General features: G+C 72.7%; 41 protein-coding genes and 1 pseudogene. 23 read left to right on the top strand and 19 right to left on the bottom strand.

Features of this window, described 5'->3' with window-relative positions; translation table 11 throughout:
• Window positions 1-121 precede the first annotated feature (121 nt).
• On the bottom strand, window positions 122-916 hold the full coding sequence (locus AC069X_RS20050) for a VOC family protein (protein WP_478730095.1): 795 nt from the start codon (window positions 914-916) through the stop codon (window positions 122-124).
• 169 nt (window positions 917-1,085) lie between these two features.
• Here AC069X_RS20050 and AC069X_RS20045 point away from each other — a divergent pair, with 169 nt between their 5' ends.
• On the top strand, window positions 1,086-1,703 hold the full coding sequence (locus tag AC069X_RS20045) for a flavin reductase family protein (RefSeq protein ID WP_478730094.1): 618 nt from the start codon (window positions 1,086-1,088) through the stop codon (window positions 1,701-1,703).
• A 172-nt stretch (window positions 1,704-1,875) separates the two neighbouring features.
• Here AC069X_RS20045 and AC069X_RS20040 read toward each other — a convergent pair whose 3' ends face one another.
• From AC069X_RS20040 to AC069X_RS20030, 3 genes are read right to left on the bottom strand one after another with little or no spacing between them, the layout of a single operon-like run.
• A complete protein-coding gene (locus AC069X_RS20040) occupies window positions 1,876-2,943 on the bottom strand; it encodes a Zn-dependent alcohol dehydrogenase (RefSeq protein WP_478729941.1) in 1,068 nt (355 codons plus the stop codon).
• On the bottom strand, window positions 2,940-4,145 hold the full coding sequence (locus AC069X_RS20035) for an acyl-CoA dehydrogenase family protein (protein WP_478729940.1): 1,206 nt from the start codon (window positions 4,143-4,145) through the stop codon (window positions 2,940-2,942). Before AC069X_RS20035 ends, AC069X_RS20040 begins: the two co-directional genes overlap by 4 nt.
• A gap of 16 nt (window positions 4,146-4,161) precedes the next feature.
• The gene (locus AC069X_RS20030) at window positions 4,162-5,073 is read right to left on the bottom strand and encodes an SDR family oxidoreductase (protein ID WP_478729939.1); all 912 of its coding nucleotides are present in this window, start codon (window positions 5,071-5,073) and stop codon (window positions 4,162-4,164) included.
• Window positions 5,074-5,161: 88 nt separating this feature from the next.
• Here AC069X_RS20030 and AC069X_RS20025 point away from each other — a divergent pair, with 88 nt between their 5' ends.
• Both AC069X_RS20025 and AC069X_RS20020 read left to right on the top strand, forming a co-directional pair.
• A complete protein-coding gene (locus AC069X_RS20025; protein ID WP_478729938.1) occupies window positions 5,162-6,088 on the top strand; it encodes a cyclase family protein in 927 nt (308 codons plus the stop codon).
• A 534-nt stretch (window positions 6,089-6,622) separates the two neighbouring features.
• Entirely contained in the window at window positions 6,623-7,123 is a 501-nt protein-coding gene (locus AC069X_RS20020) for a hypothetical protein (protein WP_478729937.1), read from the top strand.
• Between the two features lie 52 nt (window positions 7,124-7,175).
• On the opposite strand, the gene AC069X_RS20015 is transcribed toward AC069X_RS20020, so the two are convergent.
• Entirely contained in the window at window positions 7,176-7,598 is a 423-nt protein-coding gene (locus AC069X_RS20015) for an ATP-binding protein (RefSeq protein ID WP_478729936.1), read from the bottom strand.
• A gap of 255 nt (window positions 7,599-7,853) precedes the next feature.
• Here AC069X_RS20015 and AC069X_RS20010 point away from each other — a divergent pair, with 255 nt between their 5' ends.
• The 7 genes from AC069X_RS20010 to AC069X_RS19980 all read left to right on the top strand — a co-directional run bounded on the left by AC069X_RS20010 (window position 7,854) and on the right by AC069X_RS19980 (window position 14,205).
• A complete protein-coding gene (locus AC069X_RS20010; RefSeq protein ID WP_478729935.1) occupies window positions 7,854-8,705 on the top strand; it encodes a Scr1 family TA system antitoxin-like transcriptional regulator in 852 nt (283 codons plus the stop codon).
• Window positions 8,706-8,718: 13 nt separating this feature from the next.
• On the top strand, window positions 8,719-8,907 hold the full coding sequence (locus AC069X_RS20005; protein ID WP_478730093.1) for a DUF397 domain-containing protein: 189 nt from the start codon (window positions 8,719-8,721) through the stop codon (window positions 8,905-8,907).
• A gap of 270 nt (window positions 8,908-9,177) precedes the next feature.
• Window positions 9,178-9,576, top strand: a complete 399-nt coding sequence (locus AC069X_RS20000) for a hypothetical protein (RefSeq protein WP_478729934.1) — start codon at window positions 9,178-9,180, stop codon at window positions 9,574-9,576.
• Window positions 9,577-9,630: 54 nt separating this feature from the next.
• On the top strand, window positions 9,631-12,195 hold the full coding sequence (locus AC069X_RS19995) for a hypothetical protein (protein WP_478729933.1): 2,565 nt from the start codon (window positions 9,631-9,633) through the stop codon (window positions 12,193-12,195).
• Window positions 12,196-12,206: 11 nt separating this feature from the next.
• Entirely contained in the window at window positions 12,207-13,067 is an 861-nt protein-coding gene (locus AC069X_RS19990) for an immunity 49 family protein (protein ID WP_478729932.1), read from the top strand.
• On the top strand, window positions 13,067-13,534 hold the full coding sequence (locus tag AC069X_RS19985; RefSeq protein ID WP_478729931.1) for a hypothetical protein: 468 nt from the start codon (window positions 13,067-13,069) through the stop codon (window positions 13,532-13,534). Before AC069X_RS19990 ends, AC069X_RS19985 begins: the two co-directional genes overlap by 1 nt.
• Window positions 13,535-13,560: 26 nt before the next feature.
• Window positions 13,561-14,205, top strand: coding sequence for a DNA alkylation repair protein (locus AC069X_RS19980; protein ID WP_478730092.1), 645 nt, complete (start codon window positions 13,561-13,563; stop codon window positions 14,203-14,205).
• Here the strand turns inward: AC069X_RS19980 and AC069X_RS19975 are convergent.
• Window positions 14,194-15,198: an FUSC family protein gene (locus AC069X_RS19975; protein ID WP_478729930.1), complete on the bottom strand. Its 1,005-nt coding sequence runs from the start codon at window positions 15,196-15,198 to the stop codon at window positions 14,194-14,196. The genes AC069X_RS19980 and AC069X_RS19975 overlap by 12 nt on opposite strands.
• Before the next feature lie 335 nt (window positions 15,199-15,533).
• Between AC069X_RS19975 and AC069X_RS19970 the strand changes: the two genes are divergently transcribed.
• Window positions 15,534-16,118, top strand: a complete 585-nt coding sequence (locus AC069X_RS19970) for a hypothetical protein (protein ID WP_478729929.1) — start codon at window positions 15,534-15,536, stop codon at window positions 16,116-16,118.
• Between the two features lie 137 nt (window positions 16,119-16,255).
• On the top strand, window positions 16,256-16,900 hold the full coding sequence (locus AC069X_RS19965) for a hypothetical protein (RefSeq protein ID WP_478729928.1): 645 nt from the start codon (window positions 16,256-16,258) through the stop codon (window positions 16,898-16,900).
• A 91-nt stretch (window positions 16,901-16,991) separates the two neighbouring features.
• Here the strand turns inward: AC069X_RS19965 and AC069X_RS19960 are convergent.
• Window positions 16,992-17,444, bottom strand: a pseudogene (locus AC069X_RS19960) (FAD-dependent monooxygenase); the annotation flags it as partial.
• Window positions 17,445-17,500: 56 nt separating this feature from the next.
• On the opposite strand from AC069X_RS19960, the gene AC069X_RS19955 reads away from it, so the two are divergent.
• Window positions 17,501-18,160, top strand: a complete 660-nt coding sequence (locus tag AC069X_RS19955; RefSeq protein ID WP_478729927.1) for a TetR/AcrR family transcriptional regulator C-terminal domain-containing protein — start codon at window positions 17,501-17,503, stop codon at window positions 18,158-18,160.
• A complete protein-coding gene (locus AC069X_RS19950; protein WP_478729926.1) occupies window positions 18,160-19,551 on the top strand; it encodes a pentapeptide repeat-containing protein in 1,392 nt (463 codons plus the stop codon). The genes AC069X_RS19955 and AC069X_RS19950 overlap by 1 nt, the downstream gene beginning before the upstream one ends.
• Window positions 19,552-19,588: 37 nt before the next feature.
• On the opposite strand, the gene AC069X_RS19945 is transcribed toward AC069X_RS19950, so the two are convergent.
• The 5 genes from AC069X_RS19945 to AC069X_RS19925 all read right to left on the bottom strand — a co-directional run bounded on the left by AC069X_RS19945 (window position 19,589) and on the right by AC069X_RS19925 (window position 24,265).
• Window positions 19,589-20,008 (bottom strand): hypothetical protein, encoded by a 420-nt coding sequence (locus tag AC069X_RS19945; protein ID WP_478729925.1) that lies wholly within the window; start codon window positions 20,006-20,008, stop codon window positions 19,589-19,591.
• Between the two features lie 184 nt (window positions 20,009-20,192).
• Window positions 20,193-20,645, bottom strand: a complete 453-nt coding sequence (locus AC069X_RS19940; RefSeq protein ID WP_478729924.1) for an ATP-binding protein — start codon at window positions 20,643-20,645, stop codon at window positions 20,193-20,195.
• Window positions 20,646-20,965: 320 nt separating this feature from the next.
• On the bottom strand, window positions 20,966-21,910 hold the full coding sequence (locus AC069X_RS19935; RefSeq protein WP_478729923.1) for an acyl-CoA dehydrogenase family protein: 945 nt from the start codon (window positions 21,908-21,910) through the stop codon (window positions 20,966-20,968).
• A 5-nt stretch (window positions 21,911-21,915) separates the two neighbouring features.
• The gene (locus tag AC069X_RS19930; protein WP_478729922.1) at window positions 21,916-23,070 is read right to left on the bottom strand and encodes an acyl-CoA dehydrogenase family protein; all 1,155 of its coding nucleotides are present in this window, start codon (window positions 23,068-23,070) and stop codon (window positions 21,916-21,918) included.
• Between the two features lies 1 nt (window position 23,071).
• Window positions 23,072-24,265 (bottom strand): amidohydrolase family protein, encoded by a 1,194-nt coding sequence (locus AC069X_RS19925; protein WP_478729921.1) that lies wholly within the window; start codon window positions 24,263-24,265, stop codon window positions 23,072-23,074.
• A 165-nt stretch (window positions 24,266-24,430) separates the two neighbouring features.
• On the opposite strand from AC069X_RS19925, the gene AC069X_RS19920 reads away from it, so the two are divergent.
• From AC069X_RS19920 to AC069X_RS19910, 3 genes are all read left to right on the top strand, one after another.
• Entirely contained in the window at window positions 24,431-26,113 is a 1,683-nt protein-coding gene (locus AC069X_RS19920) for a class I adenylate-forming enzyme family protein (protein WP_478729920.1), read from the top strand.
• Between the two features lie 341 nt (window positions 26,114-26,454).
• Window positions 26,455-26,721, top strand: coding sequence for a hypothetical protein (locus tag AC069X_RS19915; RefSeq protein WP_478729919.1), 267 nt, complete (start codon window positions 26,455-26,457; stop codon window positions 26,719-26,721).
• 219 nt (window positions 26,722-26,940) lie between these two features.
• Window positions 26,941-28,395: a CHAP domain-containing protein gene (locus AC069X_RS19910; RefSeq protein WP_478729918.1), complete on the top strand. Its 1,455-nt coding sequence runs from the start codon at window positions 26,941-26,943 to the stop codon at window positions 28,393-28,395.
• 55 nt (window positions 28,396-28,450) lie between these two features.
• Here AC069X_RS19910 and AC069X_RS19905 read toward each other — a convergent pair whose 3' ends face one another.
• Together AC069X_RS19905 and AC069X_RS19900 are read right to left on the bottom strand one after the other, a co-directional pair.
• Window positions 28,451-29,680, bottom strand: a complete 1,230-nt coding sequence (locus tag AC069X_RS19905; protein WP_478729917.1) for a zf-HC2 domain-containing protein — start codon at window positions 29,678-29,680, stop codon at window positions 28,451-28,453.
• Window positions 29,677-30,255 (bottom strand): sigma-70 family RNA polymerase sigma factor, encoded by a 579-nt coding sequence (locus AC069X_RS19900; protein WP_478729916.1) that lies wholly within the window; start codon window positions 30,253-30,255, stop codon window positions 29,677-29,679. The genes AC069X_RS19905 and AC069X_RS19900 overlap by 4 nt, the downstream gene beginning before the upstream one ends.
• Window positions 30,256-30,534: 279 nt before the next feature.
• Between AC069X_RS19900 and AC069X_RS19895 the strand changes: the two genes are divergently transcribed.
• A complete protein-coding gene (locus AC069X_RS19895; RefSeq protein WP_478729915.1) occupies window positions 30,535-31,050 on the top strand; it encodes an EF-hand domain-containing protein in 516 nt (171 codons plus the stop codon).
• Window positions 31,051-31,161: 111 nt separating this feature from the next.
• Complete coding sequence (locus AC069X_RS19890) at window positions 31,162-32,130, top strand: Imm49 family immunity protein (protein ID WP_478729914.1); 969 nt, start codon at window positions 31,162-31,164, stop codon at window positions 32,128-32,130.
• 102 nt (window positions 32,131-32,232) lie between these two features.
• Here the strand turns inward: AC069X_RS19890 and purU are convergent, their stop codons facing one another.
• Window positions 32,233-33,120 carry a formyltetrahydrofolate deformylase gene (gene purU / locus AC069X_RS19885; RefSeq protein ID WP_478729913.1) on the bottom strand — a complete coding sequence of 296 codons (888 nt, stop codon included), beginning with the start codon at window positions 33,118-33,120 and terminating at the stop codon, window positions 32,233-32,235.
• A gap of 14 nt (window positions 33,121-33,134) precedes the next feature.
• Window positions 33,135-33,581, bottom strand: a complete 447-nt coding sequence (locus AC069X_RS19880) for an SCO4402 family protein (RefSeq protein ID WP_478730091.1) — start codon at window positions 33,579-33,581, stop codon at window positions 33,135-33,137.
• Between the two features lie 196 nt (window positions 33,582-33,777).
• Here AC069X_RS19880 and AC069X_RS19875 point away from each other — a divergent pair, with 196 nt between their 5' ends.
• Window positions 33,778-35,190 (top strand): ABC transporter substrate-binding protein, encoded by a 1,413-nt coding sequence (locus AC069X_RS19875; protein WP_478729912.1) that lies wholly within the window; start codon window positions 33,778-33,780, stop codon window positions 35,188-35,190.
• A 24-nt stretch (window positions 35,191-35,214) separates the two neighbouring features.
• Here AC069X_RS19875 and AC069X_RS19870 read toward each other — a convergent pair whose 3' ends face one another.
• Window positions 35,215-36,843: a hypothetical protein gene (locus tag AC069X_RS19870; RefSeq protein WP_478729911.1), complete on the bottom strand. Its 1,629-nt coding sequence runs from the start codon at window positions 36,841-36,843 to the stop codon at window positions 35,215-35,217.
• Window positions 36,844-36,922: 79 nt separating this feature from the next.
• Complete coding sequence (locus AC069X_RS19865) at window positions 36,923-38,305, bottom strand: transcriptional regulator (protein ID WP_478729910.1); 1,383 nt, start codon at window positions 38,303-38,305, stop codon at window positions 36,923-36,925.
• 214 nt (window positions 38,306-38,519) lie between these two features.
• Between AC069X_RS19865 and AC069X_RS19860 the strand changes: the two genes are divergently transcribed.
• The 3 genes from AC069X_RS19860 to AC069X_RS19850 all read left to right on the top strand — a co-directional run bounded on the left by AC069X_RS19860 (window position 38,520) and on the right by AC069X_RS19850 (window position 41,811).
• Window positions 38,520-39,206: a bifunctional DNA primase/polymerase gene (locus tag AC069X_RS19860; RefSeq protein WP_478730090.1), complete on the top strand. Its 687-nt coding sequence runs from the start codon at window positions 38,520-38,522 to the stop codon at window positions 39,204-39,206.
• A 134-nt stretch (window positions 39,207-39,340) separates the two neighbouring features.
• On the top strand, window positions 39,341-40,174 hold the full coding sequence (locus AC069X_RS19855) for an ABC transporter ATP-binding protein (protein ID WP_478729909.1): 834 nt from the start codon (window positions 39,341-39,343) through the stop codon (window positions 40,172-40,174).
• A complete protein-coding gene (locus AC069X_RS19850; protein WP_478729908.1) occupies window positions 40,171-41,811 on the top strand; it encodes a transporter in 1,641 nt (546 codons plus the stop codon). The genes AC069X_RS19855 and AC069X_RS19850 overlap by 4 nt, the downstream gene beginning before the upstream one ends.
• Window positions 41,812-42,007: 196 nt before the next feature.
• Here the strand turns inward: AC069X_RS19850 and AC069X_RS19845 are convergent, their stop codons facing one another.
• Complete coding sequence (locus AC069X_RS19845; RefSeq protein ID WP_478729907.1) at window positions 42,008-42,910, bottom strand: alpha/beta fold hydrolase; 903 nt, start codon at window positions 42,908-42,910, stop codon at window positions 42,008-42,010.
• Window positions 42,911-43,265: the final 355 nt, after the last annotated feature.

The following is a 43,265-nucleotide window of genomic DNA, read 5'->3' as shown; positions in this document are numbered from 1 at the left end:
TGGGCTGTCGGAAGCGGGAGCAGGATACCACGGCGGGAGTATACGAAGCCACCCCCCCCCCCCCCCCCCCCCCCCCCCCCACCACCCCCCCCCCCCCCCCCCCCCCCCGGCCCCGGCCCCGCTACATCCCCGGAGCAGGCTTCAGCAGGGCGAAGACGGCCCCGGCCGGGTCGGAGGCCCAGGCCATCCGGCCGACGTCGGGGATGTCCTCCGCCGGCATCATGATCGCGCCGCCGTTCCCCTCGACCGCCGAGACGGTGGCGTCGACGTCCGACACCTGGAAGTACGGGACCCAGCGCGGCACCATCGCCGATCCGCCGCCCGCGCCCTCGCCCTGGGGCGCGACCCCGCCGAAGGACCCCTCCTCCTGGTCCCCTTCGCCGATGCTCAGCACCCGGTACGTCATGCCCGGCGCCTCCATCTCGATGTACCGCCAGCCGAACACCCCGGAGTAGAAGCGGATCGCGGCGACCGGGTCCGGTACGTGGAGCTCCACCCACACCAGGGCGTTCTCCTCGGACGCCGCCGCCAGCCCGCCGGTCTTCCCGGGCTGCCAGGCGGCGAACTGGGCGCCCTGCGGGTCGGTGAACTGGGCGAGCCAGCCCTCCCCCATGACGTCCATGGGCTCCATCCGCACGCTCCCGCCCCCGGCGCGCACCGCTTCGGCGGTGGCCCGCATGTCGGGGCTCTGGAAGTGCACCATCCACGCCGAGTGCGCGCCCTCCTCGGTGAGGGGGCCGAGGGCGGCGACGGTCTTCCCGCCGAGCTTGAAGAACCCGTAGCCGCCGGCCTCGGGTCCGGCGGAGACGAACTCCCAGCCGAAGACCGTCCCGTAGAAGGCGGCGGCCGCGCCGGTGTCGGGGCTGCCGAGGTCGAGCCAGTTGGGCGATCCGGTACGGAAGGCGGTGCCGAGCATGGGGTCCTCCAGCGGGTGGGGCGACACGGGTCGCTGGCCACCTTGCCCACCGCTCGCGCACGGGACGGCGCACGGCTGCCGGGGGCCCGGCTGATTCACCCGTTCGGGGGGTCCCGGGGGCCCGCACCCCTTCCCATCTGACGCACCGTCAGCTTCAATCGGAAGGGTGATGGGACACGCAGGGATGGCGGCCACCGTCGTCCGATACCTCAGGTCAGCCGGCTCCCCCACCTCCGCCGGACCGCACGTGGACGCCCTGCCGCGCCCCGACCTCCGGGCCGTCGGCGAAGACGAGCGCGCGCCCGTCGGCCCCGCCGAGTTCCGGGCCGTACTGGGCAACTTCGCGAGCGGGGTCACCGTCGTCACCGCCCCGCCCGCCGGGGGCGAGGAGGGCCCGGCCGGCTTCGCCTGCCAGTCCTTCGCCTCGCTCTCCCTCGACCCGCCCCTGGTCACCTTCATGGTGGCCCGTACGTCGACCACCTGGCCGCGCATCGCCCGCGCCGGGGTGTTCTGCGTCAACATCCTCGGGGCCGCCCAGGGCGAGCTGTGCCGGGCCTTCGCGGTGAGCGGCGCCGACAAGTTCGCCGGGGTCTCCCACCGGCCCGCCCCCGCGACCGGATCCCCGCGGCTGGACGACGTACCGGCCTGGATCGACTGCCGGATCCACGCCGTCCACACCGGCGGGGACCACCTCATCGTGGTGGGCCGGGTCGAGGCGATGGGCGCCTCCGGCGAGGGCGACCCGCTCCTCTTCCACCAGGGCCGCTTCACCCGCCTGGCGGATTGACCCCCCTGCCCCGACCGGCCGTCACCCCGCACTCGGCGTCGAGGCGGGGGCCGGGGAGCCGGGAGCCGGGGGCCGGGGAGCCGGGGAGCCGGGGGCCATGGGACCGGGGGGAACGCGTACGCACCGGGGCGCACCCGGGGCACACCCGGGTGCGCCCCGGGTGCGCCCCGGGTCAGAAGGTGAGGACCCCGCGCGCGACCCGCCCGTGGTGGGCGTCGTCCACGGCCTTCGCGAAGTCCTCCACCGGGTAGACCTCCGTCACCAGCTCGTCCAGGAGCAGTTCCCCGCGCCGGTACAGCTCGGCGTACAGCGCGATGTCGCGCTGGGGGCGGGAGGACCCGTACCGGCAGCCCATGATCGTCTTGTCCAGGTACATGGACGACACCAGGAAGGACGCCTCCTCCTTGAAGCCCGGCACCCCGAGCAGCACCGCCTGCCCGTGCCGGTCGAGGAGGTCGACGGCCTGCCGGATGAGCTTCACGTGGCCCACGCACTCGAAGGCGTGGTCCGCGCCCGTCGGCAGGACCTCGCGGACGGCCGCCGAGGTATCGGGCACGGCCGAGGCGTCCACGAAGTGGGTCGCGCCGAACCGCCGGGCCACCCCCTCCTTCGCGGGGTTCGCGTCCACCGCCACGATGGCCGACGCCCCCGCGATGCGGGCTCCCTGGATGACGTTGAGCCCGATCCCGCCGGTGCCGATGACCACGACGGTCTCCCCGAGGCCCACCTTCGCCCGGTTCAGCACCGCCCCCACCCCGGTGAGCACCCCGCAGCCGATCAGCGCGGCCGAGGTCAGCGGGATGTCGTCCGGGATCTTCACCGCCTGCACGGCCTTGACGAGGGTCCGCTCCGCGAACGCCGAGTTCGAGGCGAACTGGAACAGCGGCTCCCCCTCCCGCGAGAAGGGCCGGTCCGGCATCCCGATCGCCTTGCGGCACATCGTCGGCCGGCCCCGGTCGCAGTCCGCGCACGCCCCGCAGTTGGCGAGGGTGGACAGGGCCACGTGGTCCCCGGGCGCCACGTGCGTCACCCCCGCCCCCACCGCCTCGACCACGCCCGCGCCCTCGTGCCCGAGCACCACCGGCGGCGGGAAGGGGATCGTCCCGTCGATCACCGAGAGGTCGCTGTGGCACAGCCCGGCCGCCGCTATCGCCACCAGCACCTCCCCCGGCCCGGGCTCCCGGATCTCCAGGTCCCCGACCACCCGGGCCTGCTTGCCGTCGAACACGACGCCTCTCACCTTGGCTCCTTCGGCAGGCCGAGCACCCGCTCGGCGATGATGTTCCGCTGGATCTCGTCCGAGCCGCCGTAGATCGTGTCGGCCCGGGTGAACAGGAAGAGGCGCTGCTCCTCGTCGAGTCCGCGTTCGTACGGGGTCCCGTGCGCCCAGAATCCCGGCCCGGCCGCCGCGACCGCTCCCCGCACCTCGACGGCCAGTTCCCCGAGGCGCCGGTGCCACCCGCCCCACAGCAGCTTCGCCACGCTGGGCGCTCCGGGGTCCCCGGCCGCGCCGCCCAGGGTGCGCAGGGCGTTCCAGCGCATGGTGCGCAGCTCCGCCCACTGCCGTACGAGGCGCTCGCGCAGGACCGGATCGGGCGCGCCCGCAGCCGCGTACGCCCGCACCACGCGCTCCAGTTCGGCGGCGAAGCCGATCTGCTGGACGAGGGTGGAGACGCCGCGTTCGAGGGCGAGCAGGCCCATGGCGACGGCCCAGCCGTTGCCCTCGCCGCCGACGACCTCCTGGGCCACGGCCCCGTCGAAGAACACCTCGTTGAACTCCGCCGTCCCGGACATCTGCCGGATCGGGCGGACCTCGACGCGGCCCGGCTGGTCCATGCGGACGAGCAGGAAGGACAGCCCCCGGTGGCGGCGGGAGCCGGCCTCGGTGCGGGCCAGGACGAAGCACCAGTCGGCGTCGGCGGCCAGGGAGGTCCAGATCTTCTGCCCGGTGACGCGCAGCAGCCCGCGAGCGCCGCGCCCGGGTTCGCGGACTGCGGCGGTGCGCACCCCCGCGAGGTCGGATCCGGCGTCGGGCTCGCTGTAGCCCTGGCACCACAGCTCCTCGCCGCGGGCGATCGCGGGCAGGAAGCGGTCCTTCTGCTCGCGGCTTCCGTAGGCGATCAGGGTGGGCGCGAGGAGGTTCTCCCCGATGTGGCCGACGCGGGCGGGGGCTCGGATCGCCGCGTACTCCTCGGCCCAGACGACCTGCCCGGTGAGGGAGAGCCGCCGGTTGCCGTAGCCCTCTTCCGCCCAGCCCTGGCCGATCCAGCCGCCTCGGCCCAGTTCCCGTTCCCAGGCGCGGCGGGCCTCGACCCCTTCGTGTTCGCTGCCCGGCCCGCCGAGGCCGGCCGCCTGCGCGTACGGGCCGGTGAGGTGCCCGGTGAGCCACGCGCGGGCGCGGGCGCGCAGTTCCCCGTCCTCGGCCCCGAAGCTGAAGTCCACGCCGCTCACCTCCCTCTCAGGCGTTGGGCCGGTCCTTGGCGGCGGCGGCCTTGGCCATGGCTTCGAGCTGGGCGAGCATCGGCATGGGGTCGGTGCCGACGGTTCCGGGGAGGAAGTCGGCGATCTTCTCGGGGGTCCAGGCGCCCTCGGCGTAGCCGGCGCGGAGCTCGCGCGGCTGGGCCCAGACGGCGATCTTGGGTCCGGCGATCGTGTAGACCTGCCCGGTGATGTTCTCGGCCCTGGCGCGGTCGCTGAGCAGGTAGGTGACGAGCGCGGCCACGTCCTCGGGCTCGCCGATCTCCTTGAGCTCCATCGGCACGTTGGCGGACATCCGGGTCCGGGCGACGGGTGCGACGGCGTTGGCGGTGACCCCGTACTTGTTCAGGCCGAGGGCGGCGCTGCGCACGAGCGAGATGATCCCGCCCTTGGCGGCGCTGTAGTTGGCCTGGGCGACGGATCCGGTGTGGTTGCCGCTGGTGAAGCCGATGAGGGTGCCGGATCCCTGGCGGCGCATGACGGCGGAGGCGGCGCGGAAGACGGTGAAGGTGCCCTTGAGGTGGGTGGCGAGGACGGGGTCCCACTCCTCCTCGGACATGTTGAACAGCATCCGCTCGCGCAGGATGCCGGCGACGCAGACGACCCCGTCGACGCGTCCGTACTGGGCGAGGGCGGTGTCGACGATGCGCTGGCCCCCGGCCATGGTGGAGATGTCGTCGGCGACGGCGACGGCCTCGCCGCCGGCGGCGTGGATCTCCTTGACCACGTTCTCCGCGATCTCGCTGGTGGGCTCGCCCCCCTCGATCCCGACCCCGTAGTCGTTGACGACGACCTTGGCGCCCTCGGCGGCGGCGGCGAGCGCCACCGCCCGGCCGATGCCCCGGCCCGCGCCGGTGACGGCGACCACCTTCCCTGCCAAGAAGTTCCCCACGGCCGACCCCTTCCCGTGTTTTCTGACGGACCGTTAGATTCTATGACCAGTCGGATCCCTTCACACAAGCCCTAGGAGCTGATGGCCGGTGACCCTCCCTCCCGAGTTCCACGAGATCGCCAAGCGGGTCAACAACTGGGGCCGCTGGGGCGCCGACGACGAGATCGGCACCCTGAACCTGATCACCGACGGCGTCGTCCGGGCCGCGGCGGCGGAGATCCGTACGGGCCGCCGCATCCCGCTCGCCCTGCCCCTCAGGGGGGACGGCGTCCAGGCGGGCCTGATCCCGGGCCGGATCAACCCGCTGCACACGATGGTCCAGATCAACCAGGAGCTCTTCGGCCCGGGCACGGTGGCGTGCAGCGACGACGCCGTGACGATGGGCCTCCAGTCGGCCACCCACTGGGACGCCCTGACGCACGTCTCGCACTCGGGCCGCATCTACAACGGCCGCCCGGCGTCCACGATCACCGCGCACGGCCGGGCGGAGTTCAGCGGCATCGACAAGGCCCGGCACATCGTCTCGCGCGGTGTCCTGCTGGACGTGGCCCGGGCCAAGGGCCTGGACCGGCTCCCGGGGGACCACGCCGTCACCCCCGGGGACCTGGCGGAGGCCGAGGAGTTCGGCCGCGTCACGGTCCGCGCGGGTGACGTCGTCCTGGTCCGCACCGGCCAGATCCAGGCCTACCTGGCGGGCGACAAACACGGCTACGGCTTCCCGTCCCCCGGGCTCTCCGTCCACACCCCGGAGTGGTTCCACGCGCGGGACGTGGCGGCCGTCGCGAACGACACCCTGACCTTCGAGATCTTCCCGCCGGAGATCGAGAACCTGTGGCTGCCGGTGCACGCGCTCGACCTGGTGGAGATGGGCATGCACCAGGGCCAGAACTGGAACCTGGAGGAACTGTCCACAGCCTGTGCGGAAGCCGGCCGCCACTCCTTCCTGCTGTCCGCGATGCCGGAACCCTTCGTCGGCGGCACCGGCACCCCGGTGGCCCCGGTGGCGGTGCTCTGAGGCCGCCGGGCAGGGCCAATGGGACAGTGGGGCGCCGCCCTGCCGACGTGCGGCGCCACCCCGCCCGTGAACCTCGACGCCGCGCATCCACCACCGCGACGCTGAGCGGCGGCGACGCCGCGCCGGCTCTCGAAGCGAGACGAGTCCCGGGTGAATTCAGGCGGACGATGGGCCGCCCTCGCCGAATTCGCGGACCACCCCGCCCCGCGCCGCACTGACGGCGAACTGCTCCATCCCCATCACGCCACGCCACCACCGCCGCAACGGACGGTGACGAAACACCCTGCCCGGCCAGCGAGAACGATGCGTGAGCCACGCATCAGTTCGGTAACCCCCGGGACTCCTGGGGCACACACATAGCCGAGGTATCGCAACAAGAGCCGCAACCCGGCCGATTCCCCCCTTCATGCCCTGCTGCGACTTCGGAACGATGAGTCCCGCGACTCAGCGGCCGCCGCCACGAGCAACGGCCGCCCCGCTGCCGAAGCAGAAGAGGGGAACACCCATATGTCACCGCGCAAGATCCTCGCGACGATGACCGCCACCGCGGCCCTGATAGCGGGCCCGGTACTGACCGCCGAAGCCTCCACCTCCACCGCCTTCTCCCAGCAGACCCGCACCGCCGGCCTCACCACCGCGCAGGCGACCGAACTCCAGCAGCAGGTCGACGCGTTCCTCGCGTCCGAGCCGGGGGCCCGCCAGGTCTCCGCGAACAAGCTGTCCACGGCCGGCGGCAGCGTGGTGCTGCGGGCCCCGGGCCAGGCCGAGACCCGCGACCTGGCCGCCCCGGACACGGCGCTGGCCTGTAACCACGGCCACCTGTGCATCACGGACGGCAACGGCAGCACCTGGGACTACTACCGCTGCGGCTACTACAGCTTCAGCGGCGTCGGCAACGGCACGTTCAACAACAACCAGACCTCCGGCACCCGGGCCCGCTTCTACAACAGCGACGGCAGCGAGCGCTGGTCGAACGTGGCCAAGGACACCGGCACCGCGTCCTGGAGCCCGGTGTACTACATCCGCCCCTGCTGACACAGTCCGCTCACGAGGCCGCCCGGCACCCGCCCCGCGGGGCCGGGCGGCCTCATCCCGTTGCCGCCGCGAAGCTGAACCACACCACCTTGACGCAGTCCCCCTGGGCCACGGCCGCCCAGTCGTCGGCGGTGGCGGCGACGAGCGCGAGCCCCCGCCCGCAGGTGGCCATCACCCCGGCCCCGCCCCCGGCCCCCTGGGGCCACCGCTCGGGCGCGCAGTCGTAGACGTACACGGTGACCCGCCCCCCGAGCAGAGCCACCTCGACGGCGATCTCGGGGGTGTCGGTATGCCGGTGCGCGTTGGTCACCACCTCGGACACGCACAACCGAGCCCGCTCCCCCAGTTCCCCGCCACACCCGGCACTCCGCAGCACGGCCACCACCCAGTCCCGCGCGAGCCGGACGGTCTCGGCCCGGCTGGGCGCGACCATCCGGTAGGTGAGGCCACACTCCGGTACGGCGCTGATGCTCATGACACTCCTCCCGATGCGGTACGAGTTCACGCTCCCCGTCGGCCCGGCGTGCCGTGGCCATGGCCGCCCCCAGGTGACGGGCGCCAAGGCGCGCGTCAGCGGCTGCACTTCGGTCTTGTCGCCGTGCGACGTGGTGCGGGCACCGACTGTAGCGATTCCGTCACACGGTTTGTACGCAATCCGTAGAACCCAAGCGACAGGTGGACCCTGCTCCCGGCCGCAGGCCAAGATGAGAGCCGACAGGAGGGGACGCCGATGCCGCCAAGGAAGGCTCCGACCGCCCGACAGCGCCGACTGGGCAGCGAGCTTCGCAAGATCCGGGAACACGCCGGCATCTCGATGACCGAAGCCGCAGCCCAACTGAGCACCGACCGCACCAACATGAGCAACATCGAGAGCGGCCGCTTCGGCGTGAGCAGCGACCGCGTGCGCACGTGGGCGAGGCACTACGGCTGCCCCGACCCGGAGTACGTGGATGCCCTCGCGACCATGGCCGACGAACGCGGCCGGGGCTGGTGGGACGACTACCGCGACGAGCTCCCGGCGAGCCTGCTCGACCTGTGCGAACTGGAACACCATGCCGTCGCCCTCCGCAGCGTGCAGATCATGCACATGCCGGGGCTGCTCCAGACCGAGGACTACGCCCGCGCGGTGTTCGAGGAAGCCGTTCCCCCTTTGCGGCCGGTAGACCTGCGGCGCTACTTGTCATTGCGGATGCGGCGCCGGGACGTGCTCGACCGTAAGCACACGCTCACGTGCAGCTTCCTGATCCACGAAGCCGCCCTGCGAATGAGGTTCGGCGGCCGGAAGACAACAGCCAACCAACTCGACCACCTACTGGAGCAATCCGAGCGGGACAACGTCACCGTCCGGGTGATCCCCTTCGAAGCCGGCGGCTTCCCCAATGCCGGTGGACCGACCCTGTACGCGTATGGCCCGGTGCCCCAACTGGACACCATCCACACCGACGTTCCGACTGGCAATGTGCTGCTCGACGCCGAAACGCGGCTTGCCAACTACCGGGCGGTGCTGGACCGGACAGAGAGCCGGGCGTATGCCCCTGAACGGTCTCGCGATTTCATCCGCGAGATGGCGCATCAACTGTGAAGGCGTGAGGAAAGTGGAAATCAACTGGCGCAAGTCCTCCAAGTCGGCAGATACCGGCGACTGCCTGGAGGTGGCGGTACAGGGCGGCGAGGTCCTGATCCGCGAGAGCGACGACCCCGGCGTCGTGATCAAGACATCCCGAGCGAAGCTCAGGGCATTCATCGACGGAGCCGCCGCAGGCGAGTTTGACGACCTCGCCTGACCTCCTTCACCCCCTCCGGCCCCCTGCCCTCCACGGTCAGGGGGCCGCCCCATACCTCGGGCGGCATATGCCGTATCACCCGTTAGACGTCAAACAGTTGATACATCTCGGCGCCCAAGGCTAACTTCGAAGCGCGACGCCAGGCTCGCCCCTGGCGGACGCAACTCCCTCGTGCGCTGCGCCAGTTCGAGGGAGTGACCCGTCGCCCCCTCCCACCGCTCGTCACGGCCCGGGAGGGGGCGACCCTCAGCGACGGCAGGAGAGCCGTACATGCCCGCGCGACCCCTCCCCCTGGACCACACCGCGGCAATCCGCACCGGGTACCGGTTCGAGGCCCTCTGCTATCGCGACGCCCGCGACCGGCCCCCCGAACTCCTCGACCGCGTCATGCTGGACACCCCCGAAGAGGCCGTCCGCCGGATCCGCCTCCAGATCCGCACCGCGCACCCCTTCGCCCTCTCCCCCACGGAAGTGCACCGCGCCCTCACCTGGGCCGACGGCGGCGGCCGCATCCACGCCCTGGCCGCCCTCCACCGCGGCGAAACCGCCGGCTTCAGCATCGTCCTGCGCGGCGGCCTGCGCCCCGAATGGCGCGTCCGGCCGGTCGAGCACCTCTCCCTCACCCCGACCCCCACGGGAACCATTCGCATTTGTGTTCGCGTCACTTGACGGGTAGACAAGGATGCTCGCGATCGAAGCTCGACCTCGGGGGGCGAGTCACAAGTGGCCGACCACGTACCCATCAATCCGTGCACGATCCCGCTGTTCACGGGTGACCTCGACCTGCTGGAACAGGACCACGCGGCGATCACGGCGGCCGCGGGCACCTTCCGCCAGGCCGGTGCGAACGTGGACTCCGAGTTCCAGGGCCTGTCGGCGTTCTACTCGGCCCCGGAGGCGGCGCAGCTCTTCGCCACGACGAAGCCGGTGAAGACGGACAGCGACTTCTTCGCGGACCAGCTGGAGTCGGCGGCGAAGGCGCTGGGCGAGTACGTCACCGAGGCCCGTCCGATCGTGGCGCGGCTGAAGGAGCTCCAGGCGAAGGCCACCACCTTCACCGGCAAGATCGCGGGAGACGAGCACTGGAAGGACGACGGGGACAAGATCGACGAGAACAACGATCTGATCCACGACGTCAACGCGGCCGCCGAGGCGTTCTGGGCGGCCGAACGGACCTGCGCGAACAAGATCCGCGCCTTGTACTGCGCGCCACCCCTGACGGTCAACGACGGTTCCAACGGCGCGAACATGTACGGCTACAAGGCCGAGGACCTCAACAAGGTCCAGGACCTGCCGTGGGGTTCGCAGCTGGAGGAGACCCACCGGGCGTGGGAAGTCGGCTACTGGGTCAAGTCCTTCGTCTGGGACGGCATCATCGTCGACGGCATCTGGGGCACGATCCGCGGTCTCGGCACGCTCGTCGGTGTCGACGGCTGGGACGCCGCCGGGCAGGCCTGGACCGGCCTGGCGAAGCTCGCCACGGGCCTGGCGATCACCTCCATCCCCGGTGTCGGCACGGCGTTCTGGATGGCCGACGACAAGCAGCTCCCGGGCTGGCTCAAGGACTCGCGTACCGCGATGAAGGAGACCGGCAAGGCGCTGGTGGCCTGGGACCAGTGGGGCAAGAACCCCGCCCGCGCCGCCGGAGCTGTCACCTTCAACGTGGTGACCACGGTCTTCACCGGCGGCGCGGGCGCGGTCGCGAAGGGCGGCGCGGTCGCCAAGGCCATCAGCGTCGCGGGCAAGGCCGGCAGGCTGATCGACCCGATCACCTACATCGGGCAGGCCGGCTCCCTCGCCAAGCTCAAGATCGGCGACCTGTTCGCGAACCTCGGCAAGGTCGACGGGGCGTTCCCGAAGATCGACGACGTGGTGTGGAAGGACCTCCCCAAGGCCGACGCCCCGGGCGTGAAGTTCCCCCACCCCGACGACACGGTCCGCCTCACCGACGACGCCCTCGGCCGCCCCCAGTACTTCGACAAGGTCACCAACCAGCTCCTGGACCACAAGGGCCTCCCCAAGCAGGACCTCACCGCCGTCCCCAAGGGCCCCGACCACCCCCTCGCCGAAGTCCCCACCCGCCAGGAAGTCCCGGTCGGCGTCGGCGCCCGTACGACGGACGTCACCTCCCACACCCCGGGCGGCACCGCCGACAACGTGCCGCGCAACAGCCACACCGAACCCGGCGGCAACGGCGGAACGGGCGGCCACGGCGGAACGGACACCACCCCCACCGGCGGCGGAGCAACACACACGGACACCCCCTCCACCGGCGGCCACGGCGACGGCCCCTCCACGGGCAGCGGCGGCCACGGCGACGGCCCGACCGTCCCGCACCAGGGCGGCGGACTTCCCGACAACCCGGGCCCCAGCGGACGGCCCGAGCTGCCGCCCCACCGGGAGAACGCGCACAAGTACACGGACGCCGAAAAGCGGCAGATCATGGAGTACCAGGTCCACCGGGCGAACGACCCGACGGACCCCTACTTCAAGAAGTACTACAACAAGCTCGGCTACCGCCTCCGCGCCGACGTGCCCGACCACACCGGCCTCGTCCCGCCGCAGCTCGTGGAAACCGCTCCCGACGTCTGGGTGCCGAAGTCGGACATTCCGCCGCCGGTCCCGCCGGACTACCTGGGCAAGGCGAAGTCCGTCGACCACAAGGACGTCCTCGTCACCAAGGAAATGCGGGACTCTCTCGATCAGGCCGCGAAGGACCGTCACGACGCCATCACCGCCGACAAGGGTCCCCACGACGCCTACGGCGAGGCCAAGAAGGCGCACAAGCTCCACAACACGCCGGAGACCCAGGCTGCCCTCGATGTGGCCAGGGCAGAGCACGCGCCGCTTCACGAAGCCCTCTCCAAAAAGAGCGAGGCGTACGGCGAGGCAATAGCCAGGGAACACGCGATACCGAAGGAGTTCCCCGGCGCCAAGGAAGAGACGCTGCACGGTCCGGCCAACGGAAACGACCAGTTCGACCAGGTGTACAAGCACGGCGACCGGTACGTCGTGGTCGAGGCGAAGAGCCACGTCACCACGGACTTGGGCGAACGCCGGATCGGCGGTAGGCGTGTCTCGCAAGGAACCCGAGACTACTTCGAGGACATCCTCGAGCAAATGAAGAAGCGCGGAAAGGACATCGAAAGCGAAAGGACCCTGTACAGGGCCCTGAAGGCGGCATTCGACGCGGAACCGCCGCGGATCGACTACGTCGTCGTCAAGGGAGCGGATAACACGGGAACTTACGCCGGATACACTATCCGGCGTTTCGATCTCACCAAGTGACAGGAGAAGCGATGACCGTCTTCGTAGCCGGCCATTCGGAGCCGAGGCCCGACAGCGCGGCCTGGGTCAACGAGCTTGGTGAGGATCTGGTCAACGACCTCGAAACCCTCAACGCGTCGCCACGAAGGCTCGGATCTGCATGGAGGGACGCCTCCTTCAATGTCAGGGCCTCCTTCGGGGCCGACCCGCAGGGCGCTGCGCTGGGAACCTGGGAGTCCGTGGTCGCGGCGGCCCAGCTGGGCGCCGCGCTGTTCCGGGCGGCAGGGATGGCGGAGGGAACCACCGAGGTACGCATCCACCACCAGATGCGCACCGTGTCGGCGACGGGGCCCACGTCGTACACGCACGCAGAGGCATGGATCGAGGCCTTCTGGTATGCGATCATCACCCGCGACCAGCCGAAGATGACCGAGCTCTGCGAGCTCCCGATCGACGTCCTGCGCGCCTCGGGCGCCGACCACGACGACTACCTCTACCACTGGGTCGCCGCCCTCCAGGCGTACTGGCTGAAGCGCCCCGAGCTGGTCCCGGAACTGACGCTGACCTTCCAGCGCTCCCACCCCGACGTCGCCGTCATCGCCGGACGCGACTACATCCAGCACATCGCGTACCCGCCGATCAACCTCTTCTACAAGTTCCTCCAGAAGGACGAAGAGGGCTTCCACACCACACTCCTGGAATCCCTCGAACTCCACAAGCAGTACTGGACCGCCACCCCCGAACGCGCCAACGACATCGACGGCCTCGTACCCATCGGCATCCTCGCCGTCACCTGCCTCGCCTACGACGGCGGCATCCCCGTCAACATCGAGTCCCCCTACCTGCCCGAGCACCTCCTCAAGCGCTCCTGGGTCGGCGAGTTCGAGGTCTGATGCCCACGGTCCCCCCGGACCTCCGGGAATGGCACGACGGAAACCACAGCAACGCCTGCGGCCTCGCCGACATGCTCGGAGTACCCGCCGAGGCGTACGAAGCCGACCCGACCAGCCTGATCCTGCCCCTCCAGGACTACGTCCACAGAGCCCCGCTCGACGAGTTCGAGGAGTCGGACCGGATCACGCTCCACTGCGACCTGGTCGCGTACCTCGCGGACGTGACGATCCGGTGCCACGGCGCCGCCTGGCGCACCGCCGACGCCCCCGGCACGCCGGGCGGGTACCGCTACGTACTCGAAGCCCCCGGCCGGAACGGCGGCACACACCGTCTCGACCCCTTCGCCGTGGTCTCCGGCGAGTTCCGCCAGTCGCCCGTCGATATCGTGAGGATGCTCTCCACCGCCGCGCACGATCTGCACGTCTGCACGGAGTGCGCGCACGACGGACAGGAAACGACCAGGTGACCGACACTCCCACGCTCGCCGCCGTCATGGCCGAACTCGCCGGGCTCGAAGACCCGAAGATCCGCGCCGTGAACGAGCGCCACGGCGACGACCACGCCGTGAACCTCACCAAGCTGCGCGCCCTCGCCAAACGCCTCAAGACGCAGCAGGACCTGGCCCGCGAGCTCTGGGCCACGGACGACAGCGCCGCCCGCCTCCTCGCGCTCCTGATCTGCCGCCCCAAGGCGTACCACCGCTCCGACCTGGACACCATGCTGCGCGAGTCCCGCACCCCCAAGGTGCACGACTGGCTCGTCGGCTACGTCGTCAAGAAGAGCCCGCACGCCGAGGAACTGCGCCTGGCCTGGTTCGCCGACCCGGACCCGGTGGTCGCGAGCGCCGGCTGGGCGCTGACGACGGACCGGGTGGCGAAGAAGCCCGACGGCCTCGACCTCCCCGCCCTCCTGGACCTCATCGAGGCGCACATGAAGGACGCGCCGGACCGCCTCCAGTGGGCGATGAACCACTGCCTCGCGCAGATCGGCATCGAGCACCCCGCCCACCGCGCCCGCGCGATCGCCATCGGGGAGCGCCTGGAGGTGCTGAAGGACTACCCGACCTCCCCGGGCTGCACCTCCCCCTTCGCCCCCGTCTGGATCAACGAAATGGTCCGCCGCGCCTCAGCCCCCTGACGCCTCCAGGATCCGTACGAGCGGCCGCCGCAACGCCACCGCGACGGGGCTGGGATCCGTACGCGCGTACTCCGCCAGGGCCGCGCGGGCGGCGCCCACCGCCGGGCCCGGGTCCACACCGCTCAGGGTGTCCTCGACGACCCGTGCCACCAGCGGTGCGAGCTCCGCCAGCGGCGCCCGCGCCAGGTCCGGTGCCCGGTCCTCCCGGCCCGCGAACGCCGCCACCTCCCGGGCCAGCACCACCACCTCCCCGGCGATCCGGTCGGCGGCGGCGATCCCGCCCGCCAGGACCCGTACGTCCTCCCGGTGCCGGCGCCTCAGCGGGTTGAACCGCATGGCCTTCTCGGCCTCACGGGCCCGTCCCGCCCCCTCGCGGACGGCGTCGGCATCGGCCTCCACGAGCGCGAGGTTGTCCCGCGCGGCGCCCGGCTCCCCGCCCAGTACGGCGGCGGTACCGCTCAGGGACCGGGTCAGCCGCACCCGGCAGTCCTCGGCGATCCCGGCCAGCGTCCGGTACGGGTCGGGCGGCCACAGCAGCGGCGCGAGCCCGACCGTCACCACCGCGCCGGCGACCGTCTCCCAGACCCGGTGCCAGGCGTACGCGTCCGGCGACGTACTGGCGAAGACCAGCAGCGAGGACGCCGCCACCTGGATGTTCAGCCCGCCCCCGGCCCGCAGGAACATCCCGACCCCGAGCCCCAGCGCCACCACCACCGCGAGCGCGGCGGTCGAGGGCCGCAGCAGGTTCACGACCGCGATCCCGATCAGCACCCCGGCCACCACCCCCAGCGACCGCTGCACCGACGTCCCGAGGGCCGTCACCGGATCCCCGCGCAACGCCACGAGCGGCACGACGGCCGCGTACACGGGCGGCTGATCGGCCCCGAGCCACAACGCCACCTGCCAGGCGACGACGACGGTCACCAGGATCCGCGCCGCCCCGGGCCCATCGCTCCGCAGGACCGCCCCCGGCCCGGAGCCCCGCTCGCGCACACCGCCCAAAGAAGCCCCCTGCCCGACAGCCGCCCAAAGGCCCCCAGCCTCCGCCGCCCACCCCCCGCTCTCCCGCCATTGGGCCGAAAGCGGCATGTCCCTAGCCACTTTCGCATTCACGTTCGCAACAGCCGGCCGGTAGAAAGAGCCCCACACGTAGATCGATCTGCCGGGGGGCGGGATAGCGGTGGCCGGACCACATACCGATCAATCCTGGCACGATTCCTCAGTTCACCGGTGACCTGGAAGCGCTGGAGCAGGACCGAACCGCGATCGCGGCCGCCGCGAGCACGCTCCGCGACACCGGGGCGAACGTCCACACCGAGTTCCAGCATTTGACCTCCTTCTACTCCGCGCCCGAAGCCGACCAGCTCTTCGCCACCACCAACCGGGTGCAGACGGAAAGCGACTACTTCGCCGACCAGCTCGAATCAGCCGCCAAGGCTCTCGGCGAGTTCGCTGCCGAAGCACGCCCCATCGTGGCCCGGCTCAAACAACTCCAGGCGCAGGCAATGGCCTTCACCAACACCATCCAGGGCGACGCCCACTGGAAGGACGACGGAAAGAAAACCGACGAGAACAACGACCTGATCCACGACGTCAACGCCGCAGCCGCCACCTTCAACGTCCTCACCACCGTCTTCACCTCCGGAGCCGGAACCGGAGCCAAATCCGGCACCGTCGCCAAGGCCATCAGCGCCGCCGGCACGGCAGGCCGCCTCATCGACCCCATGACCTACGTCGGCCAGGCCGCAGGCAAAGCCGGCTCCCTCGCCCCCGGCAAACTCAAGATCGGCGAACTCTTCGCCAACCTCGGCAAGGTCGACGGCGCCTTCCCCAAAACCGACGACGTCGTCTGGAACGACCTCCCCAAAACGGAGTTGGCGTCAAGGTTGCCATTCTTGACGTTCACGACGTGAAGGGTGCGTTGACGGAACGGGACCTGCGCTCGGTCCAGGGGGCGGCAGACCGCACCAACGCCTCGTTTGAACTGCGCTTCAATGACGGTTCCATCACCATCTACCCAACCAATGCCACCAAGCCGTAAGGAAGCCCCATGTCGATTCTGATGCGCGCGCCGAGGGAGAGCGGCTCGTGGTTCTGGGATCTCTACGACGTCAGCGAGTCGGGGCTGGAGCCCGCTCTCGCGACCGCCGAACGGATGTCGGCCGTGCTGTCCACGCACGGTCTGCTCGAGCCCCAGGCGCTGGAGTGGAGCTGGTTCGAGGTCGGGAAGGGCGGGCTCGGCATCGACAGCGGGCTGAGCCTCATCAGCCGGTCCCTGGGCGACGAGAAGCTCGCGGACGAGATCCGCGGGTGCCAGCCGGTGGGTCACCCGGGTGCGGAGATGACGGGCTTCGTCGTGGTCGGATCGGGAACCTGGTACGACGCGGAAGGCACCGCCCGCAAGGAAGGCCGCCTGGTCGAGCTCCGGGTGTCGCCGGACTCCATCGGGCCCTCCGCAACGCTGTCCGTGCACCACGACGTATGGGCGACCTGCGACTTCCGCGGCAACCCGCACCCCGAGGTGCACGCCCGCAACGCACCCCGCCTCGCCACGGCACTGCGGGAACTCGATGCACTCCTGGGGGTCGAGGCCGAGCCGGGGGAACCCACCTACTTCGGCATGGCCAAGCCCTACGGGCTGGAGGACGCGGAACTCGTCGACGGCCGTGGGCCGGATCTCACCGATCTGATGTGATCACGTCCGAGCCGGTGGCGCCCGGCCAGGCTCTGCCCGAGAGGCATGGACTTGATCGCCCGCACACCCGTAGCGCGGTGGTCCTGGGAGGGGCGTCGGCCGGGAGGCCGGGGCGGGTTTCCACCACCAGAGAGGAGTCCCGGTAGCCGAGGCCGAGCTGCCGGGTGGCCGCACCCCGGCGGGCCTCGCCGCGGTGGATCCGGGTCGGCAGGCCGAGCATCGCGGCGGCGACCGGGAGGCGTTCCTCCTCGTACGTGGCGAGGAGGGCTTCGGGGGCCGCTCCGCTCAGCACCGCCACCAGCTTCCAGCCCAGGTTGTACGCGTCCTGCACGCTGGTGTTGAGCCCCTGCCCGCCCGCCGGCGAGTGGACGTGCGCCGCGTCGCCGACGAGGAAGATCCGGCCCTCCCGGAACCGGTCGGCCATCGCCGCGCGCGGACGGAAGTCCGACGCCCAGCGGACCTCCGTCACGGCGTCAGCGGCAAGGTGCGTACGGGCCGCGACCAGGGCGCGGACGGCGGACGGGGAGAGGTCCACGGGCCCGCCCGACTGCGGGAGCCGGGCCCCGCGAGAGTGCCCTTAACGTTGTTAAGCTGTCAAGCGTGGCTACCCGCAGATCCCCCAAGCTGGACAAGAAGCAGGCCGTCGAGACCTCCCTCCGCCTGCTGAACGACCTCGGCCTCGACGGGCTCAGCCTGCGCGCCATCGCCAAGGAGCTGGACGTCCAGGCACCCGCCCTGTACTGGCACTTCAAGAACAAGCAGGAACTCCTCGACGAGATGGCGATGGAGATGTACCGGCGGATGGCCGCCGACGCCGCACTCCCCCCGGACCTCCCCTGGCAGGACCGCCTCCTCGCCGCCAACCGCGCCCTGCGCACCGCCCTGCTCCGCTACCGCGACGGCGCCAAGGTCTTCAGCGGCTCCCGCTTCACCGGCACCGAGCACGCCACCCAGACGGAAGACCACCTGCGCGCCCTCACCGCCGCCGGCTTCACGCTCCCCCAGGCCCTGCGCGCCACCACCACCGCGTTCTTCTTCACCCTCGGGTTCGTCACCGAGGAACAGGGCGTCGAGCCGCTGCCCGGCGAGCGCCGCGAGGGCTACGACGTCGCCGAACGCGCCGCGCGCCTCGCCGGCTTCCCGCTGTCCGCCGAGGCCGGGGCCGGCCTCCTCCACGACCACGAGCTGGGCTTCGAGGAAGGGCTGCGCCTGGTGATCGCCGGCATCGAGGCCCGGTACGCGGACAAGGGGGCCGCCTGATGGCCGGACGCGACTACGGCTTCCTCATCGCCGCGAAACCCGACCCGGCCGACCTCGGCCCGATACTCGACGCCGTCTTCGCCCTCGGCGACGGCGCCGTCGAGGTCGGGCTCGAAGGAGAGGCCGAGGGCTGGCGGTGGGACACCCCGGTCCAGTGCGGGATCACCTGGTTCGAGCCCGGGGACGTCTCCTGCCAGCTCGTCCTCTACGCCGGCCAGGCCGTCCCCGACCCGCCGTCCGACGAGACGCTCGCACGGGCCCTGGCCCGGGGGCTGGGGACGGCGGTGCTGACGGACCACCCGGGCAAGCCGTGGATCTACCGGGTCTTCACCCCCGGCGGCGGGTCCACCTGGGGCAGCATCGACCACCTGGACGGGGACGACGGCCCCGCGCTCCTCGTCACCGCCACCCAGGCCGGGGTGGCGGCCTTCCCCGGCGCCGCCGTGCGCGGACTGCCCGAGGTGGTGCGGTCCCAGCCCTTCGCCCCACCCGGCACCGACCCGCGCCTGTGGGCCTGGACCGACCTCATCGGCCGCATGGAGGCCGGGTGGGCGCCGCTGCGCTGGTACGGGGCCGACATGTACGCGGACGACCTCGACGCCCGGGACGCGCTGCGCGACCTGGAGGGCGACCCCCGCCTCGAAGCCCTCGACGCCCGATTCCGGGCCGTCACCGTCGAGGACGGCGGCGAGGAACTGGGCACCGATCCGGCGGCCGCGCCCTGGTACCGGCTGCGGCGGCCCGCCGTCCTGCCGTGGCGGGTGCTGCTGCCCGCCGACCCGGAGGCGGCGGGCCTGCTGTGGAAATGGGTCGAGGACGGGGCCGAGGGGAAGCCCGGCGGGACCGACATGACGGACCTCGACCTGAGCGGCGCCGACCTGGCCCGGGCCGACTTCTCCTCGTCCCTGTTCTGCGACACCGGACTGGCCGGAGCCCGCCTCACCGGCACCTGCTTCCACCGCACCCACCTCCAGGGCGCCGACCTGTCCGGCGCCGACGCCACCGGCGCCTGCTTCGTACGGGCCGAACTGGACGGCGCCGACCTGCGCGGCACCGTTCTGGACGGCGCCGACCTCGTACGGGCCGACCTGTACGGGGCCGACGCGCGCGGCGCGAGCCTGCGCGGCGCCCGCATCCTGGGGGCGGGCCTGCACGGCACGGACCTGCGCGGGGCCGACCTCACGGGCGCGGTGCTCCGGGAGAACGGCTTCAAGGTGACGCTGGACGACGACACCCGCGTGGCGGGCCTCACCGGCACGGTCTTCGGCCCGGCGGAACACCTCACCCCGGACGGCACCCGCACCCCCCTCGCCGGCACGGCCCTGGAGGACTGGCTCCGCGCACGCGGAGCAGACGTACGGGTCATCCCGCCCCGCCGCCCCCGCCCCTGACGCGACGCACCCGCACCGACGCCCCGCGCGGCCCCCGCTACGACAGCCGGATCGCCCCCGAGGCGTCCGGGGTGATCGGGGTCGGGTCGGTGTCCTCGTGGAAGCAGAGGGTGCCGAGGGGGGTCTCGGGGGTGGTGAGGTGGGGGGTCAGGGCCTCCAGGAACCGCTCCACGTCCGGGAGGGTCTCGGTGTGGATCTCCTGGCGGGCCGTGAGGGTCCAGCCGTGCGGGGTGCGGGTGAGGTCCGCGGTGCACTCGCCGCCCACGCGGTACGCCGGGCCGCGCTCCGCCAGCACCTTGAAGGGCGGGAAGACGTACGCGTCGAGGTCCTCGTCGTAGTCGCCGTACTTCTCGTCCTCTCCGTACGGCTCCATGTGGTCGCGGATCAGCGCCAACAGCGGCCCCGGGGTGGACTCGTGCAGGTCCAGGGCGAGTTCGAGGGCGTACAGGTCGGCCATCCGTCGAGCCTATGCGACGGGCGAACCTGCGGGTGGCGGCGTGCGGTCGTGCACGCCCCGAGCGCGGCACGGCAGCCGCCACCCCACGACCCGCACTCGTCAAGGCACAGGACCCTTGGCGTCCCCTCGCGACGAATCGCTCACCACCAGGGTGATCAACAGGTGACGAACCGTCAACACCTCGTTAGAGGTACACGCGCGGTTCCCGCACAAGCCCACAATTTTTCGGTGCCTGCTCTGGAGCCTCCGCCGCCGCCCGGTCGACCTCGCACCAGATGCGCTTGCCCGCGCCCTCGCGCTGCCAGCCCCACCGGTCCGCCAGCCCGTCGACCAGCTCCAGCCCGCGCCCGCCGGTGTCCTCCCCGCCGGCCTGCCGCCGGGCCGGGGCGCGGTCGCTGGCGTCGGCGACCTCCACCCGAACCCCCGGCCCCCCGAAGAGCATCCGCAGCACGGCCGGACAGCCCGTGTGCACGACCGCGTTGGTGACCAGCTCGGAGATCAGCAGGATCAGCGTCTCCGCGAGCGGTTCGTCGTCCCCTATCCCCGACCCCGCCAGCCGGGAGCGCGCCCACCGGCGCGCCCGGCCGACCTCGGCGGGGTCCGGCCCTACCTCAAGCTGTACCTGAAGCACCTGCACCGCTCACACCATCCGAACCGGCGGACACTTCGCCTCACGACAGGATGGGATCACCCACTGTGATCCCCGTGCCGAGCAGCATGGTTGACATACAGTCACCAAAACAAGCGCTTCGGGCATATTCCAGCGCGAAGAAGTAGGCGTGGTGCATACTGTGCGACGCTCACGCCGCTCAACCGCTCGCATCGTCGGAGCGTATCGCGGCACACCCCCGCCTCCGGGCCGCATCGAGCCGGGCGAAGGACACAAACCGATATCAACTCTCTGTAATCGGACATGCGTCCCGCGTCGTCCCTCCCGTGCCCTGCCGTAACACCCCGCTACCGCACCGGCGCGGACTCCGACCGCAGTGACTCCGACAGCAGAGACTCCGACAGCAGTGACTCCGCCAGGAGTTCCTCCGCCTGCCCCGCCGTGCGCCACTGCTCCGCCCGCACCCAGGCCCGCTTCAGGTGCAGGTGCACGTCCGCCTCCCACGTGAAGCCCATCCCGCCGAACACCTGGAGGCAGTCCCGGGCGCCCCGCACCGCCGCCCCGTCCGCGAGGAGCTTCGCCGCGGCGATCTCGGCGGGGTCCCCGGTCACCGCCGCCGCGTACACCGCGGTACGGGCCACCTCGGCCCGCACCAGCATCCGCGAGCACAGGTGCTTGACGGCCTGGAAGCCCCCGATCGGCTGCCCGAACTGCTCGCGCTCCCCCGCGTACCGCACCGCCAGCTCCACCGTCCGCAGCGCGCTCCCGGCCTGCAACGCCGCCGTCAGCAGCGCCCCCGCGTCCCGGTACCCGGCCGGGAGCACGCCCGGGAGCACGCCCCGGGCCCGCCACAGCGGCGTCAGCGGGTCCGCCGAGCGCACCGGCACCCCGGCCGGGACCTCCGGCATCCCGAGGACGGCGTCGGCCTCGCCCAGGTGCGCCACCAGCGGCCCGTCCAGGTCGAACGCGGTCACCACCGCCGATCCCGCGGCCGCCCCCGGGACCACTCCGGCGGCCAGGTGGGTGGCCACCAGCGGGCCCGGCAGCAGCGCCCGCCCGGCCTCCTCGAAGACGAGCACCGCCTCCGCCAGGCCGAGGCCGACCCCGCCCTCGGACTCCGGCAGCCGGAGGGAGAAGAACCCCGCCCCGCCCAGCTCCCGCCACAGGGCGCGGTCCACGTCCCTGCCGTGCGACACCGAGTCCCGCAGCGCCTCGCGCCCGAACCGCCCCGCGAGGAGGTCCCGGATGCCCGCCCGTACGTCCCGCTGGTCCTGCGTCAGCCGGAAGTCCACGGCCCTCACCGCCCCTTCGGGAGGCCGAGGATCCGCTCGGCCACGATGTCGTGCTGGATCTCGGAGGTGCCCGCCGCGATGGTGTACGAGAGCGAGGAGAGCCGCTCCGCCGTCCACTCCTCCTCCAGGGACAGGGAGTCCGCGCCCAGGACCGCCGCGGCCGCCTCGTACAGTTCCTGCCGCGCCTGCGAGTACGCCAGCTTGAAGACGCTGCCGCCCGCGCCCGGGACGCCGCCCGAGCCCTGCGCCTCGCTGACGTTCCACTGCGTGAGCCGCCACAGCGCGCCGAACTCCCCGTGGAGCCGGCCCAGCCACCGGCGCAGCACGGGGTCGTCCCAGCGGCCGTTCTCCCGCGCGGCCCGGGCCAGCCGGGTCAGGGTCCGCCGGCAGGCGACGACCTCGCCGACGAAGGCGGTGCCGCGCTCGAAGGACAGCGTCACCATCGTGACCCGCCAGCCGTCGTTCTCGGCGCCGACCCGGTTCGCGACCGGCACCCGGACCTCGTCCAGGAACACCTCCGCGAACTCCGCCGACCCCGCCAGGGTGCGCAGCGGCCGGACCGTGACGCCGGGCGCGTCCATCGGCATGGCCAGCCAGGAGATCCCCCGGTGCTTGGGGGCCGCCGGGTCGGTGCGCACGAGCAGCTCGCACCAGTCGGCGACCTCGGCGTGCGAGGTCCAGATCTTCGACCCGGTGACCACGTACGCGTCCCCGTCGCGCACCGCCCGCGTGCGCAGCGAGGCCAGGTCGGAGCCGGCGCCGGGCTCGCTGAAGCCCTGGCACCACACCTCGTCCCCCCGCAGTACCGGCGGCAGCCAGCGGGCCCGCTGCTCCGGGGTGCCTTCGGCGGCGATGGTCGGTCCCGCGTGCAGCAGGCCGACGAAGTTCGCGCCGACGTACGGGGCCCCCGCGCGCTCGGTCTCCTCCAGGAAGATCAGGTGCTGGGTCGGGGTGGCGCCCCGCCCGCCGGCGTCGACGGGCCAGTGCAGGCCCGCGTACCCGGCGTCGTACAGCCTGCGCTGCCAGCCGAGGTCGTAGGCGCGACGGCCCGGCCAGTCGTCGGGCGAGGGTTTGGCGGGCAGGTCGGGCAGCGTCTTGGCGAGCCATTCGCGCAGCCGGGCCCGGAAGTCCTCTTCCTCCTCGGTGTGGGCGAGGTCCATGTCAGACCAGGTCCAGGCCGAGCATGCGGATGGCGTTGCCGCGCATCAGCTTGTACACGGTCTCCTCGTCGAGGCCCTCGACGTGGTCGAGGGCGACCTCCTTGGTGTGCGGGAAGGTCGAGTCGACGTGCGGGTAGTCGGTCTCGAAGGTGGCGTTGTCGCGGCCGACGACGTCCAGCGAGGCGATGCCGTGCTTGTCGCGGAAGAAGCAGCAGAAGATCTGCCGGTAGTAGTACGTGGACGGCGGCTCGGGGATGAGGCCGCGGACCCCGCCCCAGGCGCGGTGCTCCCGCCAGACGTCGTCGGCGCGCTCCAGCGCGTACGGGATCCAGCCCATCTGGCCCTCGCTGTAGGCGAGCTTGAGCGCCGGGAACTTGACCAGCACGCCGCTGAAGAGGAAGTCCATCATCGAGGCCATGGCGTTGTTGAAGCTCAGCGAGGCCTGGACGGCGGGGGGTGCGTCGGGGGACGCGGCGGGCATCTGGGAGGAGGACCCGATGTGCATGTTGACGACCGTGCCGGTCTCCTGGCAGACGGCGAAGAAGGGGTCCCAGTACCCGGAGTGGATGGACGGCAGGCCGAGGTAGGTCGGGATCTCGGAGAAGGTGACGGCCCTGACCCCCCGGGCGGCGTTGCGGCGGATCTCGGCGACGGCGAGGTCGATGTCCCAGAGCGGGATGATGCACAGCGGGATCAGCCGGCCTGCGCTGTCGCCGCACCACTCCTCGACCATCCAGTCGTTGTACGCGCGGACGCAGGCCAGGGCCACTTCCTTGTCCTTGGCCTCGGCGAAGGTCTGCCCGCAGAAGCGCGGGAAGGTGGGGAAGCACAGGGAGGCCTCGACGTGGTTGAGGTCCATGTCGAGGAGCCGTGCCTTGGGGTCCCAGCAGCCGCGGCGCATCTCCTCCCGGGTGATGCCCTCCAGGGTCATGTCGTCGCGGTCGAAGCCGACGGCGGCGATGTTGCGCTTGTACGGGAACTTCAGGTCCTCGTAGATCCACCAGTCGGTCGGCGGGCCGTCGGGGTCCATGGAGATCACGTACTTGCCGCCGGTGTACTCCAGCTCCCCGATGCCGGCGGTGAGGGCCTTGGGGCCGCGGTCGCGGTACTTCGCGGGCAGCCACACGTCGAAGAGGTGGGCGGGCTCGATCACGTGGTCGTCGACGCTGATGATCCGAGGCAGTTCCAGTGCCATGCGCTCGCGCTCCTTCTCCCCAATCTGATGCATCGTCAGAAACAAGCTAGCCCCGCCACCCCTGGACCGACAAGCGCCGGAGCCCTACGCTCTGCCCTTGATCTGACCAACCGTCAGTTGATGCCCGGGCCGGCACCCGGCCGGCACGCCCTGGGGAGGTCCGCGATGACGACCACGGAAACGGCGGCGCCGGACGGCGCGCCGGACGAGGTGCCGGGCGAGACGCCGGCCGGCGTGACGGACGGCGTGACAAACGACGTGCCGGGCGACGTGCCGGGCGACCTGCCGGGCCGCGTGCCGGGCGACGTGACGGCCGTCGCCACGGAACTCGGCCGGTCCGCGACCCTCTGGGAGCTCATCGCCCGCCGGGCCGCCCTCACCCCCGCCGCCCCGGCGCTCATCGAGGCCGCCGAGGACCCCGCGGACGACCGCACCCTCACCTTCGGCGCCCTGCGCGACCGCGCCGAACGCGTCGCCGCGGGCCTCCACGGCATGGGCGTACGCCCCGGCACGGTCGTCGCCTGGCAGCTGCCGACCCGCATCGAGACCGTGCTGCTCTCGGCCGCCCTCGCCCGGCTCGGCGCCGTCCAGTCGCCCGTGATCCCCTTCTACCGCGACCGCGAGGTCGGCTTCGCGCTGCGCGAGTCCAAGGCGGAGTTCTTCGCCGTACCCGGCTTCTGGCGCGGCTTCGACCACACCGCGATGGCCGCCCGGCTCGGCGCCCGCGGGGTCTTCGAGGCGTACGGCCACCTCCCCGACGGCGACCCGGCCGTACTGCCCCCGCCGCCCGCCGACGGCACCTCCGTGCGCTGGATCTACTGGACCTCCGGCACCACCTCCGACCCCAAGGGCGTCCTGCACACCGACCGCTCCCTGATCGCGGGCGGCTCCTGCCTCGCCCACGCCCTGCGCCTGACCCCGGCCGACGTCGGCTCGATGGCCTTCCCGTACGCGCACATAGCCGGGCCGGACTACACGGTGATGCTGCTGCTGTACGGGTTCCCGGCGGTGCTCTTCGAGAAGTTCGCGATGCCGGACGCGCTGGAGGGCTACCGCCGCCACCGGGTCACCATCGCCGGCGGCTCCACCGCCTTCTACTCCATGTTCCTCGCCGAGCAGCGCAAGGACCCCTCGGTGAAGCTCCTCCCGAGCCTGCGGCTGCTGGCGGGCGGCGGCGCCCCCAAGCCCCCGGAGATCTACCACGCGGTGGTGCGGGAGCTGGGCTGCCGGCTCACCCACGGCTACGGCATGACCGAGGTCCCGATGATCACCATGGGCTCCCCGGACGACACCCCGGAGAACCTCGCCACCACCGAGGGCCGCCCCCCGGAGGGCATGTCCATCCGCATCACCGCACCCGACGGCACCGCGCTGCCCGCCGGCACCGACGGCGAGGTCCGGCTGCGCGGCGAGGCCGTCTGCCAGGGCTACCTGGGCGGCTCCGCCGACGCCTTCGACGCCGACGGCTACCTGATCACCGGCGACCTCGGCCACCTCACCGCTTCCGGCCATCTGGTCCTGACCGGACGCAGCAAGGACGTGATCATCCGCAAGGGCGAGAACATCTCCGCGAAGGAGATCGAGGACCTCCTCCACCAGCTGCCGGGCGTCGGCGACGCCGCCGTCATCGGCCTGCCGGACGAGGAGCGCGGCGAACGCGTCTGCGCCGTCGTCGAGCAGCCCCCCGGCGCCGCACCGCTCACCCTGCCGCAGGTCACGGCGTACCTGCGGGCGCAGGGGCTCTCCCCGCACAAGCTCCCCGAGCAGCTGGAACTCGTCGACGCGCTGCCCCGCAACGACGCCCTGCGCAAGGTGCTGAAGTACCGCCTGCGCGAGCGCTACAGCTGAACCGGGCCCGCGCCCGGGCCCGCGGCCCGGCCGCGCCCCCGGGCGGCGGGCGGCGGGCGGCGGGCGCCGGGCGGCACCAAGGTGACAGGCCTCTTGGTGCCGGTCCGGACACCTTCCCCGGGGCATGGCCGCCGAGCAGGATGGTGCCACCGGAACGGCGGCGGGCACGGAACCCGCAGCCGGGGCCACCGGGGCGACCCGCCCCCTGGAGCCCGGCCGTCCGCCTTCCGGATCCACCGCACCGGTCGTACGCCAGGGGGCACCGCCATGTCGAGAACCGCTCAGCTCACCCGAATCCGCACGGCCGCGGACCGCTCCTCCACCGGGTGGGACTGAGCGGCGTGCTCCTCGTCCGACTGCCCCTGATCAGTCACAGCGGGGCACCGGGTACGGAGAGCGGGGCGAGCCTCCTCCAGGACGCCCTCTGGGCCCACGCCGGACCGCAGCACGCCCTCGAACACGTCCGGGTCCGGCCCCTCCCCGGAGGGCTGAGCGTGGCCCTCTTCGTCCGGGCCGAGAACGACACCCGGGCCCACGAGAAGGCGCGCGCCCTCCTCACCGCCGTCCTCGGGACGGGCGCGGCCCGCCACTACTCCCTGGGCCCCTGACCCCCCGCCGACGCACCCGCGCCACCCCCTCCCGGCCCACCGCCCCGCCCGGGCACCCGGCCGCTGTCCGCGCAGGGCAGCCGTCCCACGGGCACCACGGTGCGCGCCCGCCCCTTCCGGCCCCGCCCACCCCTTCCGGCCCCGCCAGGCCCGCCCCGCCCCGCCAGGCCCGCCCGGCCCCGCCGCCCCGGGCCGCCCCGTCACCTTGGAGACCCCACCATGTCCGCGCGCCGTTCCTCCCGCACCCTCACCCTCGCCCTCACCTCCTTCGCCGCCGCCCCGCTGCTGGCCGTGTCCCTGCCCGCCGTCCCGGCGCAGGCCGAGTCGCAGACGGTCGCGTCCATCGCCCGGGCCCAGGTCGGCAACACCTGCGGCGACTACAACTGCCAGTACCCCGGCGCCTGGTGCGCGGAGTTCACCCGCTGGGTGTGGAACAGGGCCGGCGCGAACACCTCCGGCATCAGCGCGGCGGCCGTCAGCATCTACCAGTACGGCAAGAACAAGGGGACGCTGCACGGCAGCCCGCAGGTCGGTGACGCGGTCCTCTACGACAGGGACGGCAACCTCAACGACGGCGAGGCCGACCACGTCAACATCGTCGTCGCGGTCGACGGCGACAGCATCCAGACGGTCGGCGGGAACGAGAGCGGCGGCGTGCGCTTCCGCTCCTGGTTCAACTGGAAGACCAACTCCAGCCCGGTCGGAGCCGGTCGGGCGCTGGCTTTCATCGGCCCGTCCGGCCTGGCCGAGACCCCCTCGACACCCGTCAGCCAGGCCGGTGACGTCTTCCACGCCACCCGTCTCGTCGACGGCAGCTGGGAGGGCTTCGCTCCACTGAACGGCTTCGGCGGCGCGCCCTTCTTCAACGCCTCCCAGCACTCCATCGCCGCGACCCCGGACGGCTCCACGCAGACCCTGGCCACCGGCAACGACGGCAACCTGTACCACACCGCCCGCTACGCGGACCGCACCTGGACGGGCTGGTCGCCGCTGCCCGGCTTCGGCGGCGCCGCCGCGTTCGCCGCGAAGGACCAGGCGATGACGGGCATGGCCAGCGGTGACGCCCAGGTCATGGCGATCGGCAACGACGGCCGCATCTACCACAACGCCCGCTTCCTGAACGGCACGTGGCAGGGCTGGGCCCCCGTCGGCACCTGGCAGGCCAAGAAGATCGCCACGGCCGGCCTCGCCGACGGCAGCATGCAGACCCTCATCGTCGGCAACGACGGCAACGTCTACCACGCCATCCGTGCCGTCGACGGCACCTGGAGCAGCTGGAACGCCCTCCCCGGCGTCGGCAGCGCCGCCACCTTCCAGGCGGGCGACATCGCCATCGCCGGCCTGCCGGGCGGCGACACCCAGATGCTCGCCACCGGCAACGACGGGCTCGTCCACCACAACGTCCGCTCCGCCGACGGCTCCCTCCAGGGCTGGGCCAAGGTCGACGGCTACGGCGGCGCCCCCGGCTTCGCCGCGAGCAGCCTCGCCATCACCGGCATGCCGAACGGCGACACCCAGATGCTCGCCGTCGGCAACGACGGCAAGGCCTACCACGCCGCCCGCTACGCCGGCGGCTCCTGGCAGGGCTGGTGGGCCACCGGAATGGGCGCCCGGAAGGTCGCCATCGCAGGCCTCGGAGACGGCAGCGCCCAGATGCTCGCCAGCCGCAGCTGATCACCGCCACCCCGTACGCGGCTCCGCATGCCCGGAGCCGCGTACGGGCGTGTCCCTACAGCCTGCTCAGCGACGCCGCCGCGAAGAGCACGTCACGGATCGCCTCGCGGTCTCCGGTCTGGCCGACCGCCGCCTCCTCCGGGGAGATGTGCCCGGCGGCGAGCTGGCAGAACTCCAGCCCGTCCAGCGCGACTTCCGCCACCGTGTGCTCCCGCGAGGGCTTCGCCGCCGGGGAGTCCAGGGCGATGTCCCAGCCGCCCCCGCCCGCGCCCTCGATCTCCAGGTGCAGGGTCCGCCCCGGAGCGCCCGCCGCGACCAGGCCGCGCGCCGGTGCCGCCAGCCCCGAGCGGCGCCGGCCCGCCAGGGCGCCGGGCAGCAGCCGGGCGGCGAGGTCGATCATCCGGTGCAGGTGCGGGCCGGACGGCGGCTCGTACGGGTAGTCCACCGCCTCCGCGATGTCCCAGGCGTGCACCCAGCACTCGAAGGCCCGCTCCAGGAAGGCGTCGCCGAGCGGCAGCGCGAAACCCCCGTAGTCCACGGAGAGTTCGGCCACGCCCTGGCCCGCGAAGGACACGGTACGGACCAGCGTGTGCCCCTGCGCCCGCCACGGTTCGCGCACCCTGCGGGTCACGGGGTAGGCGGAGGAGCTCCAGAAGTGCTCGGTGCGGTCCGTGGGGCCGCCGCCCGGCGGCGCCCCGGAGCCCAGCGGGTCGTCCAGCCCGAGGGCCGTGGCGATCATCCCGTCCACCGTGAGCAGGTGCCCGATCACCCCCGCGACCGTGGTGCGGTGCGTGCGCCGGCGTTCCTCCTCGAACCACTTCAGCCGCACCGGGGTGTGCCACTCCGAGTCGCCGAAGTCCCGCAGCAGCGCGTCGAGCCGCGCGGTCTCGGTGTCGTACGGGTTCGCCCACACCGGTACGGGGATGCGCGCCGGGCGCTTGCCCAGGCAGTCCTCCAGCACCCGCGAACGCAGCAGCGGCTTGAGGTCGAGGCTCTCCTCCGGGTGCAGCAGCCCCACCGCGTCGCGCAGCCGCAGCGCCTCCTCGGCGCAGGGCGCGCATTCGGTGAGGTGGTCCTCGACGGCCTGGGTCTCCTCCGCGGAGCAGGCGGCGAGCGCCCACGCGCCGAGCAGGGACTTCAGCACGGCGTGCGAGGGCGGTGCGGGCGGCAGGGTCTCGGGGGCGTGCAGGTCGTCACCGGCCGTGCGGGGACCCGGTATCCGTGCGCGCCCGCCCGCATGCCGCTCGTACGCGTCGTCGGGGGTGTCTTCGGGGGGTCCGGTCATCGGGGCGTTCCGTATCCGCGTGGGCCGTATCCGGGCGGGGCGGTGTCCTCCCGGGGGAGGACGTTGGCGGTCGACAGCAGCTGGAGCCCCAGGCGCAGCCTGCGCCGCGCCTCGTCCTCGCTGATCTGGAGGTCGGCGGCGGCCTGGCGGTAGTCGCGGCGCTTGAAGTACGCCAGTTCCAGGGCGGCCCGCAGCGGTGCGGGCATGGAGGTGACGATGTAGTCCGCGCGGGCGGCCGCGTTGGCGCTGCGCACCTTCTGTTCGAGTTCCTCGCGCGAGCCCCGGCCCAGCTCGGCCTGGCGCAGCCGGGCCACGGCCTGGCCCTGGGTGATCCTGGCGACCCAGGAGCGCATGGAGCCCTGCTTGGGGTCGTAGGCGTCCGGGTTCTCCCAGATGTAGCCGAAGACCTCGCGGGTGACACGGTCGGCGGCCTTCTCGTCGCCGAGGACCCGGTGGGCCAGGCTGTGGACCAGCGAGGCGAAGCGGTCGTAGAGCTCTCCCAGTGCGGCGGCCTCGCCGCGGGCGAGACGCTGCTGCATGCGACGGTCCCAGCGCGGTGGAACGTCCTTCGTCATCATGCCTCCAGCCGTGTGTCGACCCGTCAAATGTAGTGCGCACCGGAGGGAACGCGCCGGTTTTGCGAGAACCTCCCCCCGGAAGCGGGACCTCCGTGCTAGGCCGCGCCTTGGCACACCCGTACGCGCCCCGGCGCGCTCCCCGTGCGCGGGTTCGATGCGGCCACCTCCTTGACCGCTTCGCTTAACGCGCAGGCCACGTAGGCCTTACGCTCCTGCCTGTCTTGATCTGAACCCCGACCACAGCCCCAACGCACACGTGAAGGCGGAACGCCGAACATGGACAGCGCAGAGTACGAGCGCAAGATCGCCGCCCGATTCGCCACCTTCGACCAGGACGGGTCCGGCTATATCGACCGGGAGGACTTCAGCACGGCGGCGAAGGCCGTGCTGGCCGAATTCGGTACGGCCGCACGCTCGGAGAAGGGCCAGGCCGTCTTCAACGGCGCCGAGGCGTTCTGGCAGGGAATGGCCGGGATCGCCGACGTGGCCGGCAACCAGCGCGTCTCCCGCGACGAGTTCGTCACCGGTGCGGCGAAGCGGCTGCGGGACAACCCGGAGCGGTTCGCCGAGATCGCCCGCCCGTTCCTGCACGCCGTGATCGCGGTCGCGGACGAGGACGGCGCGGGCCCGACCCCCTTGGCGGCGGCCCGCGTGCTGCGCGTCCTCGGCACCGACCCGGCGCTGGCCGCCCAGGTGGCGGCGGCCCTGGACCCGGACGGCGACGGCCGCATCTCGGAGGAAGAGATCCTGAAGGCCTTCGCCGGCTACTGCGGCGTCGACCCCGACGCCTGAGCCCGCCCGGCACCCGCCCGGGGCCTTGGGCCGTGTCCGGCCCCGGGCACTGTCCGAGCGCGCTGATAGCGTTCCGCGACCAGCCGGAACGATCACGGGAGGCGGCTCGGCATGCAGGACGTACGAGAAGTGGAACGGCACGCGGTGGGGGAGGAGCGGACGGCCCAGGCCCTCCAGGACGTCGTCCTGCTGACGTGGATGCACCACGGCCGCCTGGAATCCGACCCCTCCCCCGAGCGGTTGCGGAGCCTGTCCGGGGAGCTCCTCGACCACGTCGCCGCCCGCACCACCGAGGGCGGCCGGCTCGGCGAGGAGGCCCGCACCGCCCTGCACACCGCCGCGCAGTGCGCCCTCGGCGCCCTCTCCGTCGGCTGCTTCCCGAACGGCGACCAGGAGGTCCCGCTCCCGCTGATCGGCGAGACGCTCAGCAGCGAGGACCTCGACTTCCGGAGCTCCGTCACCTCGGCCCCCGACGCCCGGACCTGGCTCGACGCCTTCGAGACCAGCGTGGTCAGCGGCCTGGTGTGGGACTGGGGCAAGGCCGTCGGCCTGGTGCTGCGCAGCGACTACGCGCGCGCCGTCCGCGACGGGGTGCCGTACTCGCCCCACACCTCGCACTCGGAGCCCGCGGACCTCGCCGCGATGGACGCCCTGTGCGGCTACCTCACCGAGAGCACCAGTCACCTGCCCAGCGGCTGGCCGACCGTGCCCCTGTGCAAGCCGGACGCCGCCACGCGGGCCGCGGCGGCCGCCGGGCTGGACGCCGCCGGACCGCTCACCGCGGACCAGCGGCTGCTGCGCGTACTCCTCGACGACGACCGGACGGCCTTCGAGACGGCCCTCGCGGACCGCCTCACCGCCCACCGCGAGAGCGCGGCGGCCGAGGCCGATCCGGCGCCCCGGACCCTGCTGCCGCTGGGCCCGCTGGCCCTGGCCGCCCTCGCCGTCCAGACGCACCGGTGGGAGCCCGGCGTCCGCTCCGGCTACCTGCCGCCCGAGCTGCTGGGCTCCACCGACGCGATGGCCCTGGCCGACCGCACCCAGGTGAACCGGCTGGGCGGCTGGGTCGCCGCCGGCTAGGGGTGTCCGGCGGCGGATCAGGGGCGGCTCGGCCATGATCCGCCGGACACCCCCTGGTCGCACCCGGGGCACGCCCGCGGGCGTGCCCCGGCACGGCGCGGGCTACGCGAAGACGACGGTGCGCGAGCCGTTGAGCAGCACCCGGTGCTCGCTGTGCCACTTCACGGCCCGTGCCAGCGCCTGGCACTCCACGTCGCGCCCGATGGCGACCAGCTGGTCCGGGGTGACCTCGTGGCCGACCCGCTCGACCTCCTGCTCGATGATCGGGCCCTCGTCGAGGTCAGCCGTCACGTAGTGGGCGGTGGCGCCGATCAGCTTCACACCGCGCGCGTGCGCCTGGTGGTACGGCTTCGCGCCCTTGAAGCTCGGCAGGAAGGAGTGGTGGATGTTGATGATCCGCCCGCTCAGCTCCTTGCACAGGGTGTCCGACAGCACCTGCATGTACCGGGCGAGCACCACCAGCTCGACGTTCTGCTCGCGCACCAGCTCCAGCAGCCGCGCCTCCGCGTCCGCCTTGGTCTCCTTGGTGACCGGGATGTGCACGAACGGGATGTCGTAGGTGCCGACCAGCTCGGCGAAGTCGGTGTGGTTCGAGACCACCGCCGCGATCTCCACGGGCAGCGCGCCGATCCGGGAGCGGAACAGCAGGTCGTTCAGGCAGTGCCCGAACTTCGACACCATCAGCACGATCCGCATCCGCTCGTCCGAGCGGTGGATCTGCCAGTCCATCCGGAAGGAGTCCCCGATCGCGGCGAAGCTCGCGCGCAGCTTCTCCAGCGTCACCGCGGCCTCGGCCTCGAAGTGCACCCGCATGAAGAAGAGTCCGGTCTCCCGGTCTCCGAACTGCTGGCTGTCCACGATGTTGCAGCCGGTCATGAAGAGGTAGCTCGACACGGCGTGGACGATGCCCTGCTTGTCGGGGCAGGAGACGGTCAGGACGTACTGGGCCTGGGCCGGAGCTGCGGCCTTGGGCTGTGGGTGTGCGCTCATGACGGCACAGCCTTTCACACCACGCGGGTCAGCGTTTTCAGCACGTCGACCGAGCTCGGCCGCTCGTCCGGGTCCTCCCCGTCCGCCACCGACATCCGTACGTGCGCCTCGCGCGCCGCCCGGACGGCGTCGGGCCAGTCCTGGTGCCCGAGGTACGCGGCCACGGGCGCGTCGGGGCCGACCTGGTGCAGGATCCGCAGCACGCGCAGCACGGCGTGGTCGACGAGGGCCGCTTCCTGGGCGTCGCGGAAGATCGTGCCGATGTACTTGTCGGCGGACCAGCTGTCGAGCCAGGTGTCCTCGACGAGCCGGTACACGGCGTCGGTGACGTCGCCGTACCCTTCGGCGCCCGCCAGCCAGACCTCCTGCTGGAAGACCGGGTCGGAAAGCATGTGCAGCGCCGAGCGCACGTTGCCGCGCCAGCGCCACCACGGCATGTCGTTGAGGGGCATGCCGCCCATGGTGGAGGAGCGGCCGCCGCGGCGGGAAGAGTTCTTCGAACCTTGGGCGAATGTCACGCTTTCGATCGTACGTTCCCCCGTGGTGCGATCTTGAAGCACCTGCGGGTGACCCGGCCCCCGCAATTCACCTGGGCGTCACCGTTTGTTGTGTCCATCTCATCGCCGAGTTACCCGCGGGGCGGAAGGGTCGGTGGACATGACCAATCACCGACGCGCAACTCCCCTGTCCCGCCTGCTCATTGCCACGGCGACAGGCGCGTGTCTCATCACCGCGTGCGGGGTGGTCCCCGGTGGCTCGGGGGGCTCCGGGGACACCCTCACGGTCATGACCTTCGCACCCATGGAAACCAAGGCGACCAACATGCCCGGTATGCCCGGCATGGCCAAGGCGTACGAGCGCTGGGTGAACGCCAACGGCGGCATAAAGGGCCGCAAACTGCGCGTCATCACCTGCAACGAGAAGAACACCCCCACCGGCGCCGCCGACTGCGCCCGCAAGGCCATCACCGAGAAGGCCGCGGCGGTCGTCGGCTCCTACAGCCAGCACGGGCGCGCCTTCATGGCCCCGCTGGAGGCCGAGGGGATCCCGTTCATCGGCGGCTACGGGGTGTCCCCGGAGGAGTTCCAGAGCACCCTGTCCTACCCCGTCAACGGCGGCCAGCCCGCACTGCTCGCCGGAGCCGGCCACCAGCTCGGCAAGGCCTGCTCCCAGGTCTCCCTGGTCCGCCCGGACACCCTCGCGGGCGACACCATGCCGGTCCTGCTCAACGCGGGCCTCAAGGCCAACGGCATGCCGGAGGCCTCCGACATCCGCGCCGCCGAGGACTCCGCCGACTTCAAGCCGCAGGCCCGCGAGGCGCTGAGCGGCGCCCCCTCCGCCGCCCCCGGCAGCACCCCGGCCACGACCCCCGCGACCACCACCCCGGCCACCACCCCGCCGACCGCGCCCGCCGCCAAGGACCCGAAGGCGGCGAAGACCCCGGCCGCCGACCCGGCGAAGGACGCCCCCAAGGAGCCCGGCAAGGACCGGAGCTGCGTGACGGCCGTCCTCGGCGAGCGCACCGAGATCTTCTTCGACGCCTTCCGCCGCGTCGACAACCAGCGCAGGACGCAGATCTCCTCCGTCCTCGGCAGCATCAGCCAGGCCCTCGTCGACCGCACCGGCGGCAAGGAGAGCCCCTTCGAGGGCGCCTACGTCACCAGCTGGTACCCCGTGTCGACCGACCCGCTGTGGGCGCCGATGCGCAAGGTGATCAGCGAGCAGGCCTTCGGCGACGACCACGTGGACCCCGACGACAGCGGGGCCCAGACCACCTGGATCGCGTACAGCGTCCTCAACCAGATCGTCCAGCGGTTCGAGAGCGACGAGGAGATCACCGGCCGCAAGCTGACCCGCGCCCTCAACCAGTCCCCTGGCGTCCAGACCGGCAACCTCACCCCCGAGCTCAGCTGGCGCTACCAGGACATGCGCGCCGTGGCCGGGTTCCCGCGCCTGGTCAACGGCCGGGTCAGCTTCCAGACCGTGCAGTCCGGCCGGCTCGTCGCCCAGGTCGGCGAGCAGAATCTCGACATGACCCCGACCCTGGAGCAGGCCCCCCGCTCGGCCTGACCGCCCGGGCGGGGCGGCCCGGCGTCACAGCTGGGTCTTGTCCCGCTTCGTGAGGCCGTACTTGGCGGCGATCGTGTTCCACATGGTCGCCGCCGACTCCTTCGCCCTGGTGGCCTCGGCGCTGGACCTGTTGCCGTCCTGCGCGTCGTCCGTCACCTTGGCCTTGCCGTCCCGGTCGTCCTTGTCGTCCTTGTCGTCCTTGCAGGCGCCCTTGTCGCGGCTCACGTCGTCCGCCCAGGCCGCGTAGCTGTTGTCGGCGTCCGCGGACGCCTTCCAGGCCTTGGTCAGCGCGGCCGACAGACGGGCGTTGTTCGGGAGCAGGTCGATCTTGAGCTCCTGGAGCCGGGTGACCAGCCCCTCGCGCTGCCGGGCGGCCTCGCGCAGGTCCTGGGCCGCCTGGCCCAGGTTCCTGCAGTCCTTGATGTCGTCCACGGCCTTGATCACCGTGGTCCGGCTGTCGCTGGCGTCCGCGAGCAGCTTGTCGAGCTGGACGGCCTGCGGGCGGGCCGGGTCCACCGCCTCCCCGCCGGGTGCCGCACCCGAATTGGCGGAACCGCTGGCGGCGGGGGCCACCGCGCCCGGGTCGGTGTTCTGCGCCTTGCCGTCGCTGAGCATGGCGCCCACCCCGAGCCCGGCCACGACCAGCCCGAAGACGGCCGCCGCGATGACGGCGGGCGGGATCCGGCGCGCGGGCGCCGGCGGCGGGGGCGCGTACTGCTGGGCCTGCTGCGGCGGCTGGGGCTGCTGGGCGGGGTGCGGCTGCCGGGCGGACCGGCGGGGCCCGTACTGCTGCGGCGGCGGGGTCCGGCGGGGGCCCGGGTCCTGGACCGGCGGCAGCTGCTGGGTGTGCCCGGCGGCACCGGCGTCGCCGTCGGCCCGGAACAGCGCGTCGAAGCCCTCGGCGGCACCCGCCGCCGGGGCCGCACCGCCGGGGACGGGCGGGATGTACTGCGTCGCCGCCTCGGCCGCGGCGGCCGGGACCTGGGCCATGTGCTGCGTGGCCTGCTCGTGCAGACCGGCGGCCGCGACGGGCGGGATGTACTGGGTCGCCGCGTCGTCGGCGCCCGCCGGGACCGGGGCGATGTACTGGGTCGCCTGCTCGTACGGGGCCGCCTGGACCTGCGGGACGTACTGGGTCGCCTGCTCGTGGAGCTCCCCCGGACCCGCCGGGACCGGGGCGATGTACTGGGTCGCCTGCTCGTGCGCGGCCGCCGGGACCTGCGGGACGTACTGGGTCGCCTGCTCGTGCGCGGCCGCTTGGACCTGCGGGACGTACTGGGTCGCCTGCTCGTGCTCCGCCGCCCGCACCGGCGGGATGTACTGCGTCGCCGCGTCCGGCAGCGGCGGGTAGCCGTAGCCGTGCGGGTCCCCCGGCCCCTCGAAGCCGGGGCCGACCACGTGGCCGGCCGGCGGCGGATACCCGTACGCGGGCTGCCCGGACTGCGGCGGCGGCTCGTACGCGGAGTCGTACGGACCGGAGTACTCCTGCCCCGCCTGCGGGTCCTGCCCGGGCGGGAAACCGTACGACGGCGGCGTGCCCCAGGCCTCCCCGGCCTGCGGCCCGGGCTGCTGCGGGTAGCCGGGAGCCGGCGCCGGCTGTGCCTGATGCGGCGTCCCGGGCTGGGGGACGCCCCCTTGTCCGTTCTCCGTCACCGGGACTCCTTCTGCCTTCTCCGACTCGTCCGAATGCACGGAACGTCGGATCACGCTACCCGGTCACGCCGTGATCACGTCAGGCCGCCCGAACCTCCAGCCTCGCCCCGAACTCCCTCACCGCCGGTTCCTCCCGGAACGGCTCCAGCCGCGCCCGGAAGTCGTCCAGGTACTCCGCGCCCCGCCGCGAGCGCAGCGAACCCAGCAGCTCGGCGGCGTTCGTCGCCGTCTGGCAGGCCTGCTCCACCTCCCGCTGCTGCACCTGCGACGCCGCCAGCAGCAGCAGCCCGATGGCCCGGCGGCGCGCCTTCGCCGCCGGCAGGTGCCGCAGGGCCTCCTCGGCACGCCTGCCCGCCGCGTCGGCCTGCCCCAGGTCCCGGTGGCAGTGGGCCAGTTCGTCCGCCAGGTAGGCCTGGTCGAAGTGCCGGATCCACACCGGGTCGTCCCCCGACTCCGGCTCGGCCCGCTCCAGCGCCGTCACCGCCCGCCCCGACAGCACCCCCGCGGCCCGGGCGTCCCCGAGCAGCGCGTGCCCGCGCGCCTCGGCGGCGTAGAACATCGCCTCCACCCGCGGAGTGACCTGCCCGCGCGTGCCCTCCTGCGCGGCCCGGGCCAGCTGCGCGATCTCCCTCGGGTTCCCGAGCTCGGCGGCGAGGTGGCTCATCGACGCGGCCAGTACGTAGCCCCCGTACGCCCGGTCGCCCGCCGCCTGCGCCATCCGCAGGGCCTGGATGTAGTACCGCTGGGCCAGACCCGGCTGACCGGTGTCGACCGCCATGTACCCGGCGAGTTCCGTGAGCCGGGCCACCGCCGCGAACAGCGCCCGCCCGACCGGCTCCCGGTACGAGCCCGCGATCAGCCCCGACACCACGGAGTTCAGGTAGTGCACCACCACCGGCCGCACGTGCCCGCTGCCGAACCGGTGGTCGAGTTCGGTCAGGGCCTCGGTGGTCGCCCGCACCGCCTCCACGTCCGACATCCCGACGCGCGCGCCGCCGCTGCGCGCCACCTGCGGGTCGGCGCCGGTGATCAGCCAGTCCCGGCTCGGCTCGACCAGGGCGGAGGCCGCCACGCTCGACCCGGACAGGAAGTCGCGGCGCCCCACGTCGCTGCGCCACAGCTCGCAGACCTGCTCGATGGCTCCGATGACGGTCGGGGAGAACTGCAGGCCCACGCCGGAGGCGAGGTTCTTCCCGTTGGCCATGCCGATCTCGTCGATGGTGACGGTCCGGCCCAGTTTGCGGCCGAGGGCCTCGGCGATGATCCCCGGCGCCCGGCCGCGCGGCTGCTGGCCGCGCAGCCAGCGGGCCACCGAGGTCTTGTCGTAGCGGAGGTCGAGGCCGTGCTCGGCCCCGCACATGTTGACGCGCCGTGCGAGCCCGGCGTTGGAGCACCCGGCTTCCTGGATGAGCGCCTGCAACCGTTCGTTCGGCTGACGCGCTACGAGAGGCCTGGCTGCCATGAAAACCCCCAAAGGCCGCGGGTGATCGTTGGAATGATCAGTTCCCGCCTGAAGTGCCGAGAATCTTCCGCTCTGCGACGTGTCGTTACCCAACGACCGCGCCCCGGCCTCCCACGCGCCCCCGCCCATGCACCCGTGCGCCCCGTATGCAGGATCGATGCAGCGCCCACCGGCTGGTTTACGCCCGTAACCCGCCGTGACCCGCGCAGTTGTGATGGGCGTGGAAGAGACCATCACAGTCACGGAAGCCGCGCCCATCCCCCAGCAGCGCGGGGATCAGCTGCTGGACCATGCCGTGCGGTACGTGGAAGAACGGCACTGGGACGTCTTCGCCGGCACGTGGCTGGAGCCCGGCGACGGCCGGGAGGTGTGCTCCTGCGGAGCGGCGGACTGCCCCGCGCCCGGCGCGCACCCGGCGGTCAAGGACTGGCAGTCGCTGGCCTCGGGCAGCGCGGTGGGCGTGCGGCGGATCTGGGGCAAGCACCCCGGCGCCTCGATCCTGATGCCGACGGGCCGTACCTTCGACGCCCTCGACGTACCGGAATCCGCCGGGTTCCTGGCCCTGGCGCGGCTGGAGCGCACCGAACGCACGCTGGGGCCGGTCGCGCTGACCCCCGACCACCGGATGCTGTTCTTCGTCCTGCCGGGCGCCGGGGCGAAGGTGCCGGACCTGGTGCGCAAGCTGGGCTGGCTGCCGCACGCCATCGACCTCGTCACGCGGGGCGAGGGCCAGTACGTGGCCGCCCCGCCGACCCGCTTCGGCGGCAAGGGTCCGGTGCAGTGGGCCCGCAAGCCCACGCCGGCGAACCGCTGGCTGCCGGACACCGAGGAGCTCATCGACGCCCTCGCGTACGCCTGCGGCAGCGAGGCGGCCGCGGCCCGGAGCCGCCGCAAGGCGTGACCTGCGGATTCTCCGTCCGCGGCCGCTGACGGATGTGTCCGCAAGTTCATGACATTCGTAACTGCTGCCGCCTCCTCCCTTCCTCCTATTGTGAGGAAAGTACGACCACGGGGAACAGGACGAGAGGCAGGCGCATGCCGGACCAGGGTTATGCGGCGGGCGGTACGGGCGGTACGGGTGGGGGCGCGCGACCCGCGCAGCCCGTGGCCGCCGTACGGGTAGAGGGACTGTGGAAGCGGTTCGGCGAGCAAGTGGCCGTCGGGGGAATCGACCTGGAGCTGCCGGCCGGCCGCTTCGTCGGACTCGTCGGACCGAACGGCGCCGGGAAGACGACCACGCTGTCCATGGTGACCGGGCTGCTGCGCCCGGACATGGGCCGGGTGATCGTCGCCGGGCACGACGTGTGGACCGACCCGGTCGAGGTGAAGTCCCGCATCGGCGTCCTGCCCGAGGGGCTGCGCATGTTCGAACGGCTCTCGGGCCGTGAACTCCTCGGCTACATGGGCCGGCTGCGCGGGCTGCCGGGCGAGGAGACCGACAAGCGGGCCACCCAGCTGCTGGACGTGCTGGACCTCGCGGGCTCCCAGCACAAGCTGGTCGTCGACTACTCCACGGGCATGCGCAAGAAGATCGGCCTCGCCGCCGCCCTGCTGCACAACCCCGAAGTCCTCTTCCTGGACGAGCCGTTCGAAGGCGTGGACCCGGTGTCGGCGCAGACCATCCGCGGCGTGCTGGAGCGTTACACCGCCTCCGGCGCCACCGTCGTCTTCTCCTCCCACGTGATGGAGCTCGTCGAGTCGCTCTGCGACTGGGTGGCCGTCATGGCGGGCGGACAGATCCGCGCCGCCGGCCCGCTGGCCGACGTACGCGGCTCCGCGCCCTCCCTGCAGGCCGCCTTCCTCGAACTCGTCGGCGCCCGCGACCAGGCCGCCGGTGACTCCCTCGACTGGCTCGGCGGCGCACGATGACCGCCACCGCCACCGCCGCCAACACCACGGCCACCGGGGCGTCCGGGGCGTCCGTCACCTCGCTGTTCGTGCGGCTGAAGCTCTCCCTGATACGCAACGGCCTCAAGGGCTCCTCGAAGCGCAAGGCCGTCTGGATCACCAGCCTGGTGATCTCGCTGCTGTTCTCCCTGTTCGTCACCCTGTGCCTGGCCATGCTCCACGGCCACGTCCACGCCGGCACGGTGGTCGTCCTGCTCGGCGCGATCCTCGCGCTCAGCTGGACCGTGATGCCGCTCTTCTTCCCCACCGGGGACGAGACGCTCGACCCGAGCCGGCTGGTGATGCTGCCGCTGCGCCCGCGTCCGCTCGTACGGGCCCTGCTGGCCTCCTCGCTGATCGGCACCGGCCCGCTGTTCACGCTGTGCATCGCCGCCGGCTCGGTGGCCGCGGTCGTGCACGGCCCGGCCGGCATCACCGCGGCCGTGCTCGGCGCCCCCCTCCTGCTGCTGGGCTGCGTGGCGCTCGCCCGCGCCGTCGCCACGGCGAACGTACGGCTGCTGTCCAGCCGCAAGGGACGCGACCTCGCGGTGCTCAGCGGCCTGCTGATCGCGATCGGCGCCCAGTTCGTCAACTTCGCCAGCCAGAGCCTGTTCAAGCAGGGCGGCCTGGCCGCGCTGGAGCCGGTCGAGGCGGTCGTGCGCTGGCTGCCGCCGGCGACGGCCGTCGGGATGGTGGACTCCGCGAGCAGGGGCTCGTACGGCGTGGCCGCCGCGCAGCTCGCGCTGACCCTGGCGGCCCTGGTGGCCCTCCTGTGGTTCTGGGAGCGCAGCCTGACCAGCCTGATGGTCACCCCCGACGGTTCGACCCTCGCGGCCGCGAAGCCGGAGAAGGACCGGAACGGCGCGGGCGGCTTCTGGTCGCTGCTCCCCGGCGGGCGCACCGGCGCGGTCATGCAGCGCACCCTGCGCTACGCCGTCCGCGACCCGAAGACGAAGTCCGCGTGGGTGTCGGCGCTGGCGGTCGGCGCGATCGTGCCCGTCTTCAACGCCCTCCAGGGAACGGGCTCGGTCTACCTGGCCTGCTTCGGCGCGGGGATGCTCGGCCTCCAGATGTACAACCAGTTCGGGCAGGACACCTCCGCGTTCTGGATGGTCGCCCAGACCATCTCCACGCCGGCCGACGCGTACGGGGAACTGCGCGCCCGGGCGGGCGCGCTGGCCCTGGTCACCGTCCCGTACACGATCCTGGTCACGGTGGCCACCGCCGCCCTGGTGGGCGACTGGGCCAGCCTCCCGGCCGCCCTGGGCCTGGGGCTGGCCCTGCTGGGGTCGATGCTGTGCACGGGCGCGCTGGCCTCGGCGCACTTCGCGTACTCCATCCCGACGGAGGGCGCGTTCAAGAACGTCGCCCCGGGCCAGGCGGGCCTGGCCTGGATGGGCCTCGCCGGCGGCATGGTGTCGTCCGCGGTGATCTGCTCCCCGGTGATCGCCCTGACGGTGTACATCAGCCTGGCGGACGACCCGGGCGTCCTGGGCCTGCTGGCCCTCCCGATCGGCGTCGCGTGGGGCGTCCTCGCCACCTGGGCGGGCCTGCGCCTGGCGGCCCCGGCGGTCGCCCGGAAGCTCCCGGAGATCCTGGCGGCGGTCAGCAAGGGCTGACCCGCCTCCACGCCGCCGCGGGGGGGGGGGGGGGGGGGGGGGGGGGGGACCCCCCCCCCCCCCCCCCCCCCGCGGCCGTTCCGGGCCCTGACGGCCCCCCGCGAAGGCGGCGAGGGCCCGGGCGGTGTCCCCGGGCAGACGGGCCGAAGCCGCCGGCGGCAGGGCGGTACGCAGCCCGCGTGGACGGCGGTCGCCCCTACGACACGGCGACTCCCTCCAGGAAGGGCTCCAGGGCGGCGCGGAGGGCGGCCGGCTGGTCGTAGTGGACGTAGTGCCCGGCGTCCGGGATCTCGGCGTACTGGCCGGCCGGGAGGACGCGGACCATCTCCTGGGCCTCCGCCCGGCCCAGCTCGCCGTCCAGGCCGCGCACGACGAGGGTGGGGCAGCGGACCTGGGCCAGTTCCTCCCAGTGCGCGTCGTGCACCCAGGTCTCGCGGACGGTCAGCATCTGGCTGCGGGAGAAGAGCGGGCGCCAGCCGTCCGGCGCCTCGTGCATCACCTCGGCGAAGAAGGCGCCCCGGCCGGGGTCGGGGCGCTCCACGCGGGGGTCGTCCTCGCCGAACCAGCGGCGGGCGGCGTCCTGCGTGGGGAAGGGCAGCGGCCAGCGGCCGAACCACTCCTGCCACTCCTGCTGCGAGGCCTCGCCCAGCGCGGAGGCCCGCATGTCGCAGATGACCAGGGCCTGGACCAGCTCGGGGCGGCGGGCGGCGAGCTGCCAGCCGGTGAGGGCGCCCATGGAGTGGCCGATCAGCACGACGGGGCCGAGGCCGAGCTGCTCGATGACGGCCTCGGCGTCGGCGACGAAGGCCTCGCGGCCCAGGGGCGCGGGCCGGGCGGCGTCCGGGCCGGGGGCGGGCACCGAGGCCGGGGCGTGTCCGGTCGCGGGGTGGCTGCTGTGGCCGTGCCCGCGCTGGTCGAGGGCGATGACGCGGTGGTGCTCGCCCAGCCAGCGCGCGGTGCCGGCCCAGTGGAGGGCGCGGCCCATCAGGCCGTGCAGTAACAGGACGGCCGGTTTCCGGGGCTCCGCGGGCGGCTCCCGGAACTCCCAGGCGGCCAGGCGTACGCCGTCGGCACCTGTGACATCGATGCGCTGTACCACCGGAGATGCACCCCCTTCGCTCCCGGCCAGACTATCGAACCCGCATTCGAAAACGGGCGTCTCGCCGGCAACACCGCTCTTTCGAGTGACCTTGCTCAAGGATTGGCCGCCGCTGCCGATGGAGATCCTTTCAACAGGGAGGCGGGCCGCTCGGGGAAGACGGTCCGAAGGGGATGACCTTGAGAGCTCGGGGCTCCAGGTCAGCAAGGGGAGGATCGGTCCCGGGGCCCTTGGGGGCCGGGGCCGCCCCTCTTCCCCCCCCCCCCCTCCCGCCTGGGGCAAAACCCCCCACCCCCCCCCGAACCCCCCCCCACCACCCCCCCGGGGTCCCCCCGGTGTGTCCCCCTGGCGCGTC

The sequence above is a fragment of the Streptomyces sp. NPDC043896 genome (genome assembly GCF_056435605.1).
The sequence above is the reverse complement of the archived record's forward strand: the minus strand, read 5'-3'. Positions and strand labels throughout refer to the sequence as shown.

What these genes read in the sequence shown, in the direction of transcription:
- AC069X_RS20050 (WP_478730095.1), bottom strand. Translation starts at nt 916, where the DNA reads ATGCTCGGCACCGCCTTCCGTACCGGATCGCCCAACTGGCTCGACCTC.
- AC069X_RS20045 (WP_478730094.1), top strand. Translation starts at nt 1,086, where the DNA reads ATGGGACACGCAGGGATGGCGGCCACCGTCGTCCGATACCTCAGGTCA.
- AC069X_RS20020 (WP_478729937.1), top strand. Translation starts at nt 6,623, where the DNA reads ATGACCGCCACCGCGGCCCTGATAGCGGGCCCGGTACTGACCGCCGAA.
- AC069X_RS20015 (WP_478729936.1), bottom strand. Translation starts at nt 7,598, where the DNA reads ATGAGCATCAGCGCCGTACCGGAGTGTGGCCTCACCTACCGGATGGTC.
- AC069X_RS20010 (WP_478729935.1), top strand. Translation starts at nt 7,854, where the DNA reads ATGCCGCCAAGGAAGGCTCCGACCGCCCGACAGCGCCGACTGGGCAGC.
- AC069X_RS20000 (WP_478729934.1), top strand. Translation starts at nt 9,178, where the DNA reads ATGCCCGCGCGACCCCTCCCCCTGGACCACACCGCGGCAATCCGCACC.
- AC069X_RS19990 (WP_478729932.1), top strand. Translation starts at nt 12,207, where the DNA reads ATGACCGTCTTCGTAGCCGGCCATTCGGAGCCGAGGCCCGACAGCGCG.
- AC069X_RS19985 (WP_478729931.1), top strand. Translation starts at nt 13,067, where the DNA reads ATGCCCACGGTCCCCCCGGACCTCCGGGAATGGCACGACGGAAACCAC.
- AC069X_RS19980 (WP_478730092.1), top strand. Translation starts at nt 13,561, where the DNA reads ATGGCCGAACTCGCCGGGCTCGAAGACCCGAAGATCCGCGCCGTGAAC.
- AC069X_RS19965 (WP_478729928.1), top strand. Translation starts at nt 16,256, where the DNA reads ATGTCGATTCTGATGCGCGCGCCGAGGGAGAGCGGCTCGTGGTTCTGG.
- AC069X_RS19950 (WP_478729926.1), top strand. Translation starts at nt 18,160, where the DNA reads ATGGCCGGACGCGACTACGGCTTCCTCATCGCCGCGAAACCCGACCCG.
- AC069X_RS19945 (WP_478729925.1), bottom strand. Translation starts at nt 20,008, where the DNA reads ATGGCCGACCTGTACGCCCTCGAACTCGCCCTGGACCTGCACGAGTCC.
- AC069X_RS19930 (WP_478729922.1), bottom strand. Translation starts at nt 23,070, where the DNA reads ATGGACCTCGCCCACACCGAGGAGGAAGAGGACTTCCGGGCCCGGCTG.
- AC069X_RS19925 (WP_478729921.1), bottom strand. Translation starts at nt 24,265, where the DNA reads ATGGCACTGGAACTGCCTCGGATCATCAGCGTCGACGACCACGTGATC.
- AC069X_RS19920 (WP_478729920.1), top strand. Translation starts at nt 24,431, where the DNA reads ATGACGACCACGGAAACGGCGGCGCCGGACGGCGCGCCGGACGAGGTG.
- AC069X_RS19910 (WP_478729918.1), top strand. Translation starts at nt 26,941, where the DNA reads ATGTCCGCGCGCCGTTCCTCCCGCACCCTCACCCTCGCCCTCACCTCC.
- AC069X_RS19905 (WP_478729917.1), bottom strand. Translation starts at nt 29,680, where the DNA reads ATGACCGGACCCCCCGAAGACACCCCCGACGACGCGTACGAGCGGCAT.
- AC069X_RS19900 (WP_478729916.1), bottom strand. Translation starts at nt 30,255, where the DNA reads ATGACGAAGGACGTTCCACCGCGCTGGGACCGTCGCATGCAGCAGCGT.
- AC069X_RS19895 (WP_478729915.1), top strand. Translation starts at nt 30,535, where the DNA reads ATGGACAGCGCAGAGTACGAGCGCAAGATCGCCGCCCGATTCGCCACC.
- AC069X_RS19890 (WP_478729914.1), top strand. Translation starts at nt 31,162, where the DNA reads ATGCAGGACGTACGAGAAGTGGAACGGCACGCGGTGGGGGAGGAGCGG.
- purU (WP_478729913.1), bottom strand. Translation starts at nt 33,120, where the DNA reads ATGAGCGCACACCCACAGCCCAAGGCCGCAGCTCCGGCCCAGGCCCAG.
- AC069X_RS19880 (WP_478730091.1), bottom strand. Translation starts at nt 33,581, where the DNA reads ATGGGCGGCATGCCCCTCAACGACATGCCGTGGTGGCGCTGGCGCGGC.
- AC069X_RS19875 (WP_478729912.1), top strand. Translation starts at nt 33,778, where the DNA reads ATGACCAATCACCGACGCGCAACTCCCCTGTCCCGCCTGCTCATTGCC.
- AC069X_RS19865 (WP_478729910.1), bottom strand. Translation starts at nt 38,305, where the DNA reads ATGGCAGCCAGGCCTCTCGTAGCGCGTCAGCCGAACGAACGGTTGCAG.
- AC069X_RS19860 (WP_478730090.1), top strand. Translation starts at nt 38,520, where the DNA reads ATGGGCGTGGAAGAGACCATCACAGTCACGGAAGCCGCGCCCATCCCC.
- AC069X_RS19855 (WP_478729909.1), top strand. Translation starts at nt 39,341, where the DNA reads ATGCCGGACCAGGGTTATGCGGCGGGCGGTACGGGCGGTACGGGTGGG.
- AC069X_RS19850 (WP_478729908.1), top strand. Translation starts at nt 40,171, where the DNA reads ATGACCGCCACCGCCACCGCCGCCAACACCACGGCCACCGGGGCGTCC.